This is a genomic window from Bradyrhizobium sp. SZCCHNR1015 (assembly GCF_032489875.1).
Classification (GTDB): Bacteria; Pseudomonadota; Alphaproteobacteria; order Rhizobiales; family Xanthobacteraceae; genus Bradyrhizobium.
This window is the reverse complement of sequence record NZ_JAUEYW010000022.1, coordinates 57672-110446: the sequence shown is the minus strand read 5'-3', so window position 1 is coordinate 110446 and position 52775 is coordinate 57672. Positions and strand designations below refer to the sequence as shown.

Sequence of the window (52775 nt, the reverse complement as noted above, 5' to 3'; positions counted from 1 at the left end):
AAAGCGATTCGTCAGTCACTCGACCGAGGAATCATCCATTTCCGGCAGCAAAATGGTAAGTTAGCGCCAATGGGGGTCTCTCTCCGCAGAGATGGTCTTTCTATGGAGAGAGACCCCTCACCCGAGCGAGTATGATGCTGATAGTATCGATGCCCTCTCCCACAAGGGGAGAGGGCGCAGTCATGAGCACCGTGCGAGCGCTGCTGCCCCGTTAGCTCACCGCCACCGCTCGCGCATGCGCGCGCCGAGATCGATCCGCGGCCCCTGGCTCGCCACCGCCGCGCCCCTCTGCACCCGCGGCCAGCTGGTCCGCTCGAACAGCGGCACCAGCGCTTCGGGAATGAACCGCGTGCGCGAGGCATAGACATGACGATCGCCGCGCACCGGCTGGCCGTGGACGAAGAAGCGCTGCGGCACCAGCAGATGCAGGTCGTCCTTGGCGCGGGTCATCGCGACATAGAGCAGCCGGCGCTCCTCCTCCAATTCGGCGCTGGAGCCGGCGCCGAGATCGGACGGCATGCAGCCGTCGACGACGTTGAGGACGTGCACCGAATTCCACTCCATGCCCTTGGCGGAATGGATGGTGGAGAGGATCAGATAGTCCTCGTCGAGCAGGGGCACGCCGGCCTGATCGGAGGTGGCGTCGGGCGGGTCGAGCGTCAGCTCGGTGAGGAAGCGCTCGCGCGAGGGATAGCCGCGCGCGATCTGCTCGAGTTGCAGCAAATCGGCGGTGCGGACCTCGGCGTCGTCGTGGACGCGCTCGAGATGCGGCTGATACCAGTGCCTGACGCGCTCGATATCTCCGGGCCATTCCGAGACGCGCAACTGCTCCAGCGTGCGCACGAACGCGGTCCAGTCCTCGCCGGCGCGCGCCGGCGTTGGCTGCTCGCACAGCCGCGCGATCGGATCGGCGCTTTCACTCACGGCATCAAGCAGGCGCTGCGCCGACGCCGGGCCGATGCCCGGGATCAGATGCAGCACGCGGAAGCCGGCGATGCGGTCGCGCGGATTGGCGACGAAACGCAGGCAGGCCAGCACGTCTTTCACGTGAGCGGCATCGAGGAACTTCAGCCCGCCGAACTTCACGAACGGGATGTTGCGGCGCGTGAGCTCGAACTCCAGGGGACCGCTGTGCGACGACGTGCGGAACAGCACGGCCTGCTGCTTCAGCACGATGCCTTCCTCGCGCTTCGCCAGCACCTGCTCGACGATGTAGCGCGCCTGGTCGGTCTCGTCGCTGACGGTCACGAGCTGCGGCTTGCGCGAGCTCGTGCGGTCGGTCCACAAATTCTTGGTGAAGCGCTCGCGCGCCAGCCCGATCACGCCATTGGCCGCGGTGAGGATCGGCTGGGTCGAGCGGTAGTTGCGATCGAGCGTGACGATGTCGGCGCGCGGGCTGAACTGATCGGGAAAGTCGAGGATGTTGCGCACGGTGGCGGCGCGGAACGCGTAGATCGACTGCGCATCGTCGCCGACCACGGTCAGTCCCGCGCCATCAGGCTTCAGGCCGAGCAGGATCTGCGACTGCAGCCGGTTCGTGTCCTGATATTCGTCGACCAGCACGTGATCGAATCGATCGCCGATCTCCCGCGCGATGGTGTTGTCCGCCATCATCTGCGCCCAGTACAGCAGCAGATCGTCGTAGTCGAGCACGGCATTGGCCTGCTTGGCTTCGACGTAAGCGGCGAACAGGCCCTTCAGCTCGCCGGCCCATTCCGCGCACCACGGAAAGTGCCGCACCAGCGCTTCCTCCAGCGGCATGTCGGCGTTGACGCAACGCGAGTAGATCGCAAGGCAAGTGCCTTTGGTCGGGAAGCGCCGCTGCGTGTTGGACAGGCCGCGCTCATGCCGCACCAAATTCATCAGGTCGGCGGAATCCTCGCGATCATGGATCGTGAACACAGGGTCGAGGCCGACGCGCTCGGCGTAGTCGCGCAGCATCCGCGCGCCGAGGCCATGAAACGTGCCGGCCCAGGTCAGGCCCGCGGTAACGGCCTCGGCCTGGCCGCCCAGCACCTTGCGGGCGATGCGCTCGACCCTGCGGCTCATTTCGCTCGCCGCGCGGCGCGAGAACGTCATCAGCAGGATGCGGCGCGGATCGGCGCCATTGACGAGCAGATGCGCGACGCGATGCGCGAGCGTGTTGGTCTTGCCCGAGCCCGCGCCGGCAATGATCAGCAGCGGCGGGCCCGGCGCAGCCAACGCACCGCCGTGCTCGACGGCGCGGCGCTGCTCCGGATTGAGATCGTCGAGATATGTCGCCGCCGTGGCCTGCACGAATCGTCCCTCAGCCTGCAAGAATCAGTGATTTGCGCCGCATGTGCAACGCGATGGCCCGGTCGCGGCAGCGTTTTACATGATTCGCAACCGGTCTTTTTTGTCACGGTTGCCCACAGAGCGTCCGCCAGCCGCTTGCGCTGGCGCGCGTGCACTCCTATCCAATCAGCCCCGTCACGAATCTCGGAAGAACACCGTGTCGAATTTTGCCTCCATCATTGCCGCTGAGCTCGCCGTCAGGGATGCCCAGGTCCAGGCCGCGATCGACCTGCTCGACGGCGGCGCGACCGTGCCGTTCATCGCGCGCTACCGCAAGGAGGCGACCGGCATGCTGGACGACACGCAGTTGCGTACGCTGGAGGAACGGCTGCGATATCTGCGCGAGATGGATGCACGGCGCACCGCGATCATCGAGAGCATCAAGTCGCAGGGCAAGATGACGCCGGAGATCGAGCTGGCGCTCGCGACCGCCGACACCAAGGCCCGGCTCGAGGACATCTATCTGCCGTTCAAGGAGAAGCGCCGCACCAAGGCGCAGATCGCGAAGGAGGCCGGGCTCGAGCCGCTTGCCGACATGCTGATCGGCGATCCCATGAAGAATCCGGAAGACGAAGCGAAGGCATTCATCAAGAAGGACGGCGACAATCCGGTCAAGGACGTCAAGGCCGCGCTCGACGGCGCCCGCGCGATCCTGGTCGAACGCTTCGCCGAGCACGCCGACCTCGTCGGCTCGCTGCGCGAGGAGATGTGGACTCGCGGCGCGGTGAAATCGTCCGTGCGGCACGGCAAGAAGACCGAGGGCGCCAAGTTCGCCGACTACTTCGATTTCGCCGAGCCCTTCACCAAGCTGCCGTCGCACCGCATCCTGGCGATGCTGCGCGGCGAGAAGGAAGAGGTGCTGCAGCTCGATTTCGGCGATGGCGAGCCGGAGGACTCCAAGGATCCGTCGCTGTACGAGAACCGCATCGCGGTGACCTTCGGCATCTCGCGCCAGGGCCGCCCCGCCGATCAGTTCCTGTCGGACTCCGTGCGCTGGGCCTGGCGCACGCGCATCAAGACCTCGCTGGCGCTCGATATCCGCATGCGTCTTTGGCAGGAGGCGGAGAAGGAGGCGGTGCGCGTGTTCGCGGCGAACCTGCGCGATCTGCTGCTCGCCGCGCCGGCCGGCGGCCGCGCCACGCTCGGGCTCGATCCCGGCTTCCGCACCGGTGTCAAGGTCGCGGTCATCGACCGCACCGGCAAGTTCGTCGATCACGCCACGATCTATCCGCACGAGCCGCAGCGGCAGTGGAACGAGAGCATGCTGACCTTGGCGCAGCTCTGCGTGAAGCATGGCATCGATCTGGTCGCGATCGGCAACGGCACGGCGTCGCGCGAGACCGAGAAGCTCGTCAACGATTTGATGAAGCTGAAGCCGGATCTCAAGCTGACCAAGGCGATCGTCTCGGAGGCCGGCGCGTCGGTGTATTCGGCCTCGGAGTTCGCCGCGAAGGAATTCCCCAATCTCGACGTCTCGATCCGCGGCGCCGTCTCGATCGCGCGCCGCCTGCAGGATCCGCTCGGCGAGCTCGTCAAGGTGCCGCCGGCCTCGATCGGCGTCGGCCAGTATCAGCACGACCTCAACCAGTATGAGCTGGCCCGCGCGCTCGATGCCACCGTCGAGGACTGCGTGAACGCCGTCGGCGTCGATCTCAACACCGCCTCGGCGCCGCTGCTGGCACGGGTGTCGGGCATCGGCGAGAGCCTGGCGCAGAACATCGTCGCGCACCGTGATGCCAACGGTCCGTTCCCGACCCGCGACAAGCTCAAGGAGGTGCCGCGTCTCGGACCGAAGGCGTTCGAGCAGTGCGCCGGCTTTTTGCGCATCCGCGACGGTGACAACCCGCTTGATGCCTCCGGCGTCCACCCGGAATCCTATCCGGTCGTGAAGAAGATTCTCGAGACGACCAAGAGCGACATCAAGGTGCTGATCGGCGACACCAAGACCTTGAAGACGCTCAATCCGGCGAAGTTCGCCGACGAGCGCTTCGGCGTGCCGACGGTCACCGACATCATCAAGGAGCTGGAGAAGCCGGGCCGCGATCCGCGTCCGGAGTTCAAGACCGCGACCTTCCAGGAGGGCGTCGAGAAGATCACCCATCTCAAGCCGGGTATGATCCTGGAGGCGACCATCACCAACGTCGCGGCGTTCGGCGCCTTTGCCGATATCGGCGTGCACCAGGACGGCCTGATCCACATCTCCGCGATGTCCGAGAAGCGCATCAACGATCCGCGCGAGGTGGTGAAGCCGGGGCAGGTCGTGAAGGTCAAGGTGCTCGACGTCGACGTGCCCCGCAACCGCATCTCGCTGACGCTTCGGCTGTCCGATCCGCTGCCGGCCAAGGGCGAGAAGCGGACCAGCGCACGGCCGCCTGCGGGGCGCATGACCACGCGTGAGGAGAAGCCGTCCGGCGGCGGCGCGTTCGCCGCGGCGATGGCCAAGGCCGCGGAGCGGCGCAAGGGCGCCTGAGGCGGATGGTGATGAGGCGCCGCGGAGGGCATGTCCCGTCTGCGGCGTCATGTCTGCGGCGTCGTGGCATTCGGCGTCGTGTCGTTGTCGTCTTCCCTATCTCCGCGGCCACGCTTACATTGGTCGGCGGGTTGTGAGTGGGGACCGCGCATGACGAACCGGACCGTGATCATTGCCGGCGCAACCGGGCTGGTGGGACGGGAGCTGCTTCGCGGTCTGCTCGCCGATCCGACCGTGGATCATGTGCACGTCGTCGGCCGCCGTGCGCCCCCTGACGTTTCACCCAAGCTGACGGCCCATGTCGTGGATTTCACCGCGCTGCCGTCCCTGCCGCCGGCCGACGAGCTCTATCTGGCTCTGGGGACCACGATCAAGGTGGCCGGGAGCCAGGCCGCCTTCCGCGCCATCGATCACGACGCAAACCTCGCCGTCGCCAAGGCCGCGCTCGCGAGCGGCACCAGGCGGGTCGGTCTGGTCAGCGCGATGGGGGCAGATAGCACGTCGCGCGTCTTCTATAGCCGGGTGAAGGGTGAGCTCGAGGATGAGCTCACCGCGCTGCCCTTCGAGGGACTGGTGATCGCACGGCCCTCGCTGCTGGTCGGCGCGCGGGCGGAGCTGGGACAGCCGAGCCGGCCGGGCGAGGAATTCGGCAACAGGCTGAACAATATCATCGGCTTCCTGATCCCGGCGAACTACAAGCCCATCGCGGCGGCGGACGTCGCCAGCGCGCTGCTGATGGCTGTTCCTACGGTTGCTGGCAAGCGCGTGATGCTGTCAGGGGCCATGCGCCGATGATCGAGCCTGCCGCCCTTGCGTAGCGGCCTGGTCTCGCCATTTATGAAAAATCGAATTCGGTTGGTGGGGGTCGGCGACCTCCGTAGTTATACGGCTCATCGCCTGCAACTGTCGGGGTCTTAACATCTTAACCATATCTGGCTGTTAGTTGTGCATCGAGGAAAAACGAGCCCGGTGTTTCATGCGCAGACAGCTGCTTGAATTTTGTTTCTTGGCATTGGTGGGAACCCTGCTCGGATCCCAAGCCGCGACGGCGTCTCCGCGAATGGTGTCGCTGGTCTTCAACTCGCAGGTTCAGAATCCGCAGCAGGTCGGGTCGGACGAATTTCGCGTGAAGCTGCAGGCGCTGGCCGGCAAGCGGCTCATCATCGATGAGCGTGCGGGCAACGCATTCGGCAGCGAGGCGGCGGTGCTGGCCGCAACCCGGAGCGGCGCGGTGGACGTGGCCGTGGTGTCCGGCGGCATCGCCAGCGCGGTGGTGCCCGAGCTCGGCGTCTTCGACATCCCGTTCCTGTTTCGTGACACCGCGCATGCCAAGGCGGTTGCGCAAGGGCCTGTCGCCGCCGCGATCGGCGCCAAGTTCGCCGACAAGGGACTGGTGCTGCTGGCGCTCGGCAAGCAGGGCTTTCGCAATCTCACCAACTCAAAGCGTCCGGTCCGTACCGTCGATGACGTCAAGGGCCTCAAGATCCGCGTCATCCCCAATCCGGTCTACCAGATGACCTTCAAGGCGCTGGGCGCCGACGTGATGCCGATGGATTTCCCACTGGTCTATGCCGCGCTCAAGGACGGCCGGCTCGACGGTCAGGAAAATCCGGTCGCCACCATCGCGGCCAATCGCTTCGACGAGGTGCAGAAATATCTGACGCTCACCGGGCATTTCTTCGCGCCGATCGCTTTCGTCGCCAACCGCGCGATGTTCGACCATCTCGATGCGGCGGACCGTGATGCGCTGGTTGCCGCCGCCAAGGCGGCTGCGGAGGTCACCTGGCAGGCCCAGCTCGATGCGCAGAAGCTCGATGAGTTGCGCAAGGCCGGCATGGAGGTGATCGAGACGTTCGACCGCAAGACCTTCGTCGATGCGGTCAGGCCGCTCGATGCCGACTTCGAGAAGCGCTTCGGCAAGGAGCTGCTCGCCACCATCAGGTCCACTCCGTGAAACAGCCGGGCAAATCGATGAAACTGTCTTCTCTGATGTCTTGGATCGGTGTCCGCCCGCGAATCTTCGGCGGCTTCGCCCTGATCCTGAGCTTCCTGGTGTTGCTCGGCGTTTTCGCCATGATCCAGGTCGGGCGCATCGGCGGCACCGTGGATGAGCTCGTCACCAGCGCGGCCGGGGACGCCGGCATGTCGCAGGTGCGCGCCGCGCTGCTCGGTGCCAACGGCGCGGTCGAGAGATTCATCCGCACCTGGAACGTCGGTGACAAGGATGCGGCCAGCAAGGCGATCGACGCCGTCGGCGGTCTCGCCGATCAGGTCGAGAAGCAGTCCGGCCGTCTGAAGGTGCTGGCTGACGGCGTGGGTCCGGTGCGAAGCGCGCTGGCCGCCTATCGCGCATCGTTCGTTGCCGCGGCCGAGGCCGTGGACCGGCTGCGCGCGGCGACCACCAAGACCGACGCATTGGGCGCCGTTGCCGGCATCAACATCGGCGGCATCCAGGTGGCCCTCGCCAATCGCGCTGGCAGCGAGCCGCTGATGAATCCGTTGCGTCTGGCCAGCGTCGTCGACGCGGTTCGCATCGCGGTGATGCGCTATACCAACACGTTGTCGAATGGCGATGCCGACGATGCCAGGCTCACCTTCGTCTATGCGAAGCTCGCGATTGCCGATACGGAAGTCGAGATCGCGGGTGTCGATGATGCCAAGCTGAAGGCGCTGGTTGCTGCGCTGAAAGAGGCTCTGACGGCGGATGCCGCTGCGCTCGAGGAAGTGATCAAGGTGGCCGCGGACCTGCGCGCCAAGCAGGCGGAACTCGCCAAGGCGAGCGCCTCGATCGATACCCAGGTCAGCCAGATCAACCGGCAGCTTGGGACCGCGCGTGCAGAGCAGGCCGCGAGGACCGGCGTCGCGGTCGAAGATACCAAGCAGACCGTCGTCGTGACGGCAGCCGCAGCGGTGATATTCGGGGCGGTGCTGGCCTGGCTGATCGGCGCCAGCGTGTCGGCGCCGATCCGCGGCATGACCGACCGCATGCAGTCGCTGGCGGCCGGCGAATTGGATCAGCCGATTCCCGGTGGTGAACAGCGCGACGAGATCGGCCGGATGGCGCGCGCCGTGGAGATTTTCCGTGACAATGCGCTTGCTGTCCGCCGCATGGAGCAGGAAGCGGCGACACAGCGTGAAGCTGCGGAGGCCGAGCGCGCCCGCATGATGTCCGATCTGGCTGGCCGGTTCGAGCAGGGCATGCAGGGTGTCATCACCGGCGTCGGCGGGCGTGCGACCGAGATGGGCGAGAGCGCCAGCGAGCTGGCACGCGTCGCCGAACGCGGCCGCGGCCTTGCGGAAGCGGTCGCCAGCCGGGCCGAGCAGGCGTCCGTCAATGTGCAGACCGTGGCCTCGGCGACCCAGGAGCTCGCGGCCTCGATCAGGGAGATATCCTCCCAGGTGCAGCGCTCGGTCACGGTGTCGACCCGGGCGACGCACGAGACCCAGCGGACGTCCGAACTGATCGACGGGCTGTCCAGCGCGGCGGAGAGGATCGGCACCATCGTGCAACTGATTCAGGCGATCGCGAGCCAGACCAACCTGCTGGCGCTCAACGCCACCATCGAGGCGGCGCGTGCCGGCGAGGCCGGCCGCGGCTTTGCGATCGTCGCGAGCGAGGTGAAGAATCTGGCGTCGCAGACCGCGCAGGCGACGGAGCAGATCTCGAGCCAGATTGCGACCATCCAGAGCGCGACGCAGGAGACGGTCGGCGCGATCGCCCAGTTCGGAACCACGGTGCGGGAGATCGCCGAGATCTCCAATGCGATCGCCGCCGCGGTGGAGCAGCAGGGGGCCGCAACCAGCGAGATCGCCCGCAACGTCGAACAGGCGGCCAGCGGCACGGCGGCGGTGACGCAGGAGATCGGCGACGTGCGCAACGTGGCCGGGCAGACCGATGCCGGCGCTGAAGCTGCGCTGGCGGCGGCCGCCGCGCTGCAGCAGCAGGCCGCTTCGCTGAGGAGCAATGTCGCCGACTTCCTGCAGACGATCCGGACCGCGGCCTGAGCCGCAAAGCCGGTGGTCACTGGAGTTGACGCAGGGGACGCCGGCTCGCACTCTGGGGCATGACCGAGCACCAGCCGCGCTCCCTTGCGCTTCCCGTCGACGGCGCGGGCGTCGTGTCCGCGCTGTTCATGGCCCCGCCTCGGCCGCGCGCCTGTTTTGTGTTCGCCCACGGCGCGGGCGCCGGCATGAGCCACGTCTTCATGAGCCAGACCGCCGCAAGCCTTGCCGCACGCGGCATCGCGACGCTGCGCTTTCAGTTTCCCTACATGGAGAAGGGAAGCAAGCGCCCTGATCCGCCCGCGCTCGCCCTCGCCGCGGTGCGGGCGGCCGTGGCGGAGGCCGCGCGGCTCTGTCCGGGGCTGCCGCTCGTCGCGGGCGGCAAGTCGTTCGGGGCGCGCATGACGTCGCAGGCGCAGAGTGCAGCGCCGCTGCCGGGCGTGGCCGGGCTCGCCTTTCTCGGCTTTCCACTTCACCCCGCCGGCAAGCCCTCCATTGCGCGCGCCGATCATCTCGACGCGATCGAGGTCCCGATGCTGTTCCTGCAGGGGACGCGCGACAAGCTTGCGGAGATGGAGCTGCTCGCGCCCGTCGTGAGGCGGCTGCGACCGCGCGCGACGTTGCATTGGCTCGATCAGGCCGACCACGCCTTCCACGTGCCTGCGCGCTCCGGCCGGAATGATCAGGCCGTCATGGACGAATTGACGGGGGCATTTGCGGTGTGGCTTCAGGCGCTCGAAGCCCGTGCCGGCTGACGCCCCGCAGCGGCCGTTTCTGAAAAAGTGATATGAGAACAAAAATAGAACTTCCATGTCGTCAGAGGTTGAGGTATAGTCGTACTCAAGGGCATGGGAGGGGAGTCCGATGAAGTCAGCGGTGTTGGCAGTGTCGGTGTGTGCGCTCGGCGTGCTGATGCAATCTGCAACTCCATCGTTCGCCGATGCCCGGTTGACCGCCATGGTGACCGTGAAGGGAACTTGCCAGAAGCTCATCGTCGCTGGAAAGGATCGCAGCTCGGAATGCAAGGGCGCGCTGCTCAATACCGACTATGACGATCAGCGCACCGGCTTCTACTTCACCTTGCTCGACGGCAGCATCGTCACGTTCTCGAATCGTGGCGATCTGCAGGAGCAACCTGGCCCCGACAAGTTCGTCACACCGGTCGACATGATGATCTTTGGCCAAAGTCGGACGGCGATCAACAGGGTGATGGCCAAGGGGCAGTGCCGCCACGGCAATCCATTCAAGGGACCCGACCTGATCGAATGCGCGGCCGACAGCGAGATCGGCCGCTTTGAAGGGCTGTTTCTGTCCAATGGCGAGAAGCCGGTGATGCAGACGTTCTGAGGCCGTCACCCTGTGCACAAGCAGGATGAACCAGCGGGAGGCTTCGTCGCGACGTCGCCCATCGTCATTCGGCCACCGTGTGGTACTCGCGGCAAAGGACCGGACCGCCGACTGCAAGGGTGCCTTGCTCAATACGCGCTACAGTGATGGACGAGCCGGCTTCTATTTCGTGATGCTCGACGGAGGGATGATGACCGTCTCGAGCCCCGGCGATGTCGAACAACGGCAGCCCGCGAACGCGCGCGCCTATCCCGTCGATATGATCATCTTCAAGGTGGATGGTGACATCCGCAAGCTCACGGCCAAGGGGATGTGCCGCGCGAAAAATATGGCCGGCGCTCTGTCGGGCTTGACCTGTCGGGCGGGCAGTGAAGCTGGGCGGTTCGAAGATGGGTTTTCCGCTGAGACCAAGGCAGTCGAGACCACGCCAACCGAGTCCAAGGCAGCCGGCACCAAGGCGGCTGGGAGCAAGATGCCCGGCCTCTGAGGCTGCGATCCCCTGAAAATTTGGCGCGACATCAGGCTCGAAATATTGCAACAAGTCGGCGTCATCGTTGGGCCGGGTGTGCGGGTCGCCAGATCTTGGAGAGTGTGATGTTCCGATGCGTTGGCTTCGTCCTGGGGCTGCTCTGGAGCCTCGTAGCAATCGGCACTGCGCTGGCCGACGACGCCAAGCTCCGGATCGGCGTTCTCCGGCTATCCTCGTCCGCGCCGGTGTTCATCGCGCTGGACAAGGGCTACTTCCGCGACGCCGGCCTCGACGTCGAGCTGAAGTTTTTCGACGCAGCGCAACCGATCGCAGTGGCGACGGCCACGGGCGACGTCGATGTCGGGGTGACCGCCTTCACCGCGGGATTGTACAACCTTGCAGGCAAGGGCGCGTTGAAGATCATCGCCGGCATGAGCCGCGACCGCCCGGGCTTTCCGCTGATCGGCTACTTTGCCAGCAACAAGGCCTATGAGGCAGGTCTCAAGACGCCGAAGGACATTGCCGGCAAGCGCGTGGCGATGACCCAGGTCGGGTCGAGCTTTCACTACTCGGTGGGGCTGCTGGCCGACAAATACGGCTTCAAGCTCGGCGACGTGAAGATCGTGCCGCTTCAGTCGATGTCCAACATGTCGGCCGCGATCAAGGGCGAGACCGTTGACGCGGCGCTGATGCCGGTTTCCGTCGCGCGCAAGCTGATGGAGGAGGGTGCCGTCAAACATCTCGGCTGGGTCGGCGACGAGACGCCGTGGCAGGTCTCCGGCGTGTTCGCCGGGCCGAAGACGCTGGCCAACACGGCCCTGGTCGGCAAGTTGCTGGCATCGCTTCAGCGCGCCGAGCGCGAGTATCATGATGTCGTGCTCGCCTCGGTCAAGGACGGCACTGCCGCCATCGACGACAAGACCAGGCCATTGCTGGAGATCATCGGCAAGTACACCAACCTGCCGGTCGAGCAGGTGGTGGGCAATTGCGCCTATATCGATCCCGACGGCAAGCTCGACGTGAAGAACATCGACAGCCAGATCAAATGGCTTCAGGCGCAGGGTTTCGCGGACCAGGGCTATGATGCGGCTGCGATCATCGCCAAAGACCTCGTGAAGCCGGATTGATGAGGGCAGGCGCGGTGCGGACCTGCAGCGGGATCATCTGACATGGACCTGATCGCCGAGGCCATCAGCCACCGTTTCGACGCGCTCGAAGTGCTCGATGGCGTGTCGTTCACGGTGGGAGCCGGCGAGGTGGTGGCCATCGTTGGACCGTCCGGCTGCGGCAAGAGCACGCTGCTGTCGATCCTCGGCGGGTTGTTGCAGCCGAGCAAGGGGCAGGCGCTGCTGCGCGGAGCCCCGCCGACCGGCAGCCTCAATCCCTTGACGTTCGTGTTCCAGGACTTCGCGCTGCTGCCGTGGGCGAGCGTCGCCGATAACGTCGCGTTTCCGCTCCTCCATACATCGCTGTCGACGCAGCAGCGCGCCGCCGCCGTCAACGATGCGTTGCAGCGGACCGGGCTGGCCGACTTCCGGACCGTCTATCCCAAGCAGTTGTCGGGCGGCATGCGCCAGCGGGTCGGCATTGCCCGGGCGCTGGCGGTCCGCCCGGCAATCCTGCTGATGGATGAGCCGTTGTCGGCGCTGGACTCGCAGACCCGCGAGCTCTTGATGGAGGATTTCGTCGATCTGCTGGCCGACGGCACCATGGGGGCGATCTATGTCACGCATAATCTCGAGGAGGCGGTGCGGCTCGCCGATCGCATCGTCGTGCTGTCGCGCCGTCCTGGCCGCATCCGGAGGGTCGTCAGCGTCCCGGCGACGCGGCGCAGCCGCGGTGACGCCGGAGTGCGCGCGCAACTTATGGACCTGCAGAACGAGCTCTGGGGGCTGATCCGGAGCGAGGCGATCGATGCCGAGCGCGAGGTCCAGAATGCTTGAACGATCCCCGGCCGAACCGCCCGAGGTCGCCGGTGCGCAGAGCCGGAAGGTGCCGTTCCGGGGTGGCGGCTTCACTCCGGCCGCGAGCCGCTGGGCCGGCTGGCTGGCGCTCGCGGCGGCGCTCGGCCTGTGGCAAGTGGTCGGCAGCCTCGCGCTGGTCAATCCCTTGTTCCTGCCGACGCCGTTGACGATCCTGCGCGCCTTGTATCGATTGGCCGAAAGCGGCGCGCTCTGGCAGCATGTCTCGGCCTCGTTCGTGCGCATCGTATCCGGCTGGGCGCTCGGCACGGCCACAGGCATCGTCGTCGGCTTCGCGATCGGCCTCTGGCGCATTGCGCGCAGCATCGGCATCACGTTCGTCTCTGCGCTGTTTCCGATTCCGAAGATTGCCGTGCTGCCGTTGCTGATTCTTTGGCTCGGCATCGGCGAGCAGCCGAAGATCGCGACGATCGCGCTGGGCGTGTTCTTCTCGACCACGATCTCGGTCTATAGCGGCGTCGATGCGGTGCCGCGCAATTTGATCCGCATGGCGCAGAGCTTCGACGTGCCGTTCCCGACCATCGTCCGCCGCGTGATCTGGCCCGGGGCGCTGCCATCGATCCTCGCCGGTTTCCGCATCACCGCGTCGGTGGCGCTGATGCTGGTGGTTTCGGCGGAGATGATCGGCGCCGAGACCGGCATCGGCACTTTCGTGCTGCAGGCCGGCAACCTGATGCAGACCGATCAGCTGATGGCGGGGATCCTGATCCTGTCGCTGTTCGGCCTCGTCGTCGGCCGGCTGATCAGCATGCTCGAGGCGCGGCTGCTGCGCTGGCGGTGACGGACCGGCGTCACGCGTTGCCGCGATCCTCGCGGAACAGGTCGAGCTTCTGCTGCACCGGGCGATCCGAGAACGAGAACAGCACCGCATCCTCGTCCGGCTCGTGGCTGACCCATTGCCAGCTCGGAACGACGAACAGATCGCGCGGGCCCCATTCGAAGGTCTGGTCGCCGATGCGGCTGCGGCCCTTGCCCTCGATCGCGGTGAACACGGTCGCGTCGGTCGAGCGATAGCGCGCGGTCTTGAAGCCCTTCGGCAGCAGCTGGATGAAGGTGCCGATCGTCGGCATCGCGAAATCGCCGGTCTCGGGATTTGAGAATTTCAGCTTCAGCCCGTGGCAGGCATCCCATTCCTCGCTGCGCTTCGCGTTCTCCAGCGCCTCGCGCGTATAGACGTAGGGATAGTTGAAGATCGGCGATGTCCTGGATCTGCGCTTGGCGTCGACAGGCAGGAGGTTATGTCCGTAGCGCGCGAAGCTGTCGCCCGCGGGGCGCGCGACCTTCTGCTGGTCCTCCTGCGCGCCCTGCGCGAACGATGCGTCGAGAAACTGCACCAGCGGAATGTCGAGGCCGTCCAGCCAGAACATCGGCTCGGTGGTCTCATTGCCGTGATCGTGCCAGGTCATCGACGGGGTGATGATGAAGTCGCCCGGCTCCATCAGGGTGCGCTCGCCCTCGACGGTCGTGAAGGCGCCCTTGCCTTCCAGCACGAAGCGCAATGCGGACTGGCTGTGCCGATGGGCGGGGGCGACGTCGCCCGGGATCACCATCTGAACGCCGGCATAGAGCGAGGTGGTGATCTTGGATTGCCCGCGCAACCCGGGATTCTCCAGGATGAGCACGCGCCGCTCGGCCTCCTTCGCCGTGATCAGCCGCCCGGCCTCGATCATATAGTCGCGGATCGCCGCGAACTGCCACAGATGCGGGCGACAGGCGCTCTTCGGCTCGGGCGTGATGAGATCGCTCATCACCGTCCACAGCGCCGTCATGTTTTCGCCGTCGATCTTCTTGTAGAACGCCTCGCGCTCTGGTGTCGAAACCGCGGCCATGCGTCCCTCCCATGATCAGATGTCGTTCTTAATTGACAGTATACTGCCAATTTGATTACCGTCAAATACAACCAGAGCCATCGCATCGGGAGGACTGCCATGATGAAGCTGCACGGCTATTTCCGCAGCAGCGCATCCTATCGCGTCAGGATCGCGCTCAACCTCAAGGGTCTCACGGCCGAGCATCTGCCGCATCACCTCCGCAAGGGCGAGCAGCGCGCGCCCGCCTATCTCGCGCTCAACCCGCAGGGGTTGGTCCCCGCGCTCGAGGACGACAGCGGCGTCGCGTTGATCCAGTCGCTTGCGATCATCGAATGGCTCGACGAGACCCATCCTGAGCCGCCGCTGCTGCCGAAGGATCCGTTGCGGCGCGCCCAGGTCCGCGCCTTCGCGCAAGTGCTCGCCTGCGACACCCATCCGGTGCAGAACCTGAAGGTGCTGGCGCGGCTCCGGGAGCTCGGCCTGCCCGAGGACAAGGTCACGGCCTGGGCCGGCTGGGCCAATCGCGAGGGGCTCGCTGCCTGCGAAGCGCTGATCAAGCATGAGCCCGGACCATTCTGCTTCGGTGCCGCGCCGACCCTGGCGGATCTGTGTCTCGTGCCGCAGCTCGGCAATGCACGTCGCTTCGGCGTCGATGTCGCAGCGTTCCCGCGCCTGCTGCAGGCCGAAGCCGCGGCGAAGGCGCTGCCGGCCTTCGCCGATGCTGCTCCGGAGCGTCAGCCCGATGCCGAGTAGGCCGCCCGACATCACGATGGACGCAGTCTACACCAAGCCGGGCTATCTGTTCCGGCGGATGCAGCAGATTGCGGTGTCGATCTTCGTCGAGGAGTGTCGGGAGTTCGACCTGACGCCGGTGCAATACGCAGCGCTGGTCGCGATCCAGACGCACCCGGGCATCGATGCCACCCGGTTGTCGGCGGTGATCGCCTTCGACCGTTCGACGCTCGGCAGCGTGATCGAGCGGTTGGAGAGCAAGGGCCATATCGAGCGCAAACCGTCGGCCGAGGACAAGCGCGTCAAGCTCCTTTACCTGACCAGAACGGGTGGCGCACTGCTCCGTGCGATCATGCCGGCGGTTGATCGCGCCCAGGCCCGCATGCTGGCGCCGCTGAAGGCCGCGGATCGCAAGATGCTGATGGCCCTGCTGGCGCAACTCGTCGATCTCAACAACGAGGTCTCGCGGGTGCCGCTGCGCGCCGAGGATGCACTGGAGCATCTTGGCAAGGCCGGCTGATCGCGGAGCTCCGCGGCTCTCGGGCGGACGGCGTCGATTCACAGCCGCATCACCGCCTGGCGATCGATCTTGCCCGTGCCTGTCTTCGGCAACTCGTCGAGGAACACGATCTCGCGCGGATATTTGTAAGGCAGCAGCTTCGTTTTCACGTAGTCCTGCAGCGCCTTGACCGTTGCGGGCTCGTCCCTGGATCTGCCGTTGGTCACCACCACGGCCTTCAGGCTCATGCGACGATCCGGCAACTCGTGCGCAAACACGGCGCACTCCCGGATATCGGGATGCTCGGCGAGGCAGAGCTCGACTTCGAGCGGATAGACCCATTGTCCGGAGATCTTGACCAGATCGTCGGCGCGGCCGCGGAAGAAATGGAAGCCGTCGGAATCACGCACGAAACGGTCGCCGGTGTAGATCCAGCCGCCATCGCGGATCGTCTCCGCGGTCTTGTCCGGACGGTTCCAGTAGAGCGGCGTGTTCGAGTCGCCGCGTACCCAGAGAATGCCCTCTTCGCCGGTGGCGACCTCGCGTCCTTCGCCGTCGCGCAGCGCGATCTCGTAGCCGGGGACGCGCAGTCCGGCGGCGCCGAGCTTCTTGCGGTCCTCGCGGTTCGAGAGATAGACGTGCAGCACCTCGGTCGAGCCGAGGCCTTCGACGATCTCCAGGCCGGTCAGGCTCTTCCAGCCGTTGAAGACCTCGGCCGAGAGCACCTCGGCCGCGGAGACCGCGAGCCGCAGTGACGAGAAGTCCGCCTCCTTCGCACCCTCGGCCTTGGTGAGCGCGGTGTAGAGCGTCGGCAGGCCGAAGAACACGGTGGGACGGAAGCGGCTGATCGCATCGAAGATGGCGGCGGGTTTCGGCTGGCCGGGCAGCAGCAGCGTCGTCGCTCCGGCCGAGAATGGAAAGGTGATCGTGTTGCCGAAACCGTAGGCGAAAAAGATCTTGGGCACCGAGAAGCAGATGTCGTCCGGCGTCAGCCGCAGCACGTTGCGCGCGAACGCCTGCTCGCTATAGGCCATGTCGTGCTGCAGATGGACGATGCCCTTGGGGCGACCGGTGGAGCCGGAAGAGTACATCCAGAACGCCATCTCGTCGCGGTGGGTGTCGGCCTCCGCCAGCTCATCGGTGAAGTCGGGCAGCCAGGCATCGGCCGCGACCGTCGTCGCGACGGCGGTGGCCGGCGCCTCGCCATTGACGACGACCAGCGTGCGCAGCGCGGTCTCGGCGCAGGCCTGCGCGTCGAACCGTGCGGCAAACTCGGCGTCGGCGACCGCGACCTTGGCGCCGGAATCAGCCAGATAGAATTGCAGCAGATCCGGCGGCGTCAGCGTGTTGATCAGCAGCGGCACGAAGCCGGCGCGGACTGCGCCGAAGAACGCGGCCGGATAGGCTGGTGTATCGTCGAGGAACAGCAGGACACGGTCACCGCGGCTGAGTCCGAGCGCGGTGAAGCCGTTGCCCCAACGGCAGGCGTCGGCACACAGCTCGGCATAGCTGCGCTGGCCTGCGGGACCGATCAGCGCAGCCTTGTCGGCGTTGCCTCTGGCGAGATTGTCGAACAGCACACGGCTGGCATTGTAGCGGGCGGGAATCGCGAAGCCGATCTCGCGCGCGCCGGCGCTGTCGCGCGGAACCTTGTCGGCGATCTCGTTCGTCATCCGTGCGCTCCCGTGCGCCGAGCTGCCTCGTAGCGGGCCATGAATTGCGGGGCCATCGCCCGCAGCCTGGAATCATCGATGCGCCCGGATCGGGTGATATAGCTGTAGGCGAAATCCAACAGGCCGAGCGTCATGTGGGCCGGGAAGGATTCATACCAGTCGCTGCTGGTCCGGGCCGCCGTCACCAGCTTCTTCACGATTGGCTGCCGCTCGGCCTGATAGCGGGCGAGGCCGTCGGAGAGACTCCTCTCGGCATCGAGCGCCTTGGCGAGCGCGATCGCGTCCTCGATCGCCAGCCGCGTCCCGGAGCCGATCGAGAAGTGCGCGGTATGCAGCGCGTCGCCGATCAGCACCATGTTCCGGTGCCACCAGTGCTCGTTCCAGACCCAGGGGAAATTGCGCCATACCGATCGGTTGGAGACCAGCGCGTGACCATCGAGCGTGGCGGCAAACACCTGCTCGCAGACGCGCCGGGATTCGTCGACCGACATCTCGGCGAAGCCATAGGCGTGCCAGGTGGCGCGATCGCATTCCACCAGGAACGTGCTCATGTCCGGCGCATAGCGATAATGGTGCGCGTTGAAGCTGCCGCGGTCGGTCGCGACGAAGGTCTGCGACAGCGTGGCAAAGGTCTTCGACGTGCCGTACCAGGCGAACTTGTTGCTGGAGTAGGACACGGAGAAGCCGAAATCGCCTTCGAAGCTGCGGCGGACCAGCGAGTTCAGCCCATCGGCAGCGACGATCAGATCGTAGCCTGCGAGCTGGTCCAGCGACTGGACGGTCGTGCCATAGCGGGCGACGACGCCGACGCTCTCGGCGCGGGCCTGCAGCAGCTTCAACAGTTCGAGCCGGCCGATCGCGGAAAAGCCGACGCCATCGATCTCGACGGTCTCGCCGCGCAGATTGAGCGTGATGTTGCGCCAGCTCTCCATGCGCGGCGCGATCGCATCCACCGTGTCGGGATCGTCGGCGCGCAGAAATTCCAGCGCCTGATCGGAGAACACGACGCCAAAGCCCCAGGTCGCTCCGGCCGGGTTCTGCTCGAACAGATCGACCACGGCGGCGGGGTGCCGCTTCTTCCAGAGATAGGCGAAATACAGCCCGCCAGGGCCGCCGCCGAGCACGGCGATGCGCAAGGGCGTCCTCCGAATTGACAGTATACTGTTTATTTTGGACCGGAGACTAATCCCTCATCTCGATCGAGGCCAGCGAAATCTTATTGTTGGAGATCGGGCCGCCGGCCGCAGGTCATTTCGGTGGGCCTCTGCCGAAGATCGCGTCGAGCGCGGCGAAATAGGTGCTCTCGACCAGCTCCGGCGCATGCCGGCCGAGCGCCTCCATCTTCACGCCCGAATTGATTTCGAGCACCTGCCAGCGTCCATCGGCGAGCACGAGGTCGACCGATGCGTAGCGGATGCCGATGACGCGGGCCGCCGCGGTGGCGAGCGCGGCACAGAGGTCCCGCTGTGCGCCGGGTTCGAGCAGCACGGGCTGAGCCCCGAATTCGAGATTGTGCCGCCAGCTCAGCAGGCGCTGCTCGCCGTGCGGCACGACGGCGCGCAGGGCAGACGCGTCGAATTCGGCGTCGAGGCGCCGCAGGAGTTGTGCGTGCCCCGCGGCCGGAGTGGCCGACAGCGCGAGGTCGAGCAGCGACTTCAGGCCGTCGCCGGTCACGATGGGGCGCAGCTTGCGATAGACAATCATGGATGCGTCATCGAGCTGCACGACACGGACCTCGTCGACGATATCCATGAGCGGCGCGATCGCGACGTTCGCGCCGGTCTCGAAAATGCCGTTCACCGCGTGCAGCAGCTCATCCTTCCCGGTGACGCGGACCACCGATCGTCCCGAGGTGCCCTCGTTGGGCTTGACCACCAGCCCGCGCGGATGGGTTTCGAGCAGCGCCAGCACGGCCTCGGCCGTCTGGCCGGACCGGCCGCCGAGGGCTGGAGCCAGAAAGAATACGTGTGGAACCGCGGCAATCCCATCGGCTCTCAGCAGCGCCGAGGTCGCCGCCTTGTCACACGCCAGTCTGTGCGCCACCGCACTGTTCAGGCCGAGATCGTAGCCGAAGATCAGGTGACGCCGGGTGGCATCCTCGAGCACCTGCAACCAGCCGTCTTCCCGCACGTCGAGCGCGATGCCTCGTTCGGCGCAGTAGCGGGTGACGGCGGAGAGCTGGGTCTGCGGATGGTTAATCATTGCTCAAGGATTGGGCCGGAGATGCGGAATTAAAGTGCTGGAAAATCGGAATCTCGGCAAGTAAATTACCCATATCGTTTGTGTACGAATGAACGGCCGATCGAGGCGATTCCGGGCATCAGCCGGCATGCATTTGATCGTGATCAATGGTGCGTCCACGCGGGTTGATTATTCGCTGTTTTCACGTACATCAGGCGCCGAAATCGCTGGATCTATAGGGTTTTTGCGGTCCTGCCTCCGTCACGACTTGTTTCTTCCAACTTCAGCCCACGTGAAAAAACAAACGACATGAGCGCGTTCTATAAAGAGAAAGTTCTTTCCGTTCACCACTGGACGGACACCCTGTTCTCCTTCCGAGCCACCCGCGATGCGGGCTTCCGCTTCCAGAATGGTCAGTTCGCGATGATCGGCCTTGAGGTCGAGGGCCGCCCGCTGCTGCGCGCCTACAGCATGGCGAGCGCCAATCACGAGGAGGAACTCGAGTTCTTCAGCATCAAGGTGCAGGACGGTCCGCTGACCTCCCGGCTGCAGAAGATCAAGGAAGGCGACACCATCCTGGTCGGCCGCAAGGCGACCGGGACGCTGATCCCCGACAACCTGCTGCCCGGCAGCCGGCTGCTGCTGCTGTCGACCGGCACCGGCCTTGCCCCGTTCGCCAGCCTGATCAAGGATCCCGACGTCTACGAGCGTTTCGAGAGCATCGTGCTGGTCCACGGCTGCCGCCAGGTCGCCGAGCTCGCCTATGGCGAGAGCGTCGTCGCCAAGCTGCGCGAGGACGAGCTGTTCGGAGAGCTGCTCGACGGCAAGCTGCAGTATTATCCGACCGTCACCCGCGAGCCGTTCCGCAACCGCGGCCGCATCACCGACCTGATCTCGTCGCAGCAGCTGTTCAACGATATCGGCCAGCATGAGCTCGATATCGCCAAGGACCGCATCATGATGTGCGGCAGCCCGGCGATGCTGGAGGAGCTCAAGACCATGTTCGAATCCCGCGGCTTCCTCGAAGGCAGCGGCAACGAACCCGGCCATTTCGTGATCGAGAAAGCGTTCGTCGAGCGCTGAGCCGCCAAGCTTCCGACTTTGACACTTTCGAAAGAGCGCCTCGACGCAATCGGGGCGCTCTTTTCGTTGGCAATATCCTCCTTGCGCGTTTCGAAGCGGCCGTGCGATTTTCGGCAGCAAGACCGGACCTGCAGACGTCCGGCGCGACACAGGGAGGGGACTTGGATTGCCCGAGCGGCGGCCATCCCCGATACAATGAGGGGTACGGCCATGGATTCCATCGTTCGCAGACAGACGCTCGGTGACCTCCTGCGGCGGAGCGCGGCGCGCACGCCAGGCAAGACGGCGGTGATCTGCGGCGATACGCGTTGGACCTACGCCGAGTTCAACGCCATCGTCGACCGCCTCGCGGCCGGCCTCGCCGCGCGCGGCGTCGGCAAGGGCGAGCGGGTCGCCATCCTCGCGCGCAACTCTCATGCCTTTGCCGCCCTGCGCTTCGCGCTGGCGCGGCTCGGCGCTGTCCTGGTGCCGATCAATTTCATGCTCAAGCCGGAGGAGGTCGCCTACATCCTCAAGCATGCGGGCGCGCGGCTGCTCGCGACCGACAGCGGCTTTGCCGGCGTGGCACGTGCTGCCAAGGCGCTGGTGCCGGCGGTCGAGCAATTGATCTGGCTGCCGTCGGAAGGTTCGAGCGAGCGGCAGGCCGACATGATCGATTTTGCCGAGCTCGCGGCCTCGACGGCGACGGTGCCTGCCGTCGAGATCGCCGGAGGCGACGTCGCGCAGATCGTCTACACTTCCGGCACGGAGTCGCTGCCGAAGGGCGCGATGCTGACCCATGACGCCGTCATTTGGCAGTATGTCAGCTGTATCGTCGATGCCGGCATTTCCGCCGACGATGTCACCCTCCACGCGCTGCCGCTGTATCACTGCGCGCAGCTCGACGTGTTCTTCGGGCCGTCGATCTATGTCGGCGCCACCAACATCATCACCGCGTTTCCGACGCCGGACAATCTGCTGCCGCTGATCGCGAAATATCGCATCACCTCGTTCTTCGCGCCGCCGACGGTGTGGATCTCGATTCTGCGCTCGCCGCTGTTCGAGACCACCGACTTGTCCACTTTGCGCAAGGGCTATTACGGCGCCTCGATCATGCCGGTCGAGGTGCTGCGCGAGCTGGCGCAGCGGCTGCCGAAGGTGCGTCTGTGGAACCTGTATGGCCAGACCGAGATCGCGCCGCTGGCGACGATGCTCGGACCCGACGATCAATTGCGCAAGCCGGGCAGTTGCGGCCGCGCCGTGCTCAACGTCGAGACCCGGATCGTCGATGACGACATGAATGATGTCGCCCCGGGCGAGGTCGGCGAGGTCGTACACCGCTCGCCGCATCTGATGCTCGGCTACTTCCATGACGACGAGCGCACTGCCGCCGCCTTCCACGGCGACTGGTTTCATTCCGGCGATCTCGCGACCATCGACGACGAAGGCTACATCACCATCGTCGACCGCAAGAAGGACATGATCAAGACCGGCGGTGAGAACGTCGCCAGCCGCGAGGTCGAGGAGGCGCTGTATCTGATTCCGGAAGTGTCGGAGGTCGCCGTCGTCGGCCTGCCGCATCCACGCTGGGTCGAGGCGGTCGTGGCGATGGTCGTGGTCAAGTCCGGCTGCGAGCTGACCGAGGAGGTGGTGCTCAAGCAGGCCTCGGCACGGCTCGCCACCTTCAAGACGCCGAAACGGATCGTGTTTGTCGATGCGCTGCCCAAGAATCCCAGCGGCAAGCTCTTGAAGCGTCAGTTGCGCGAGGCGCATTCGGGGCTGTTTGCGGAGGGGTAAGCAGCTGCCTTTGGCGATCGCGTGTCTCGGCGGGGAGGCGCCGAGGCCGCTACGGCGCTGCGGACCGATCTCGCAGTGCCGCAGCCGATAGCCTAGGGCTATCGACGTTGTGATATCATCGATGGCCGATTGCGCGCGCTTGTGTAACGATTGCTTCGCGATATCAGTACTATCGTGACACCGGATCTTCCACGAGCTGCCCCGAGGCCTCCCATGGATACGCTGCTGCTCCCGTTTTCGCCGCGCTTCATCGTGCTGACGATCTGCGCCACGGCGACCGCCCTGCTGCTGATCCTCGGTATCTACGACCGCAAGATCTTCGATCTCGTCCTGATCCCGCTGCTGATCTTCGGTGCGCTCACCCTGCTCGGCATCCGCGATCTCGTGCAGAAGAGCCACGCAGTGCTGCGCAATTATCCGATCTCGGCGCATATGCGGTTCTTGCTCGAAGAGATCCGGCCCGAGATGCGGCAGTATTTCTTCGAGAGCGAAAAGGACGGCATGCCGTTCTCGCGCGACACCCGCGCGGTGGTCTATCAGCGCGCCAAGATGGAGCTCGACAAGCGCCCGTTCGGCACCCAGGAGGACGTCTACCGCGAGGGCTACGAATGGATGCACCATTCGATCGCGCCCAAGCCGCATGCGGAGGAGAAGTTCCGCATCACCATTGGTGGTCCGGATTGCACCAAGCCGTATTCGGCCTCGGTGTTCAACATCTCCGCCATGAGCTTCGGCGCGCTGAGCCCGAATGCGGTGCGTGCCCTCAATGGCGGGGCGAAGAAGGGCGGCTTCGCCCACGACACCGGCGAAGGTGGCTTCAGTCCCTATCACGCCGAAATGGGCGGCGACATCATCTGGGAGATCGGCTCCGGCTATTTCGGCTGCCGGCGTCATGATGGCACGTTCGATCCCGAGGCGTTCACGCGGGTCGCGAGCCACGACCAGATCAAGATGGTGGAGCTCAAGATCAGCCAGGGCGCCAAGCCCGGCCATGGCGGGGTGCTGCCGGCCGCCAAGGTGTCCGAGGAGATCTCGAAGATCCGCGGCGTCTCGATGGGCGAGGATTGCATCTCGCCGCCGGCGCATCGCGCGTTCTCGACGCCCATCGGCATGATGCAGTTCATCGGCGAGATGCGGCGACTGTCGGGCGGCAAGCCGGCCGGCTTCAAGCTGTGCATCGGCCACCCCTGGGAATTCCTCGCGATCTGCAAGGCCATGCTGGAGACCGGCATCTATCCCGACTTCATCGTGGTCGACGGCAATGAAGGCGGCACCGGTGCCGCGCCGCTCGAGTTCATGGACCATCTGGGCATGCCGATGCGCGAGGGCGTCAGCTTCGTGCACAATGCGCTGGTCGGCCTTGGCATCCGCGACCGCATCAAGATCGGCGCCTCCGGCAAGATCGCCACCGCGTTCGACATGGCGCGCGCGATGTCGATCGGCGCCGACTGGTGCAACGCGGCGCGCGGCTTCATGTTCTCGCTCGGCTGCATCCAGTCCTTGAGCTGCCATACCGACAGATGCCCGACCGGTGTCGCCACCCAGGATCCGACGCGCGCTCGCGCGCTGGTCGTCCCGCACAAGCTCGACCGCGTCTACAACTATCATCACGCGACCCTGCATGCGCTGGCCGAGCTGCTCGCCGCCGCCGGTCTCGAACATCCGCAGGACCTGCGGCCGATCCACTTCTCACAGCGGACGTCGACCACTGAGGTGTCCTCGTTTGCCAAGCTGTATCCGGCGCTGCGTCCTGGCGAGCTGCTCGACGGCACCCAGGACGTCCGCTTCCGCGACGCCTGGGCGATGGCGCGAGCCGATACGTTCGCGGCGGTGCAGTAAAACGCCTTGCGTGATTGTTCTTGGGAACCTTCCGGCTCCAATTCCATCTAAGCCACGCGTGCTCAGCTTGGATGATCGACAATGCCTTGGACCACAGCGACCACAGTCTCCGCGGCGACGAGCGGCGAGGATGACCTGATCCGACGGGCAAAAGCCCGGGACGAGACCGCCATCCGGGCCATCCTCCAGGCCAACAACCGTCGCCTGTTCCGGATCGCCCGCGGCATCCTGTGCAATGACAGTGAGGCGGAGGACGTCGTGCAGGAGACCTATGTCCGGGCGCTCACCCATCTCGACGAGTTTCGCGGCCAGTCCAGCCTGTCGACCTGGTTGGTCCGCATCGCAATGAACGAGGCGATGGGACGCCTGCGCGGACAACGGCCCGCACTGCAACTGGATGTGCAGCACCAAGACAGGCCAGGGGCCGAGGTGATCCAATTTCCCGCCACGTCGAGCGATCCGGAGAAGTCTGTGGCGCAGCGCCAGATCCAGGCCGTCGTCGAACGGGCGATCGATGACCTGTCCGAGCCGTTTCGCCTGGTGTTCATCGCCCGCGTGATCGAGGAGATGAGCATCGACGAGACGGCGGACTTGCTCGGATTGAAGCCCGAGACCGTGAAGACGCGCTTGCATCGCGCCCGCGGCATGTTGCGCGAGAACGTCGAAAAGGAGATCGGTCCCGTCCTTCTGGACGCGTTTCCCTTCGCCGGCCCGCGTTGCGAGCGGCTGACCGACGCCGTGCTCGATCGTCTTCGACGTCCGGCGTGAAGATTCCCGGGAACGTCGGCTCCCGCTTTTCATCCAATCCCTGTGCAGCCATTCACCCGCCGGCCACGAGGTCCGGCGCCACAGGAGATGAGAACCATGTTCAAGCATATCGGCACGATCGCCGTCGCGCTCTGCGTCACGAGCAGCGCCGCCCTGTCGCAGGGCGCCAAGCTCAGCGATCCGCAGATCGCGCATATCGCCTACACAGCCGGCGAAATCGACATCAAGGCGGCGAAGCAGGCCTTGGACAAATCCGGGAGCAAGGAAGTCAAGGAGTTCGCCCAAGGCATGGTGCGTGACCACGAGGCGGTCAACAAGCAGGCCCTCGCCCTCGTCAAGAAGTTGAAAGTCACGCCTGAGGATAACGACACCAGCCGCGCACTGTCGAAGCAGGCGAGCGAGAAGCTCGACGAGCTCGGCAAGCTCAAGGGCGCGGCCTTCGACAAGGCCTATATCGCCAACGAGGTCGCCTACCACAAGACGGTGAACGGCGCGCTGGAGACGCAGCTCATTCCGTCCGCAACCAACGCCGAGCTGAAGGAGTTGCTGCAGACCGGCCTGAAGCTGTTCCAGGGCCACGAGCAGCACGCCGAGCATGTCGCGGCGGATCTGAAGTAGGACGATCCGATGCTGTCGGGACGCATCACTCTCGTGAGCATGGTTGTGCTCGCCGCCGTGAGCGTTCCGGCGCGCGCGGCCACGATCCGGATCGTGGTGGACAAGCTCGAATTCTCGCCGGCCGCGGCTTCGGCCAAGGTCGGCGACACCGTCGAATGGGTCAACAAGGATGCGCTGGCTCATACGGCGACGGCGCGGGATGGCGCATTCGATGTCATTTTGCCGCCGAGCAAGACGGTGAGTTCGGTCCTCAAGAAGGCGGGCACGGTCGACTACTACTGCCGCTTTCACCCCAACATGAAGGCGACCCTGACGATCGCGCCGTGACGCCGCTGGCCTCAATGCGGGTTTTCCAGGCTGAAGGTCTCGGATTGCTCGTCATAGGCAAACAGCTCGGCGTAGCGGCCCCATGATACGATGGTGTGCAGCGTCTCGTCGGCATAGTGCTCGGACATGTAGTCCTCGAGCTCGATGCGGAAGCGCGCGGCCGGCGCGGCGTGCGAGGGGCGGTCGTCGAGCACGCGGCGGATCAGCCCCATCAGCGGCACGTTCTCCATCAGATGCTGCGCGAACAGCTTCTTGCGCTCGTCGGTCTCCTGATGCGCGAACCGCCGTCCGGCCTCGGTCAGGGTCAGATCGCCTTCGCTGAGCTGGGCGAAGCGCAGGAGCTGCAGCGCCTCGGCCAAGGGAAAGATCTCGTCGACCTCGAGCTGCAGATGGCCCGCCAGCACCGGCAGGTCGGCATGCCCATTATAAGGTTCGCCGGCGAGCGTCTCGATCAGGCCCGAGATCGAGTTCGACGACACGTGGCTGAGCACCATGCCGACGCCGGCGCTGGCGGTGCTCGGCAGCTTCGGCTCGGGCCGCTGCGTCATGCGGGCATAGAGACTGTCGACGAGCTGGCGGAACGCCGGATCGAGCCGGTTGCGCGGATGCGGCAGGTCGACCTTGAACTCGGCGGCGACGCGGCCGGGATTGGACGAGAACACCAGGATGCGGTCGCACATCAGCACCGCTTCCTCGATGTTGTGCGTCACCATCAGCACCGACTTGATCGGCAGCCGCCCGTCGGTCCAGAGATCGACGAGGTCGGTACGAAGTGTCTCGGCGGTCAGCACGTCCAGGGCCGAGAACGGCTCGTCCATCAGCAGCAGGTCGGGATGCACCACCAGCGCGCGGGCGAAGCCGACGCGCTGGCGCATGCCGCCGGAGAGCTCCTTTGGAAAAGCGGATTCGAAACCGTCGAGACCGATCAGGTCGATCGCGGCCAGCGCGCGCTTGCGCCGCTCGGCGCTGTCGACACCGAGCGCCTCGAGGCCGAGCTCGACGTTCTGCAGCACGGTCAGCCAGGGAAACAGTGCGAACGACTGGAACACCATGGCGACACCAACGGGCGGGCCGGCGATGATCTCGCCGCGGCAGCGCGCTTCGCCCGAGGATGGCGACACCAGGCCGGCGATGATCCGCAGAAGCGTCGACTTGCCGGAGCCGGAGCGTCCGAGCAGGCCGACGATCTCGCCGGCGCGGATCGTGAGGTCAACCTTCTCCAGCACGACGAGATCCTCGCCGCTGCCCTTGGGAAACAGCCGGCTGACGCTCTTGATCTCGATCAGCGATGAGTCCTTGACCTGGTCGCGCATGACAATTCTCCCGGTCAGCCGAGCCGCAGCCGGCGTTCGCCGAAGGCATAGAGCGGCCGCCACAGCAGCCGGTTGAACAGAGTGACGAGAATGCACATCACGGCAATGCCGAGCACGACGCGCGGAAAGTCGCCGTGCTCGGTGGCCGCAGCGATGTAGGCGCCGAGCCCGCTTGCGGTGAGATGGGTATCACCCCAGCTCGCGACCTCGGCGACGATCGCCGCGTTCCACGAGCCGCCGGAGGCGGTAATGGCGCCGGTGATGTAATAGGGGAAGATTCCGGGCAGCACGACCTTGAACCACCAGCGCCAGCCGGTGAGATGCAGGCTCGCGGCGGCCTCGCGCAGGTCGGTCGGGAAGGCGCTGGCCCCGGCGATGACGTTGAACAGGATGTACCACTGTGTGCCCAGGATCATCAGCGGGCTCAACCAGACATTGGCGTCGAGGCGAAAGCGCACGATGAGCACGACGAACACCGGGAAGGCGAGGTTGGCCGGGAAGGCGGCGAGGAATTGCGCCAGCGGCTGGATGCGCTCGGCGAGCTTCGGCCGCAGCCCGATCCAGACGCCGACGGGCACCCACATCAGCGACGCCAGCGCGATCAGCACCGCGACGCGGATCAGCGTGATCAGGCCGTAGCCGATCGCGGTGAGGACGTCGGTGAGCGCCAGCGTCGCCGAGAGATAGAGATAGGTCTTCCAGCCGGCATAGACGCAGCCGAGGATGACCACGGCAAGCCAGAGACCGTCGACCATCTGCGACGGCGGCGCGTGGCGCACGGGGCCGCTCCAGGCTTTCGGCCAGTTGATCCGCAGGTTCGAGAAGGTGCGGTTGAGCGCAGCGAACGGCATCGACAGCGAGCGCAGGGCGCGGGTGCGCCGGAACAGATCGAGCATCCAGGAGGTGGGCGGATTGCCGGAGGCGGTCTGCTCGAAGCGGAATTTGTCGGCCCAGGCCACGATCGGGCGGAACAGCAGCTGGTCATAGGCGGTGATGACGAGCAGCATGGTCAGCAGCGCGGCGCCGATCGCCGCCAGATCCTTCTGCTGAATGGCGAGCGCGACATAGGAGCCGATGCCGGGCAGGGTGACGGTGGTGTTGCCGACCGTGATCGCCTCCGACGCCACGACGAAGAACCAGCCGCCGGACATCGACATCATCGCATTCCATATCAGGCCGGGCATCGCATAGGGCACGTCGAGCCGCCAGAAGCGCTGCCAGCCGGAGAGGTGGAAGCTGCGCGTCGCCTCCTCCAGGTCCTTCGGCACGTTGCGCATCGATTGGTACATGCTGAAGGTCATGTTCCAGGCCTGGCTGGTGAAGATCGCGAACACGCAGGCGAGCTCGGCGCCCAGCACCTGGCCCGGAAACAGGTTCATGAAGAACACGACGGTGAAGGTCAGGAAGCCGAGGATCGGTACCGACTGCAGGATGTCGAGCAGCGGGATCAGCACGATCTCGGCGCGCCGGCTCTTGGCCGCGAGCGCCGCATAGACGAAGGTGAAGACGAGCGAGCACGCGATGGCGAGCAGCATGCGCAAGGTGGTGCGCAGCGCGTAGAGCGGCAGGTTGGACGGATCGAGCGAGACAGGGGCGGTGTCGAGCGCGGACAAGGGCTGGGTGGTCTGCTCGCCGCCATAGACGATCAGCACCATCGCGCCGACCACGATGATCAGCGCGACGACGTCCCAGATATTGGGGCGCACGGTTTCGCGCAGCACGGTCGTCCTGATGTCCCGGAGCAGCATCGGCATGTCTCGTCTGGTCGGCCGCAACCATCGGCGGAGGCTGCGGACGTGGCCGTGTCATGGCTTGAGGGCTGGTCGGCCGGACAGTGCCGGCCGAATCCGCACCCTAAGTGCCCTGTGTGATGGTTTGATATCAAGCGGAGCGGTCGGGATCCGGCCTCTCGGTCCGGCCTATCAAAGGATACGCAGGCAGCCTCTTCACGTTCCCGCGACGAGGCTAGTCGAACGCAGATGCGGCTTGGCTTGGGGCTCCATCGGTACGGAGACGCCGGGTCACATCTGTCGCGCCGACGACGGTCAGCGCCTCCCCCGCTTGCGGGGGAGGTCGCATCGCATCGTCAGGTGCGATGCGGGTAGGGAATGCTCCGGGAGCGACTGCCGCTGTGGCGCCCCCACCCCAACCCTCCCCCGCAAGCGGGAGAGGGAGCGCACTGGTCGGGCCGCAGCAGTGGGGCTCAATCACCCCACGTTCGGCTCGCCGCCGTCCGGCGCGAGCCTCGTCGCCAGGATCTTGTCGATGCGGCGGCCGTCGAGGTCGATGATCTCGAAGCGCCAGCCTTGCAGCTCGAAGCTCTGGCCGACCTCGGGCACGCTGCCGAAGTGCTGCAGCACGAGGCCTGCGACGGTGTGATAGCCGCGATGCGGCGGCACCTCGATCGCCAGCACGTCGGCGAACTCGTCGAGTTGCATCCAGCCGGAGACCAGCAGCGAGCCGTCGTCACGGCGGACGCAGGCCGGCTCGGGCGGGCCCTCCTCGGAGGAGAACGCGCCAACGATCGACTCCAGGATATCCGCCGCGGTCACCACGCCTTCGAACGCGCCGTATTCGTCGTGCACCAGCCCCATATGCACGGGCGCCACCTTCAGGATGGCGATCACGTCGCGCGCATCGACGGTGGACGGAATGATCGGCACCTCGCGCACCAGGCTGCGCAGGTCCGGCGTCTCATCGCGCAGATACGCCGCCAGCAGGTCCTTGGCTTGCAGCACGCCGATCGGACGGTCGCGCTCGCCGTCCGACACCGGCAGGCGCGAATGCGGGCTCTTGGCGAGCAGTTCGCGAATGGCCTTGGGGTCGTCGTTGAGGTCGACGACGTCGACCTCGGGCCGCGGCGTCATGATGGCGCCGACCGGACGGTCGCCGAGCCGCATCACGCCGGCGATCATCTCCTTCTCGCCTGGCTCGAGCACGCCGGCGGTCTCGGCCTCGCGCACCAGATGGTGGATCTCCTCTTCGGAAACTTTCTCCTCGGCCTCGCCGGAGCGGCCGAGCAGCGTCAGGATCAGCTTGCCGGAAAGGTCGAGCAGCACCACCAGCGGCAGCGACACCTTGGCGAGCAACTGCATGGCCGGCGCGACGCGGACGGCAATCGCCTCGGGATCACGCAGCGCGAGCTGTTTCGGCACCAACTCGCCGACGATCAGCGTGGCATAGGTGATAATGGTGACGACGAGGCCGACGCCGACGATGTCGGCGACCGAAGCCGACAGGCCGAGCTCCAGCAGCGATTGTGTCAGGCGCTGGCCGAGCGTGGCGCCGGAGAATGCGCCGGAGAGCACCCCGACCAGGGTGATGCCGATTTGCACCGTCGAGAGGAACCGGCCGGGATCGGACGCCAGCGCGAGCGCCCGACGGGCGCCGGAAACGCCCTTTTCCGCCAGCAGCGCCAGCCGCGCGGGACGCGACGACACGATCGCGAGTTCGGACATGGATAACAGTCCGTTGACGACGATGAGGACGACGATGATGGCGAGTTCGACGGAGAGCATTTCGACCTTGTCTGGCGCCCGGAGGGGCAGGATGGGGACAGGTCCTAGCATATGGGGACGGCAAGCGCCCAATGCCGGTGTGCGGAGGTGGCGTGCATGGGAGGGCTGAAAGTGGGAGGCTGGTTCGCTTGAGGCACGGGCAGCTCCTGAACCTCCGGTATGGGTCCCGGCGAACGCCGGGACCCATACCGCGTGATCTATCGAAGGCACTCGGAACGGCGACGAATTGCCGCCACCACGGGCGCTGACGATCAGGCAGGACAACTGCCAGCGAGGTCCCTCGATGGCGTCCGCGGTATGGGTCCCGGCGTTCGCCGGGACGACACCTTTTGTGGAGCGCCAGTTTCGGCTCTCACTGGCGTCAGGCCGCAGGGCGCAACGCCTGCGCGACCGCTCCTCAGAAATCCCCGTGCAGCCGCCCGGAGAAGATCGACACCGGGCCGCGGTCGGCGTTGTAGGCGGGGTTGCTGACGAATTGGTAGTCGGCGGTGAAGGTCAGGTACTTGTTGATGGAATAGGCGTAGTAGGCCTCGATGATGTTCTCGCGCCGGTAGTTCAGGGCGCCGTCGCCGATCAGCGGGCCGAGGCCACCGGCGGCGAGGAAGGCGCGGTGGTCGCGCGACAGGCCGTTGGTCACGCCGGCGAGGCCGATCGTGTCGTCGGGACGGCCCCAGCGGGTGCCCTTGATCGAGCTGCCCAGCGACAGGCTGTTGTCGATGTCGGTGAACGCCATGATCTCGGTCTTGCCGTCGTTCCAGCTCCAGCGCCCGAACAGGCCGACATCGTCCGTCAGCGCCTGGTCGAAGCTGACGACATAGCCGTATTTGCTGCGGCCGCGCCGCGTCTGGCTGATGTCGAGATTGAGCGCGGCATCGTCGAGCGTCTCTCGATAGCTGCCGGAAAACACGCTGTTGAACCAGCCGATTGTGCGTAGGTGACCGGGCTGCGAGAACAACTGATAGCGCGTTTCCAATTCGACGACGTAGCTGCCGCGGCGGAAGACGTTCATGTCGAAATTGTTCGAGTTCGATACTGCGTCCATGAGGAAATAGCCGGCGCGCAGCGCCCAGCTCTTTTGATTGAGCTCGGCTGTCGCGCCGTAGGTCAGGCCGAGCTTGTCGGCGGCGTAGTCGAAGGCGCCGGGCGCCCACACCGACCAGTTCATGAAGTCCTTGCGCGCGTCCTTGGCGTAGGCGTTGCCGTCGAACACGTCGAGCACGGGAAATTTGCCGATCTGCACGGTGAGTCGCGAGACGTCCTGCTTGCCCGATAGCTGCAACTGGCCGCTGCCGAGCTGCTCCTGCTCGCCGCCGAAGCCGAAGGTCTGGCGCAGGAACAGGCGCGAGGTGTTGTAGTGGGGATAGGGGAAGTCCGACTTCTGCGCCTCGCCATTGGAGAAGCCGCCAAGGCCGACGGTGTTGCTGAGGCCGAAGCCCTGCAGCAGCTCGGGATTGTAGTAGACCTCGCCGCCATCCCACAGCCGCGCGTTGATGTACAGGCTATTGCTCCAGGTCTCCTGGAACTGGCGCGCGGGCGTCAGGCTGTTGGCGCCGGTGTAGGCGGCGCGGAACGCCGGATAGCCCTGGCCGATCACGGTCGCCTGGCCGTGGATCTCCCAGCGGTCGGATTCGGGATCGGACGGATCGCTCTTGAGCTTCAGATCGGGACCGCCGGCGAAGTCCAGCTTGCGGTTGAGCCCAACCCGCAGGGTCTGGAATTCGAGCGCGGAATTGTAGCTGGCACCGTTGGAGAAGCGGACGCCGGCGTTCTCGAAATGGCTGTAGAGATATTCGAGGCGCCAGCTCCAATGCGGCGCAAAGCTGCGCTCGATGCCGGCGCCGGCGGCCCAGCCGAGCCGCGTCGTCAGCAGCTTCTCGGTGTCGCCGGCCGCAGTGGTGTTGATGAAGCGGCCGCCGGTCCAGGCCAGGCCGCCGGTGGCATAGACCAGCCAGTCGCCCCTGACGTAGCCGACCCGGCCGCGGGCGGTGGCGACATAGTCCCACAGCTCGGAGACGTTCGAGCCGGGTGTGCCCAGCATCGCGACGGTGTGGTTGGAGGTGAGATAGTTCGGAAAGCTGAAATCGCCCTCGAGCCCGAGCAGCAGGCCGGAGCGGGTGACCCAGTTGTAGCCGGCCTGCGCGCCACCGGTGAGGCCGCTGAACGGGCTGCCGGCGCTGGCCGTCCCGCTCGGGTCGGTCAGGGTCGCCCGGGCATGGTCACGGGTATAGCCGGCATGGACGCCGACATAGAGGCCGGTCCAGTCGAACACCGTCTGTGCCATCCGGGCCTTGACCGGCAGGTCGGCGGCAGCAGCGGGGGCGGCGAGCGCGGCGATCATGGCGGCGGTCGCGATCGTCTCCCGGGTGCAGTTCGAACGGATCATGGCAGCAGATTCCCAAGGCGAGGCACACGACGACACCGGCAACGTCACACCTGATTGCCCGCGCACAGTCACGAGAAGATTACGGAGTAGATGATGTTCGATCGGAAGTGTGGATGAGCTGCGGCGATTTAGGGATGATTTATATTGCGATTAATTCGCAACAGCAAGCGCAGGGCTGGTTCATTCGGTTTCTGATTGCGGGTGTGGCGCCTGCGCAACAAAAAACCCGCCCGGGGCGGCCGGGCGGGTTGTCGAGATCGCGGATCGGGGCAGGTGGAAGCCCGGCCGTGGCGGATGGGGCGAGGCGGGCCTTGGCCGTGATTGGGCGGGGCGAGGCGAGCGCCCAGCATCAATAGCCGCAGGCCCTGACGCGGCCGACATACTGGCCGTAGACGTTGTACTGCGGCACCCAGCGGCAGTACCGATAGCCACCGCCGTAATAGTAGCCGTCGTTGCTGGCGGCGATGGCGCTGCCGACGACGGCGGCTCCGACGAGGCCGGCACCGACGCCCCAGCCCCAGTGATGATGGTGGAAGCCGTTGGCCGCAGCGGGCGTCGACGTCGCCGCGATGCTGCCGGTGACGGCGAGCGCGGTCAGTGCGAGGGCGGCAATCTTGGTCTTGATCGACATGGTCGAAGGCTCCTGTTTGCTATTGGGGCGGCCGGCGTCGGCCGCTTGCCAAATTGGACGGAGCCTTTTCGAAACCGGTTCGAATCGCCGGATGAGGTGCCCGGCGCCCTGAAAATTCGTTCGTTGATACAGGGGCTTGGCCTCGGTTCAGCAGCCCGGCAACGGGCCGCGGCGAAGCGTGTTCACGTCGAAGTTATCGACGTCCTCCAGCAGCGCGCAGAACGCCCGCGCGCCGTGGTCCAGCACGCGCTCGCCCTTCTCCGCCGACGCCTGCGTGGCATCGCCGACCGCACCGCTCGCATTCAGGTCCTGCGTCTGCCAGGCCATCGGCGCCGGCCGCTGCGTCGAGAGCACCTTGCAGGTGGTTTCCATTTCAGCGCCGCGCGAGGGGAAAGCGGCGATGGCATCGGTGCGCACCAGCGTGGGATGGCAGGCCAGCATGATCGAGGTCTCGACGGCGCCGCCGTGGATGCCGTGCCGCAGCTCATCGGCCGAGAACAACCCATCGGGCGCACCGAAGCGCGACCATGACGTCGTCACCACCAGCATGCGGTGATCAGCGCGCAGATCCTGCGCGACCAGGGTCATCGCAGCGCTGTTGCCGCCATGGCTGGTGACGATCACGAGCTTCCTGAGTCCAGCGCGCGCGACGCTGTCGCCGAGAGCACGCCAGCTCCGCAGCGCGACCTCCGTCGGCACGGTCAGCGTGCCCGGATAGTCGATATGCTCGGTCGAGATCCCCACGGGCTGCACCGGCAGCACCGTCACCGGCAGCGCCGGCGGCAGCAGCGCGCGGACGCGCGCGAGATAAGCCTCGGCAATGTAGACGTCAGTGCCGAGAGGCAGGTGCGGCCCATGCTGCTCGGTGGCGGCGAGCGGCAGCACCGCGATCCAGCGCGCGGTCTCGGGCGTTCCCGAGTCGGGCGCTCCAAAATCCGGCCAGTGCAGCTCGGTCCAGTCGCGGGGCGGCACGGTCATCGCGCGGGCCATTTCCTTCGTCCGTCGGGCAGGGTAGTTATCACCGATTGATCTTAGCATGTTCAGCCAGAAAGAACCGGGGAGACCAGACATGGCGCAGGCGCTTCTGTCGCGAACGTTAATGGCGGCATCGCTGGTCGTAGCCGGACTGATCTCGGCGGCTCAGGCCCAGATGCTGGACAAGGTCTCGTTCGGCACCAACTGGGTTGCCGAGGCCGAGCATGGCGGCTTCTTCCAGGCGGTCGCCGACGGCACCTACAAGCGCTACGGACTGGACGTGACGATCGTGCCGGGCGGTCCGAACGAGAACAACCGCATGCTGCTGATCTCCGGCAAGATCGAGTTCTTCATGGCCGCAAATACGCTGATGTCGTTCGACGCCGTCGCCAACAACGTGCCGGTGGTGTCGATCGCGGCGATGTTCCAGAAGGATCCGCAGGTGTTCCTGACCCATCCGGAGTCCAGGATCACCAAGCTCGAGGAGCTGAAGCCGCTGACCCTGTTCGTCTCCAAGGAAGGCATCTCCAGCTACTATCAATGGCTGAAATCGGAATACGGCTTCTCCGAGAAGAATGTCCGCCCCTACACGTTCAATCCGCAGCCCTTCATCGCTACGCCGCAGAGCGCAATGCAGGGGTATGTCACGTCGGAGCCGTTCGCGGTCGAGCGCGCCGCCGGCTTCAAGCCCGGCGTGATCCTGCTCGCGGACAACGGCTTCAACACCTATTCGACCCTGATCGAGACGCGGCGCGACCTCATCGAGAGCAAGCCGGACCTGGTGCAGCGTTTCGTCGATGCTTCGATCATCGGCTGGTACAATTACATCTACGGCGACAATTCCGCGGGCAACGCGCTGATCAAGAAGATGAACCCGGAGATGACCGATGATCTCCTTGCCTATTCGGTCGCCAAGATGAAGGAGTACGGCATCGTCGATTCCGGCGACAGCGTGGAGAAGGGCATCGGCGCCATGACGGACGAGCGCGTCGCCAGCTTCTTCGACAAGATGGTGCGGGCCGGCGTCGTCAAGTCGACGATCGACTATCGCAAGTCGTATACGCTGCGTTTCGTCAACAAGGGCGTCGGCATCGATCTCCGGCCGAAGAAGTAGGACGCTCGAGCGGCGCTTTCAGCAAATGAGCTCACCCCCTTCGTCCGAGCGCGCCGTTGCGACCGCGGTATGCCTGCGCGGCGTCACCAAGGTGTACGAGTCCGGCGTCGCCGCGCTGGGGCCGATCGATCTGACCATCGCCAAAGGCGAATTCGTCTCGCTGCTCGGCCCCTCCGGCTGTGGCAAGTCGACGGCGCTGCGCCTGATTGCGGGTCTGGTGGCGCCAAGCGCCGGGACGGTGGATGTCGCCGCCTCGTCAGAGGCGCATCCCGGCGATCGCGTCGGCTTCGTGTTCCAGGAGCCGACCCTGATGCCCTGGACCAGCGTGCGCGACAATGTCGGCCTGCCGTTGAAGCTTGCGCGGGTGCCGGCGAGCCAGGCGCGTCCAAGGATCGATGCGGCGCTCGAGCAGGTCGGTCTCGCTGATTTTGCCGACGCCTTTCCGCGCGAACTATCCGGCGGCATGAAGATGCGCGCCTCGCTGGCGCGCGCGCTCGTCACGCACCCCGGCATCCTGCTGATGGACGAGCCGTTCGCGGCCCTCGACGAGATCACGCGCTTCCGCCTCAACAATGATCTGCTGGAGCTGTGGCGCAGGCTGAACATGACGGTCGTGTTCGTCACCCATTCGGTGTTCGAGTCGGTCTATCTGTCGCAGCGCGTGCTGGTGATGACGGCGCGACCCGGCCGGCTCAGTGCCGAGATCAGGATCGACGCTGACCAGCGCGATGATGCGTTCCGTGCCTCGCCGGCTTATGCCGATGATTGCCGCCGGGTCTCTGACGCGCTCGCACCGGCCTATACCGGAGTGCATGCGCTGTGAGCATGCAGGGTCGAGAATCGTCCCTCTCGGGCGCGCGGCTTGCGAGCCTCGCCTTTCCCGCGATCGTGTTCGTCGCTGCGATGACGGCGTGGGAGCTGGTTGTGCGCCTCAACGGCATCCAGCCCTATGTGTTGCCCGGGCCGCTGCTGGTGCTGAAGACGCTTGTCGCCGATTGGGACATTCTCGCGCAATCGCTGCTGACGACCCTGATCACGACATTCGAAGGCTTCATCGCCGCAGCGCTCGGCGGCATCGCGCTGGCGCTGTTGTTCAACCAGTCGAAATGGCTGGAATGGGCGTTGTTTCCCTATGCCGTCGTGCTGCAGGTGACACCGGTCATCGCGATTGCGCCGATGCTCCTGATCTATCTGCCGCAGCAGACGGCGGTGGTCGTATGCGCCTGGATCGTCGGCTTCTTCCCGGTGCTGTCCAACACCGCGCTCGGCCTCAACTCGGTCGATCGCAATCTCGCCGGGCTGTTCCAGCTCTATGGCGCCTCGCGCTGGCAGACCTTGCGCTATCTGAAGCTGCCGGCGGCGCTGCCTTACATTCTCGGCGGCCTGCGCATCGCCGGCGGCCTGTCGCTGATCGGCGCGGTCGTCGCCGAGATCGCGGCGGGCAGCGCTGGTGCCGGATCCGGTCTCGCCTATCGCATCGCGGAATCCGGCTATCGTCTCAACATACCCCGCATGTTCGCAGCGCTGGTGCTGCTGTCGGTCGCCGGGATTGTCATTTATGGCTTGCTGGCGCTAGTTTCGCACCTCGTTTTACGGCGCTGGCATGAGAGCGCGCTTGGAAAGGACAACTGATGGCGGCGACTTCGTCTGACAAGATCGATGTTCTGGTCTATGGGCCGCTGCGGCCGATCCTGGAAAAAGGATTCCCGGACAGCTTCAACGTGCACCATGCGACGACGCAGGCCGATCTCGAAGCGCTGCCGGCGGATGTGAAGGGCCGGATCCGCGGCATCGCCGTGACCTTCCACACCGTCAAGACCGACGCCGCCGTGATGGCGATGCTCCCCAAGCTCGAGATGATCGCAAGCTTCGGCGTCGGCTACGACCACATCGCAGCCGCGCATGCCGGCCAGCACGGCATCATCGTCACCAACACGCCCGACGTGCTGACCGAGGAGGTCGCCGACGTGGCGCTCGGGCTCCTGATCGCGACGTGCCGCGAATTCATCAAGGCCGATCGCTTCGTTCGTTCGGGGGAGTGGAGCGAGAAGCCCTATCCGCTCAGCGTCGGCTCGCTGCGCGACCGCACCGTTGGCATGGTCGGCATGGGCCGCATCGGCCAGGCGATCGCGCGCCGGCTCGAAGCGTCGCTCGTCCCCGTCGTCTATCACTCGCGCAACCCGGCGGCGGGCGTCGCCAACAAACACTATCCCGACCTGCTCGCGATGGCCAAGGACGTCGACACGCTGGTCGTCATCGTGCCTGGCGGTGCCGGCACCAACAAAATCGTCAACGCCGAGGTGCTGAAGGCGCTCGGACCGCGCGGCGTCGTCGTCAACGTCGCCCGCGGCTCGGTCATCGACGAGCAGGCTCTGGTCGAAGCGCTGAAGTCCGGCACGATTCTCGCCGCCGGCCTCGACGTGTTCGAGAAGGAGCCGGCGGTGCCGGACGCGCTCAAGGCGATGGACAATGTCGTGCTGCTGCCACACATCGGCTCGGCTGCCATCGTAACCCGCAACGCAATGGATCAGCTGGTGGTCGACAACCTCAAGGTCTGGTTTGCCGGCAAGCCGCCGCTGACGCCCGTTCCGGAAACGCCGGTGAAAGGTCGCCGATGAAACGTCCGCTCCCATTGCTGATCGCGCTGCTGTCGGTGGCGGGCGTCCCTGTCGTCGCACAAGACGCCGCCAGCCTGAAGAAGGCGATGATCGGGCAGTGGGAGCTCGCGACCACCGAGCGCAGCAAGACCTGCGTCGTGACCCTGAAGCCGGACGTCGCGCCGCGCGGGCAGAAGCTCGAGCTGGAGCCGAGCTGCGCCACGGCGCTGCCCTTCACCAAGGACATCGCCGGCTGGAACGTGAAGGGCCTCGACATCGTCAGCCTCCAGGCCGCCAATGGCGAGGCGGTGATCGATTTCACCGAGGTCGAGGCCGGCATCTTCGAAGGCCTGCGTCAGGGCGAGGGCGTCTACATCCTGCAGAACCTGGCGGCGGCGCGGTCGCTGGCGAAATCCATGGACCAGATGATCGGCGACTGGGCCATGGTCCGCGGCAACGGCGCCACGATCTGCAGCCTGGTGCTGACCAACAACGACGCCGGCAATGATAATTTCCAGGTGTTCGTGAAGCCGAAATGCGATCCCGCCGTCGCGGCGTTCGCACCGAGCCAATGGCGGCTCGAGCATGGCCAGATGATGCTGATGTCGGACCGTGGCGAGACCTGGCGGTTCGAAGCGGACGACAATGCGCAGTGGCGGCTCGTGCCCGACAGCGCCAATCCGCTGATCATGCTCAGGCAGTAAGGCGAGCCGCGCGCCGCTGAGGCCCTGCTGCGCGGCGGGCACGTCTGTTCCGGCACCGTTTGGTTAACGACTGGTTGCGCGCTGGTTCCACGCATCGGAACTTGTTGTTTACGCATTGTGCGTCTGATGGTTGTACTCCACCCAGGGAGCCCGCCATGCGTGAGCTATTGCGCCGGTTCAACAGGTCGCTGCCGTCGTTCAGCCTGAACGACAAGATCTCCGCGGCTGCGGCCGCATTCGCCGTCCTGGTGATGCTGTCCACTTTGGGCGCGCTGTCGGCGCTGCGCGAGCAGCGCCTGTTCTACGATCGGCTCGAAGCGCTTGCCGCGGCGTCCCGCAACACCGAGCGGACCAACGCGCTGATCTACGCGGTCGTGATGGAATCGCGCGGCATCTACATGTCGGCGGACCGCACCGTCGCGCGGCGCTATGCCGATGCGCAGCTCGTGAAGCTGGCGCAGCTGAGCAAGGTGGTGGAGGAGTGGGAAGCCCAGGTCACCGACGGTGACGCCGCGCTGTTCACCCCATTCAAGAAGCGGATCGAACAATTCGTCGCATTCCGCACCGAGATGGCGCGGCAGACGATTTCGGTCGGATCGTCCGCGGCGCGCGAGCTCGGCGACAATGACGAGAATCGCGCGGTGCGCACCGCGCTCAACGAGGACCTCGAGAAATTGTCGCGGCTCTATGCCGACCGCACCCGCGAGCTCGGCGAGACGGCCGATGCGCGCGGCATGGCCGCGTTCTATCTGGGGGCGCTCGGAGCGGTGATCATCACGCTGATCGCGGCCGCGGCGCTGGCGCTGCGCCGGGGCGTGCTGATGCCGCTGCTCGACATCGCCCGCGTCACCGACCGCATCGCCGCCGGCCGCATCAAGCTCAAGATTCCGCACGCGCGGCGCCATGACGAGATCGGACGGGTCGCGCAGGCCGTCGCGACCTATCAGGACGGTGCATTCCGCCTGCATGAGCTCGAGCAGCACGAGGTCGAGATCGAGCGCCAGTACACCGACATCCTGCGCCAGCACGAGCAGCTCGAGCAGGGCGCGATCAGCAGCCAGCAGCGGCTCGATGCGGCGGTCGCCAACATGGCCCAGGGCCTGATCATGCTCGACAGCTTCGGCTACGTGCTGATGGTCAACGACCAGTTCCGCAGGCTGTACAACGTTCCAGCTTCGATCGCAAAACCCGGTGCACATGTGCGCGAGATCCTCGCGCATCGCGCCAAGGTCGGTCTGCTGCGGGAGAAGCCGTCGGAATATCTCGCCGCGCTCCGCGAGCGCATGAAGGAGCGCCGGGCCGAGATCTTCGAGGTCGAGCTCGCCGACGGCCGCATCATCCGCATCTCGGAACGCCCTGTGGATGGCGGCGGCTGGATCGCCACGCACGAGGACTTCACCGCGCAGCGCCGGGCCGAGCGCAAGCTCGCGCGCGCCGAATACTTCCTCGCCGCACTGCTCGAGAACATCCCGCAGGCGGTGCTGGCCAAGGAGGCGCAGTCGCTGCGTTACATGTTCGTCAATCGCGCCGCCGAGCGTCTGTTCGGCGTGCCACGCACGGACATCATCGGCCGCACGCCGGCCGAGCTGTTCTCCCCGCCGACCGGCGCGATCCTCGAGGAAGCCGCCCGCGAACAGCTCGCAGGGCGCGGCGACGATGAGCCGCGAGCCCATAGCATTCTCACGCCCGGAAACGGTCCGCGCGACATCGTCGTGCGCCGGCTGCCAGTCTCGATCGGTGAGGGCGAGCCGAAATATCTGCTCAGCATCATCGAGGACCGCACGCAGGATCAGCGCGCGGCAGCATGATGCGTCACTGGCAACGTCCGGGATTCCCCCGCCTTGACGTCGCCTTGATCTGCATCAAGAACGGCCCCGCCGGGTGGAATAGCGTGCCCGAAACGGAGACCTGTTCATGATCCGACGTCTGGGGATTCCTTTCGCCACCCGCCTTGGCGCTGCCGCGCTGCTCATGCTTTCGGTCGCAGCGCCGCTGCATCAGGCTGCCGCGCAGGACGCGCTGGGTGGCGCCATCCTCGGCGGCGCCGGCGGCGCGATTCTGGGCGGCGCGATCGGCGGCGGCCGTGGTGCTGCGATCGGCGCGGTGATCGGGGCCGGCACCGGAGCTGCCATCGCGGCCGACGGCGAGCGCCGTCGTGGCGGTTATTATTCCTATCGCAACGGCTGCTATCTGCAACGCGGCGACGGCTCCTGGGTTCGCGCGCATCCGCGCTACTGCTACTAAGCCTTATCCGTCGGCCGAATTGGCCGCTTGGCCGCGCGATGAACGCGCGGCCGGCGACTTGGTTGCGCGCTCCAGCACCTGGATGACGCGCGGATCCTCGCAATGCGCGACGTTGAAGCGCATCATCGTCGCGGCGGATTGCGCCGCGCTGAAGACGTCGCCGGGCGCGAGCACCACGTGCTCCTCGAGCGCGGCCTGGGCCACCTCGATCGCCGTACAGCCGTCCGGCAACCTGCACCACAGATGAAAGCCGCCGCGTGGCATCAGCCATGGGGCGATACCGATGCGCTGCAGCCGTGCCGCCACCCGCGGCCGCGCTCGCGCAAGCCGTGCCCGCAGGTCCTCGACGTGCTTGCGGTAGCTGCCGCTGGTCAGCACCTGGGTCAACGTCTCCGCGGCGAATTGTCCGGGACCGCCGAAGCCGGTCGCGATCTGCAGGTCGATCAGCGGCTCGATCCAGTCCGCGCGCGCCGCGATGTAGCCGCAGCGCACCGAGGCCGACAGTGTCTTGGAGAAGCTGCCGACCAGGATCACCCGCGCAAGCCCGTCGAGCGCGGCGAGCCGCGGCGACGGCGCGGGTTCGAAATCGCCGTAGATGTCGTCCTCGACGATGATCGTGTCATGCGCTGACGCGGCGTTGAGCAGCCGGTGCGCCGTCTGCAGCGACAGCGTCGCCCCGGTCGGATTGTGCAGACCGGAATTGGTGATGTAGAGCCGCGGGCGCTCGGCCGCGAGCACTGCCTCGAACCGGGCGATGTCGGGTCCGCCCGGCGTCATCGGCACGCTGACGATCCGCGCCTGATGCGCGCGCAGCAGGGCGAGGAAGTTGAAGTAGCAGGGATCGTCGACCAGCACGGCGTCGCCGGGACGCAGCAGCATGCGGCAGATCAGGTCGATCGCCTGCGTACCGGACGAGGTCAGCACCAGTTGCTCGCTGAACGCGTCGATGCCGATAGCGGCAAGGCGGCCCTGCAGCAACCGCCGTAGCGCCGCCGATCCGCGTGCAGCGCCGTAGTCGCTCAGCACCCGCCCGCCGCCGCGCGCCAGCGCGCGGACCGCGCGCCGCAGCGCGTCCTGCGGCATCCACTCGGCCGGCAGCCAGCCGCAGCCGGGCGTCAGCGTTCCCGGCCCGGCGTCGAGCGACTGCCGCGACACCCAAAACGGGTCGACCGCGCGCGGACGGCGCGGCTCGCGATCGCCGAGGGCCAGCGGCGGCAGCGCCGTATCGGCGACATAGAAGCCGGAGCCGCGCCGGGCGCGGATCACGCCTTCCGCGGCAAGTCGGTCATAGGCCTCGACGACGGTGGCTGGCGAGACCCCCATCGCCGCGGCGAAGGCGCGGATCGAGGGCAGACGCTGGCCGGCGCTGAGCGCGCGCGTCGCCAGGCGCTGCCGGATCGCATCGACCACGGCGATGGTCCGCGTGCCGCCCCGGCGGAAATCGCGCGTCACTTCTCCCAAGTGTGTCGCCCTTTGCACCAATACAGATTGTGGAAATTGTATCGGTCTGTCGCTGCCGCAACAAGCCTGGTCGGGCTATGGGATCTGCGAGGAGGAGCCGTGCATGAAGGGATCGATCGAAGGCTGGGGGAGCGGCATCGTCGGCATGACGATCTTCAGCGGCTCGCTGCCGGCGACGCGGGCGGCACTGGAGGGTTTTTCGCCGCTGTTCCTGACGGGCGCACGCGCGACGCTCGCGGCCGTGCTGGCCGCGCTTTGTCTCATGCTGCTGCGTCAGCCGCTCCCCGGCCGGCGCGATCTGGTGTCGCTGGCAGTCGTGTCGCTCGGTGTCGTCATCGGTTTTCCGCTGCTCACCGCTCTGGCGCTCCAGCACATCACCTCGGCCCACGCGATCGTGTTCGTCGGTCTGCTGCCGCTGTCGACCGCCTTGTTCGGCGTGCTGCGCGGCGGCGAGCGGCCGCGGCCGTTGTTCTGGCTGTTCGCTGCGCTCGGGGCTGCGGCGGTCTCGGGCTTCGCCCTGTCGCAGGATGGCGTCGCGTCGCCGATCGGCGATCTCGCGATGATCGCCGCGATCATCGTCTGCGGCCTGGGCTATGCCGAGGGCGCCATGCTCACGCGCAGGCTCGGCGGCTGGCAGGTGATCTCGTGGGCGCTGCTGTTGTCCGCGCCGCTGATGCTGCTGATGGCGGTGCTGACGCTGCCCGCCGCATCCCGTGACATCACGGCCGCGGCGTGGCTGGGCCTCGCCTATGTCTCCGTCTTCAGCATGTTCGTCGGCTTCGCCTTCTGGTACCGCGGGCTCGCCCGTGGCGGCACTGCGACGGTGGGCCAACTGCAACTGCTGCAGCCCTTCCTTGGCCTCGGTTTCGCGAGCCTGCTGCTGCATGAGCCGGTGTCGGCAACGATGATTGCCGCAGCCGGAATCGTCGTCGTCTGCGTGGCGATGGCGCGCCGCTGGGCGTAAGCCGTCGGCGGCTATTTGCGATGATAGAGTCCGGTGAAGCTGACGCCGGCGCCGCCGCAATCATTGTTGTCCTCGACCAGCAGAAGCGCGCCGATTCGCTGCAGGCGCACGCGGCACTCGTCGCCGGCATTCGGCCGCTCGAACGGCGTGCTGCCGTCGTCGACAAAGGCAATGAGGCCGCCCTTCGGCTCTGCCGTGGCGCCGAGCGATCCGTTGCGCAACTCGCGCCCGGCCGGCAGCACCTGATCGCCTTCGATCCGGAGCCGGTTGCCGGCCTCTTTCCTGATCGTCAGCCCCCCTCCAGGGTGCTCCCAGCTTCCGGTCCAGTCGGCTGTCGTCGGCGCGGCCATCGGCTCGACGGCGGTGAGGGCAGCGCGCGGCAACCAGCCGGTGGTCCAGATCTGTGCCTTCGCATGCGGCTGCTGGTAGCTGACGCAGACGAAAGCGCCGCGGGTCCTGTCGACCAGCACGAGGTCGTCGCGGACGAGGTAAGCCTTCTTCCGGCAGGCGTCGGTCGCAGCGGGACAGCTGGCGGCCTTGAAGCCGTCGTCATAGGGGCTCTTGACGAAGTTCACCCGCGGCTGGCCGCTCACTTTGGCCACGACGAGCGGCCGCGCATCATCCCAGCCGACGCCATTGCAATTGGCGGGATCGTTGGCGTCGTAGGCGGCGGCCGCCGTGAGGGGCAGGACGCCCAGGATCAGTCCGATGAAGGCCGCGCGCATCCGTCGTTCCTCTCCACGCTTCGCCAGCATTAGCCGGCGCGGGAAGACGGCCGGTTCAAACCGGCCCGACGTTTCGTCTATCCCGCTCGTCTATCCCGCGGCGATCTTGGCGGCTTCGCTCGCCGCGCGCTGCATGCTGTTCGACATCTCGGTCGTCACCGTGCTCTGCTCCTCGACGGCTGCCGCCGTCGAGGTCACATACTCGCTCACATTGTGAATGGCCTGCTTGATCTCGCCGAGCGCCAGCACCACCTCGCCCGAGATGTTGTTGAGACCTTCGATCTCCTGCCCGATCTTGTCGGTGGCGTGCTTGGCCTGATTGGCGAGGCTCTTCACCTCGGAGGCCACGACGGCGAAGCCGCGTCCGGCCTCGCCGGCGCGGGCGGATTCGATCGTCGCGTTCAGTGCCAGCAGATTGATCTGCCCGGTGATGTTGTCGATCATCTCGACGATGCCGCTCATCGCTTGCGTCGCGGCGGAGAGATGCTGCGCCTGGGTGTCCGCCGCCCCGACGCGATCGACTGCGCCCATCGCGGTTTCCCGCGACTTGGTCATGGCCTCGGAGATCTCGCGCACGGAGGCGTTGAGCTCCTCGGCGCCGGCCGCAACCGATTCCATCATGCCGCGCACGCGCTCGTTGCCCATTCGCACCAGAACCTGCTTCGTGACGTCGGTCGCGTATTTGACGACCTTGAACGGCCTGCCGTTCAGATCGAGGATCGGATTGTACGACGCCTGGATGTAGACCTCCCTGCCGCCCTTTCCGATCCGCTTGTATTCGCCGGCCTGATATTCACCCCGGTTGAGCTTGGCCCAGAAGTCGCGATAGCCGGCGCCGTCGCGCTCGATTGGCTCGACGAACATGCTGTGGTGCTTGCCGCTGATTTCGCCGAGTGCATAGCCGAGCGCGGCCAGGAAATTGTCGTTCGCCGTGATCACCGTGCCGTCCATGTTGAACTCGATCACCGCCTGCGACTTTCCGATCGCCGCAATCTGGCCGGCCAGATCGGCGGTCTTCAGCTTCGCGGCCGTGACGTCGGTCGCGAACTTGACCACCGCGAACGGCTTGCCCCGCTCGTCGAGGATCGGATTGTAGGACGCGAGAATCCAGACCTCCTTGCCGTTCTTGCCGAGCCGCTTGTACTCGGCCGCCTGGTATTCGCCGCGATTGAGCTTGGCCCAGAAGTCGCGATAGGCCGCGCTGTCGCGCTCGGCGGGCTCGACGAACATGCTGTGGTGCTTGCCCTGGATTTCCCGTAACTCATAACCCATGACTTTCAGGAAGTTTTCGTTGGCCGTGGTGACCGTGCCGTCCATGTTGAACTCGATCACGGCCTGAGAGCGGTCGAGCGCGGCGATCTTGCCACTGTCTTTGAGGTGGGCGATCTTCTTGGCCGTGATGTCGATGGCGATCTTGACGATCTTGCAGGGCTTGCCCTTGGCGTCGAGAACCGGATTGTACGAGGCTTCGATCCAAACCTCGCGGCCGCCCTTGCCGATCCGCTTGAATTCCGCAGCCTGGAAGTCTCCCTTATTCAACGCGGCCCAGAACGCGCGATAGTCCGCGCTCTCGCGCTGATCCGCGGGCACGAACATCGAATGATGCTTGCCCTGAATCTCCTCGAGACGGTAGCCAAGTGCGTCGAGAAAGTTCTTGTTCGCCGTTCGGATAGTGCCGTCCATGTCGAATTCGATCATGGCTTGGGAGCGGCTGATGGCAGCGAGTTGAGCCTCTGCGCCTCCAGCGGTCTTGCGAGCGAACATCGAGCGGAGTCCTTCCAGATGGGAGCGAATTCGATGATGGTATTTGCGGGTTGTTAGCTGTACGCATCTACCGGCGGCAGAGAAGGGGACGGCTCGAACGAACGACCTGCCGTCGAACCTTCCGGCACACTGAACTAATTCAGCCGACAGCATCTCGGCCCTTAGCAGGGGAGATTCGCGTCGTTCGCGAGCCAGCTAACATCGACGAAAGTGGCGGAATCTTCTTAAGATTTGCGCTTCGGCGTTTAACGAATGTTATGCACTTGTGCTCGGGATCGTTCCTGATTTAATGCTGCCGTGATGCGCACAGAGAAGCGCCCCTGATGGGGAGACAGGACATCGGACCGCCGACGAGATGTGCCTCTTGTCCTGCCAGCGACAAGGGATTTTGCGGAGCTATCTTTGCGTCGTGCGGCGATCGAGCGGCTTTCAAGGAGCTGGATCAACGCTTCTTCACAGTCGCGGCCGGCCATCCCGTAGGAACCGACTCGGACATCATCGTCCTCTGCAGTGGATGGGCGTTCCGCTATCTGCCGTTCAGCGACGGCAGGCGGCAGATCGTGAAGTTCCTGTTCACGGGAGATTTTGCGTCCGTCCGGATGATCTTCTCGAACGTGCCGTCGCGTGCGGATTTTTCCGTCAAGTCGCTCTCGGATGTCCAAGTTTGCGCTTTCCACGCCGGCGCCTTGCGCAGGAAGTGCCTGACTGATCCCTCCCTGGTGGCGCTCGGGTTCGAGCTGCTCTTGCAGGAGAGGTCGGACGCGTATGAGCTCGCGAGCGTTCTGGGACAGCGCCCCGCCGAAGGCCGGATCGCCTTTCTCATTCTCAGCCTGATGAGACGGGCTAACGCGGGCCGGCTCGATCAATCTCGAAGATATTCGCTGCCGCTGCGCCAGCAGCACATCGCCGACACGGTCGGCCTTACCACCGTTCACGTCAGCCGCATCCTGGCGCAGTTTCGCGATCGTGGCATGCTGACGATCAGCGAGGGCAGCATCATCGTGCACGACCTGCCGGCGCTCGAGGACGCGGGTGCGCTGACATAGCCTGAGCCGCCTTCGCCGTACGAGGCATCGCAAATGCCGCTCGGAGCTGCGCCGCCGTCGGGCAGGAGGTCATCGCATCCGCGTAGCCTTCACATCACCCCGATGCTCTTCAGGCTGGTGTGGCCGTTCTTGCCGACGATGATGTGGTCGTGAACCGTGATTCCCAGCGGCTTGGCGATCTCCACGATCGTCTTGGTCATCCGGATGTCGGCCTGTGACGGCGTCGGATCGCCCGAGGGATGGTTGTGCACCAAGATGATCGCGGTGGCCGACAATTCGAGCGCCCGCTTGATCACCTCGCGCGGATAGACCGGCGTATGATCGACGGTGCCGGTCTGCTGCACCTCGTCGGCGATCAGCTGATTGCGCTTGTCGAGAAACAACAGCCTGAACTGCTCCTTGTCGGCGAACGCCATGCTGGTGCGGCAATAGGTGATGACGTCCTGCCAGGACGCCAGCGCGTGCTTCTGCCGCACCTCGCCCCTGGCGATGCGGTGCGCGGCGGCGGCGATCAGCTTGAGCTGGGTGATCGAGGCGTCGCCGACGCCGTCGATCTCGCGCAGCCGCGGCTCCGGCGCGTGGATCACCTCGGCGAACGATCCGAACGTTTTCAGCAGCGCCTTCGCCAGCGGCTTGACGTCGCGCCGCGGCAGCGCGGCGAACAGCACCATCTCCAGCAGCTCGTAGTCGTTGAGCGCGTCGGGGCCGGCGCTGTGAAAGCGCTCGCGCAGCCGCTGCCGGTGGCCGTGATAGTGCGGCGTGTCCGGCGGCGTATCGTTGGAAGGAGGGGCTTTCTCGGGCATCGGCGTCAGCATGCCGTGATGCCGCATTTTTGCAACCTCGAAGTGCTCGCGCGCCATGGGGCGCGCCTTGCTAGGCCGCGCGTCCCGTCAGCACGACGGCGAGGCCGACGATGAGCGAAAACGCTGTGGGATAGAAGGTGAGCGCAAAGCCGAAGGCGCGGCCCGCCGCGCCCCAGGCATAGCCGAGCCAGAACAGCAGCCGCCCGAGGCCGAACAGGATCACGAGCGTGAGCAGCAGCGGCGCGGGATGAGGCAGCGTCGCCGCCAGGCCGAGATGCACCGTGACCGCGAGCGCGGCCTGCTCCAGCGTGTTCTGCAGGATCGCATTTCCCCTGCGGACCGCATCGCTCGCGACCGTGGTCGCGCTGCCGGCGATGTCCTGGGCCGAGAAGAAACGCAGCCGGGCGACATTGCCGATCGCGGCGAGCAGCCAGACGATCACGAACAGATCGAGCCGCAGCGCGATGGCGAGGCGCTCTGCGGCGGGCTCCGCAGGGCCGTCGCCTCGCCACAGCGCGACGCCGATGGCCGCGATCGCGATCAGCGCGGCTGCGGCCATGCCGGCGGCGACCTGGGTCTGCTCGCGATGGAATGCTGCATCCTCGGCCATGGCGATCGAGTCCTCCTGGGGCACCGGACGACGTCCATTTTGCCAGTCCGGCGATCCTGCTTACAATGGCAGACCGCGGAGGAAGGCTTCGATGCTGGCGAGGACGGGCCTCTGGTCGCCGGCGAACATCCAATGGTCGGCGCCGTCGAGCTCGACGAAACGTGCGTGGCGGATCTGGCCGGCGAGATGCCGCCCGGCCCCGACGACCACCGCGCGATCGTGGCGACGGTGCAGCACCAGGGTCGGTGCGGATATCCGTGCGAGCAGGTGGCGCACGTCCATATCGCTGAAGGCTTCGAGCAGGCCCTTGATGGCGCCGGGGCTGGATGCTGCGCGAAGCAGTCCGGCCCACCAGGCGCGCGCCTGGGGATCGCCGGCCAGGCTCGGCGCGAACGTCTCGATGCCGGCCGGTCCGCCCCATCCGGCCACGAGCTGCCGCAGCCAGATGCCGTACTGGCCGGCCTGCAGCGCATGCGGATAGTCGGCCGCAGCGCTGCCCTTGGCGAGCGAGGCGAACAGGATCAGCCCGGCGACACGTTCGGGATGGTCGGCCGCGAAGGTGATGCAGGCCGGTCCGCCTTCGGAGGCGCCGAGCAGCACCGTGCGCCGGCTGCCGGCGGCGTCGAGCACGGTCGCGATGTCGCGCGCGGTCGCCTCGACGCTCGGGCTGAAACCGACCCGGTCGGAGAGCCCGATGCCGCGGCGGTCGAACAGGATCAGACGGCCGATTCTGGCGAGCGCGGACAGCAAGGCCCGGCAGCGCGGCTCCTCCCAGATCCGTTCGACATGCGAGACGAAGCCGGGCAGCAGCAGAATGTCCAGCGGACCGGCGCCGTAGGTCTGATAGGCGAGATGAACGCCGTCGCCGAGGACATAGCGCGTCGGCGGCGCGCTTTCGCCGTGGGCCGCGACGCCCTGCGCCAGCAGCGCCAGCGTCTCCGCCTCGGGGGGCACGCCGAGCTCGTCGCGCAGCCGCTGTGTCAGGGCGCCGAGATGGCGCTCGGCGGCGGCGCGGTCGCCGGCCAGCAGCAGGCTGCGGATCAGGGCGCGGCCATAGACCTCGCTGAGCGGATCGAACGCGACGAGGCGTGCGGCATGGACCGTGGCGGCGCCATGATCACCGGCCGCGCTTCGGTCCTGCACCACGCGCTCCAGCGCCTGGACTGCCCGGCCGCGCAGGGCTTCACGCCGGAAGAACGCCCATTCCTCGAACTGCGGACAGTCGCCGGGCGTGAAGCCGTCCAGGAAGTCGCCGGAATAGAGGCGGCAGGCCAGCTCGAATTCGCCGCGGTCGCAGGCCGTTTCGAACAGCCCCGAGTCGACCTCCAGCTCGACCGCGGCGGCCCATCGAACCGTCGCGCGATCGATGGTGAGGCAGCCGTCGCCGAGCGTGAGCTGGAGCCGGTGCAGCAGGCGGCGCAGCCTTGCGCGCGCCACCTCTTCCGAACTCTCGGGCCAGAGCATCGTCGCCAGCACGTCCCGCGCGACGGGGCCTTTGGCTTCCGCCAGATAGACCAGCAGGGCGAGGCCCTTGCGCAGCGCCAGCGGGCATGGCTGACCGTCGCGATGCAGCTCGGGGAAGCCAAATGTCCGGACGCGGAACTGAACCATCGGGATGCGACCTGCATGGCTGCGTCCGGGGGACGCTCGGGGGACGGTCGATTGGTAAGGGCTCAGGCTCGCACGAGACGTGACCGATCCCAGGATCGGGCGTCTCGATCACGGCCATGCCGTCCTCGATGCAACAAGGAAACATTCATGTCCGGACGCCTCCTCATCATGCTCTACGCCATCACGAGCTATGCCGTCTTTCTTGGGTCGTTCGTATGGGCGGTCGGTTTCGTCTGCAATTACAACTATCTCACGACCAAGTCGATCGACGTCGGCGTGTCCAGCGCCGTGACCGAGGCCGTCGTCGTCGACGTGCTGCTGCTCGCGCTGTTCGCGATCCAGCACAGCGTGATGGCGCGGCCGGCCTTCAAGCGCGCATTGACGCGCATCATTCCGGCCGCCGCCGAGCGCAGCACCTATGTGCTGCTGTCCAGCCTGATCCTGCTGCTGCTGTTCTGGCAATGGCGTCCGATCCCGAATCCGGTCTGGCACGTCGAGGGTGCCGCCGCGGGCGTGCTGACCGGCCTCCACTGGCTCGGCTGGATCATCGCGCTGTCCTCGACCTACATGATCGATCATTTCGACCTGTTCGGCCTGCGCCAGGCCGTGCTCGCCCTCCGCGGCAGCGCCGGGACAGCGCAGCCTTTCAGAACGCCGCTGCTGTATCGGCTGGTGCGCCACCCGCTGATGCTGGGCTTCCTGCTCGCCTTCTGGGCCACGCCGGAGATGTCGGTCGGCCACCTGCTATTCGCCGCCCTCAGCACGGCCTACATCCTGGTCGGGCTGCAGCTCGAGGAGCGCGATCTGGTCGCCCAGTTCGGTGACACCTACCAGCGCTACCGCCGGCAGGTGCCGATGCTGCTGCCACGGCTGATCGGCGGCCGGCGGACCGCGGAGACCGAGACGGAGGCGCACGGCGCGCAGTAGCCGGCGCGGGCTCGACGTCGCCAGGGCCTCGTCGAGCGCGCTCGCCTTTGATTGCGGACTTGCTCGATGCAGCGCCCACGCAGACGTGAATTGGAGCGGGGGACCTCAGCACCTATGTCGGGCTTGAATGCTGCGATGCAAAATCGCAGCTCGACAGCCTCCGTTCTCATCGGGCCCTATGGCCTGCCGTTCCTCCCCGAGAGAGATCCACGTTGACCACCATCACGTCCGATTCCGGCGACTCGCTGTCGGCCTGGATCACGCTGCTATTGGCCTTTTCCTGCGGGCTGATCGTCGCCAACATCTATTACGCGCAGCCGCTGATCGGGCCGATCAGCGCCGACCTCGGGCTGCGGCCGCAGCTCGCGGGACTGCTGGTGACGATGAGCCAGATCGGCTACGGCGCGGGTCTGTTGTTCGTGGTGCCGCTCGGCGATCTCATCGAGAACCGCAAGCTCGTCATCACGACCATCATCGTCGGCGCGGCCGCGCTCGGCTGCGCGGCGCTGGCGACGAGCCCGTCGACGTTCCTGCTCTCGGCGCTGCTGATCGGCTTCGGCTCGGTCGCGGTGCAGATCCTGATCCCCTATGCCGGGCACATGGCGCCGGAGGCGATCCGCGGCCGCACCGTCGGCAACGTCACCACCGGCCTGATGCTCGGCATCATGCTGGCGCGGCCGCTGGCGAGCTTCGTCGCGGCGCATGCGTCCTGGCACGTCATCTATGCGGCCTCGGCGCTCGCCATGCTGATCCTGGCCGTCGTGCTGCGCCTCGCGCTGCCGCCGCGCGAGCCGCAGGCGCGGCTGAGCTACGGCCAGCTGCTCGGCTCGATGGTCGAGCTCTATCGCGACACGCCGGCGCTGCGCCGCCGTGCGCTGTACCAGGCCGCGCTGTTCGGCGGCTTCAGCGTGTTCTGGACCACGTCCCCGCTGCTGCTGGCCGGGCCCGATTTCCGGATGTCGCAGACCGGCATCGCGCTGTTCGCGCTGGCCGGCGTCGCCGGCGCGATCATGGCGCCGGTCGCGGGCCGCATCGCCGACCGCGGCTGGACCCGGCCGGCGACGATCGCCTCGATGCTGATGTGCGCGCTCGGCTTCGCGCTGACATTGGCGGCACCGCTCGGAACCCATTGGTCGCTGGCGACTTTGGTGATCGCCGCCATCGCGATCGATTGCGGCGCGCAGCTCAGCCTGATCCTCGGCTATCGCGTGCTGTTCGTGCTCGGCGCCGGCCAGCGCAGCCGGCTGAACGGACTCTATATGACCACCTTCTTCGTCGCCGGCGCCGCCGGCTCCGGTCTCGGTGCCTGGGCATACGCCCATGGCGGCTGGACAGCCGCCGCCGCGCTCGGCACGGCGCTGCCGCTCGCCGCTTTGGCCTATCAGTTCACCGAGCCGAATTGATCAGAACGGGCTGCGCTTGAGCCCGGGCACCAGCGCCGCGAGCCGGTCCTTGATCCATGGCGCCGGCGGCAGCTTTCCGGTGGGCATCT

At 66.2% G+C, this 52775-nt stretch carries 47 protein-coding genes (1 of these 47 only partly in view); 29 read left to right on the top strand and 18 right to left on the bottom strand.

Annotation, left to right across the window (positions count from 1 at the left end; all coding sequences use genetic code 11):
• Window positions 1-216: 216 nt before the first annotated feature.
• On the bottom strand, window positions 217-2277 hold the full coding sequence (locus tag QX128_RS30330; RefSeq protein WP_316239355.1) for an ATP-dependent helicase: 2061 nt from the start codon (window positions 2275-2277) through the stop codon (window positions 217-219).
• A gap of 196 nt (window positions 2278-2473) precedes the next feature.
• On the opposite strand from QX128_RS30330, the gene QX128_RS30325 reads away from it, so the two are divergent.
• The 10 genes from QX128_RS30325 to QX128_RS30280 all read left to right on the top strand — a co-directional run bounded on the left by QX128_RS30325 (window position 2474) and on the right by QX128_RS30280 (window position 13367).
• Window positions 2474-4786, top strand: coding sequence for a Tex family protein (locus QX128_RS30325; protein ID WP_316216806.1), 2313 nt, complete (start codon window positions 2474-2476; stop codon window positions 4784-4786).
• Between the two features lie 150 nt (window positions 4787-4936).
• Window positions 4937-5581: an NAD(P)H-binding protein gene (locus tag QX128_RS30320; protein WP_316239354.1), complete on the top strand. Its 645-nt coding sequence runs from the start codon at window positions 4937-4939 to the stop codon at window positions 5579-5581.
• Window positions 5582-5762: 181 nt separating this feature from the next.
• Window positions 5763-6740, top strand: coding sequence for a TRAP transporter substrate-binding protein (locus tag QX128_RS30315; protein WP_410051989.1), 978 nt, complete (start codon window positions 5763-5765; stop codon window positions 6738-6740).
• Window positions 6741-6775: 35 nt separating this feature from the next.
• Entirely contained in the window at window positions 6776-8791 is a 2016-nt protein-coding gene (locus QX128_RS30310) for a HAMP domain-containing methyl-accepting chemotaxis protein (RefSeq protein ID WP_316239357.1), read from the top strand.
• A 59-nt stretch (window positions 8792-8850) separates the two neighbouring features.
• The gene (locus tag QX128_RS30305; protein WP_316239353.1) at window positions 8851-9543 is read left to right on the top strand and encodes an alpha/beta family hydrolase; all 693 of its coding nucleotides are present in this window, start codon (window positions 8851-8853) and stop codon (window positions 9541-9543) included.
• A 109-nt stretch (window positions 9544-9652) separates the two neighbouring features.
• Window positions 9653-10135: a hypothetical protein gene (locus QX128_RS30300; protein ID WP_316183156.1), complete on the top strand. Its 483-nt coding sequence runs from the start codon at window positions 9653-9655 to the stop codon at window positions 10133-10135.
• Window positions 10136-10160: 25 nt separating this feature from the next.
• Window positions 10161-10622, top strand: coding sequence for a hypothetical protein (locus QX128_RS30295; protein WP_316183155.1), 462 nt, complete (start codon window positions 10161-10163; stop codon window positions 10620-10622).
• Between the two features lie 107 nt (window positions 10623-10729).
• Window positions 10730-11731, top strand: a complete 1002-nt coding sequence (locus QX128_RS30290) for an ABC transporter substrate-binding protein (protein WP_316239352.1) — start codon at window positions 10730-10732, stop codon at window positions 11729-11731.
• 42 nt (window positions 11732-11773) lie between these two features.
• The gene (locus QX128_RS30285; RefSeq protein WP_316239351.1) at window positions 11774-12547 is read left to right on the top strand and encodes an ABC transporter ATP-binding protein; all 774 of its coding nucleotides are present in this window, start codon (window positions 11774-11776) and stop codon (window positions 12545-12547) included.
• Entirely contained in the window at window positions 12540-13367 is an 828-nt protein-coding gene (locus QX128_RS30280; protein WP_316239350.1) for an ABC transporter permease, read from the top strand. The genes QX128_RS30285 and QX128_RS30280 overlap by 8 nt, the downstream gene beginning before the upstream one ends.
• A gap of 10 nt (window positions 13368-13377) precedes the next feature.
• Here QX128_RS30280 and gtdA read toward each other — a convergent pair whose 3' ends face one another.
• Window positions 13378-14415 (bottom strand): gentisate 1,2-dioxygenase, encoded by a 1038-nt coding sequence (gene gtdA / locus QX128_RS30275; protein WP_316239349.1) that lies wholly within the window; start codon window positions 14413-14415, stop codon window positions 13378-13380.
• A gap of 102 nt (window positions 14416-14517) precedes the next feature.
• On the opposite strand from gtdA, the gene maiA reads away from it, so the two are divergent.
• Both maiA and QX128_RS30265 read left to right on the top strand, forming a co-directional pair.
• A complete protein-coding gene (maiA, locus tag QX128_RS30270) occupies window positions 14518-15150 on the top strand; it encodes a maleylacetoacetate isomerase (RefSeq protein WP_315800910.1) in 633 nt (210 codons plus the stop codon).
• Window positions 15140-15649 (top strand): MarR family transcriptional regulator, encoded by a 510-nt coding sequence (locus tag QX128_RS30265; RefSeq protein ID WP_315800540.1) that lies wholly within the window; start codon window positions 15140-15142, stop codon window positions 15647-15649. The genes maiA and QX128_RS30265 overlap by 11 nt, the downstream gene beginning before the upstream one ends.
• 38 nt (window positions 15650-15687) lie before the next feature.
• Here QX128_RS30265 and QX128_RS30260 read toward each other — a convergent pair whose 3' ends face one another.
• From QX128_RS30260 to QX128_RS30250, 3 genes are all read right to left on the bottom strand, one after another.
• Window positions 15688-17301: a benzoate-CoA ligase family protein gene (locus QX128_RS30260; RefSeq protein WP_316239348.1), complete on the bottom strand. Its 1614-nt coding sequence runs from the start codon at window positions 17299-17301 to the stop codon at window positions 15688-15690.
• Window positions 17298-18437 carry an FAD-dependent monooxygenase gene (locus QX128_RS30255; protein ID WP_316239347.1) on the bottom strand — a complete coding sequence of 380 codons (1140 nt, stop codon included), beginning with the start codon at window positions 18435-18437 and terminating at the stop codon, window positions 17298-17300. The genes QX128_RS30260 and QX128_RS30255 overlap by 4 nt, the downstream gene beginning before the upstream one ends.
• Before the next feature lie 112 nt (window positions 18438-18549).
• A complete protein-coding gene (locus tag QX128_RS30250) occupies window positions 18550-19503 on the bottom strand; it encodes a RimK-like protein (protein WP_316239346.1) in 954 nt (317 codons plus the stop codon).
• Between the two features lie 288 nt (window positions 19504-19791).
• On the opposite strand from QX128_RS30250, the gene QX128_RS30245 reads away from it, so the two are divergent.
• From QX128_RS30245 to QX128_RS30220, 6 genes are all read left to right on the top strand, one after another.
• Window positions 19792-20565: a ferredoxin--NADP reductase gene (locus QX128_RS30245; RefSeq protein ID WP_315715287.1), complete on the top strand. Its 774-nt coding sequence runs from the start codon at window positions 19792-19794 to the stop codon at window positions 20563-20565.
• A 210-nt stretch (window positions 20566-20775) separates the two neighbouring features.
• Window positions 20776-22341, top strand: coding sequence for an acyl-CoA synthetase (locus QX128_RS30240; RefSeq protein ID WP_316239345.1), 1566 nt, complete (start codon window positions 20776-20778; stop codon window positions 22339-22341).
• Between the two features lie 213 nt (window positions 22342-22554).
• The gene (locus QX128_RS30235) at window positions 22555-24180 is read left to right on the top strand and encodes an FMN-binding glutamate synthase family protein (RefSeq protein ID WP_315800535.1); all 1626 of its coding nucleotides are present in this window, start codon (window positions 22555-22557) and stop codon (window positions 24178-24180) included.
• Between the two features lie 81 nt (window positions 24181-24261).
• Window positions 24262-24948 carry an RNA polymerase sigma factor gene (locus tag QX128_RS30230; RefSeq protein ID WP_316239344.1) on the top strand — a complete coding sequence of 229 codons (687 nt, stop codon included), beginning with the start codon at window positions 24262-24264 and terminating at the stop codon, window positions 24946-24948.
• Window positions 24949-25044: 96 nt separating this feature from the next.
• Window positions 25045-25566 carry a DUF4142 domain-containing protein gene (locus tag QX128_RS30225; RefSeq protein WP_315800533.1) on the top strand — a complete coding sequence of 174 codons (522 nt, stop codon included), beginning with the start codon at window positions 25045-25047 and terminating at the stop codon, window positions 25564-25566.
• A 9-nt stretch (window positions 25567-25575) separates the two neighbouring features.
• Complete coding sequence (locus tag QX128_RS30220) at window positions 25576-25893, top strand: cupredoxin domain-containing protein (RefSeq protein WP_316239343.1); 318 nt, start codon at window positions 25576-25578, stop codon at window positions 25891-25893.
• Window positions 25894-25904: 11 nt separating this feature from the next.
• Here the strand turns inward: QX128_RS30220 and QX128_RS30215 are convergent, their stop codons facing one another.
• The 6 genes from QX128_RS30215 to QX128_RS30190 form a co-directional block, all read right to left on the bottom strand.
• Entirely contained in the window at window positions 25905-27206 is a 1302-nt protein-coding gene (locus tag QX128_RS30215) for a nitrate/sulfonate/bicarbonate ABC transporter ATP-binding protein (RefSeq protein ID WP_316183142.1), read from the bottom strand.
• 14 nt (window positions 27207-27220) lie between these two features.
• The gene (locus tag QX128_RS30210) at window positions 27221-28954 is read right to left on the bottom strand and encodes an ABC transporter permease subunit (protein ID WP_315800909.1); all 1734 of its coding nucleotides are present in this window, start codon (window positions 28952-28954) and stop codon (window positions 27221-27223) included.
• Between the two features lie 459 nt (window positions 28955-29413).
• Window positions 29414-30724 (bottom strand): hemolysin family protein, encoded by a 1311-nt coding sequence (locus QX128_RS30205; protein WP_315800530.1) that lies wholly within the window; start codon window positions 30722-30724, stop codon window positions 29414-29416.
• A 397-nt stretch (window positions 30725-31121) separates the two neighbouring features.
• Window positions 31122-33107 (bottom strand): carbohydrate porin, encoded by a 1986-nt coding sequence (locus QX128_RS30200; RefSeq protein ID WP_316239342.1) that lies wholly within the window; start codon window positions 33105-33107, stop codon window positions 31122-31124.
• A gap of 349 nt (window positions 33108-33456) precedes the next feature.
• Window positions 33457-33738, bottom strand: a complete 282-nt coding sequence (locus tag QX128_RS30195; protein ID WP_315752260.1) for a hypothetical protein — start codon at window positions 33736-33738, stop codon at window positions 33457-33459.
• Between the two features lie 147 nt (window positions 33739-33885).
• Window positions 33886-34728, bottom strand: coding sequence for a creatininase family protein (locus tag QX128_RS30190; RefSeq protein ID WP_410053196.1), 843 nt, complete (start codon window positions 34726-34728; stop codon window positions 33886-33888).
• 109 nt (window positions 34729-34837) lie between these two features.
• On the opposite strand from QX128_RS30190, the gene QX128_RS30185 reads away from it, so the two are divergent.
• The 7 genes from QX128_RS30185 (at window position 34838) to QX128_RS30155 (ending at window position 41372) form a co-directional block, all read left to right on the top strand.
• Window positions 34838-35827, top strand: a complete 990-nt coding sequence (locus QX128_RS30185; protein WP_315800907.1) for an ABC transporter substrate-binding protein — start codon at window positions 34838-34840, stop codon at window positions 35825-35827.
• A gap of 25 nt (window positions 35828-35852) precedes the next feature.
• Window positions 35853-36650: an ABC transporter ATP-binding protein gene (locus QX128_RS30180; RefSeq protein WP_315800528.1), complete on the top strand. Its 798-nt coding sequence runs from the start codon at window positions 35853-35855 to the stop codon at window positions 36648-36650.
• A 2-nt stretch (window positions 36651-36652) separates the two neighbouring features.
• The gene (locus tag QX128_RS30175; protein ID WP_315800527.1) at window positions 36653-37459 is read left to right on the top strand and encodes an ABC transporter permease; all 807 of its coding nucleotides are present in this window, start codon (window positions 36653-36655) and stop codon (window positions 37457-37459) included.
• Window positions 37459-38445, top strand: a complete 987-nt coding sequence (locus QX128_RS30170; protein WP_315800526.1) for a 2-hydroxyacid dehydrogenase — start codon at window positions 37459-37461, stop codon at window positions 38443-38445. Before QX128_RS30175 ends, QX128_RS30170 begins: the two co-directional genes overlap by 1 nt.
• Before the next feature lie 86 nt (window positions 38446-38531).
• Window positions 38532-39128: an AprI/Inh family metalloprotease inhibitor gene (locus QX128_RS30165; protein ID WP_315800906.1), complete on the top strand. Its 597-nt coding sequence runs from the start codon at window positions 38532-38534 to the stop codon at window positions 39126-39128.
• A gap of 155 nt (window positions 39129-39283) precedes the next feature.
• Window positions 39284-40936 (top strand): PAS-domain containing protein, encoded by a 1653-nt coding sequence (locus QX128_RS30160; RefSeq protein ID WP_316239340.1) that lies wholly within the window; start codon window positions 39284-39286, stop codon window positions 40934-40936.
• Window positions 40937-41042: 106 nt separating this feature from the next.
• Entirely contained in the window at window positions 41043-41372 is a 330-nt protein-coding gene (locus QX128_RS30155) for a hypothetical protein (protein ID WP_316183137.1), read from the top strand.
• Between the two features lie 3 nt (window positions 41373-41375).
• Here QX128_RS30155 and QX128_RS30150 read toward each other — a convergent pair whose 3' ends face one another.
• A complete protein-coding gene (locus QX128_RS30150) occupies window positions 41376-42833 on the bottom strand; it encodes a PLP-dependent aminotransferase family protein (protein ID WP_316183136.1) in 1458 nt (485 codons plus the stop codon).
• Between the two features lie 103 nt (window positions 42834-42936).
• On the opposite strand from QX128_RS30150, the gene QX128_RS30145 reads away from it, so the two are divergent.
• On the top strand, window positions 42937-43797 hold the full coding sequence (locus QX128_RS30145) for a DMT family transporter (protein ID WP_316183135.1): 861 nt from the start codon (window positions 42937-42939) through the stop codon (window positions 43795-43797).
• Between the two features lie 11 nt (window positions 43798-43808).
• On the opposite strand, the gene QX128_RS30140 is transcribed toward QX128_RS30145, so the two are convergent.
• Window positions 43809-44522 carry a hypothetical protein gene (locus QX128_RS30140; protein WP_315800521.1) on the bottom strand — a complete coding sequence of 238 codons (714 nt, stop codon included), beginning with the start codon at window positions 44520-44522 and terminating at the stop codon, window positions 43809-43811.
• Between the two features lie 90 nt (window positions 44523-44612).
• Window positions 44613-46286, bottom strand: a complete 1674-nt coding sequence (locus tag QX128_RS30135; RefSeq protein ID WP_316239339.1) for a PAS domain-containing methyl-accepting chemotaxis protein — start codon at window positions 46284-46286, stop codon at window positions 44613-44615.
• Window positions 46287-46846: 560 nt separating this feature from the next.
• Between QX128_RS30135 and QX128_RS30130 the strand changes: the two genes are divergently transcribed.
• Window positions 46847-47332, top strand: coding sequence for a Crp/Fnr family transcriptional regulator (locus QX128_RS30130; RefSeq protein ID WP_316183133.1), 486 nt, complete (start codon window positions 46847-46849; stop codon window positions 47330-47332).
• 89 nt (window positions 47333-47421) lie between these two features.
• Here the strand turns inward: QX128_RS30130 and radC are convergent, their stop codons facing one another.
• From radC to QX128_RS30115, 3 genes are all read right to left on the bottom strand, one after another.
• Window positions 47422-48135, bottom strand: a complete 714-nt coding sequence (gene radC, locus QX128_RS30125; protein WP_315800904.1) for a RadC family protein — start codon at window positions 48133-48135, stop codon at window positions 47422-47424.
• A gap of 70 nt (window positions 48136-48205) precedes the next feature.
• A complete protein-coding gene (locus tag QX128_RS30120; RefSeq protein WP_315800519.1) occupies window positions 48206-48745 on the bottom strand; it encodes an MAPEG family protein in 540 nt (179 codons plus the stop codon).
• 60 nt (window positions 48746-48805) lie between these two features.
• On the bottom strand, window positions 48806-50356 hold the full coding sequence (locus tag QX128_RS30115; RefSeq protein ID WP_315800518.1) for an alpha/beta fold hydrolase: 1551 nt from the start codon (window positions 50354-50356) through the stop codon (window positions 48806-48808).
• Between the two features lie 147 nt (window positions 50357-50503).
• On the opposite strand from QX128_RS30115, the gene mddA reads away from it, so the two are divergent.
• Together mddA and QX128_RS30105 are read left to right on the top strand one after the other, a co-directional pair.
• Window positions 50504-51283 carry a methanethiol S-methyltransferase gene (mddA, locus tag QX128_RS30110; protein WP_316239338.1) on the top strand — a complete coding sequence of 260 codons (780 nt, stop codon included), beginning with the start codon at window positions 50504-50506 and terminating at the stop codon, window positions 51281-51283.
• 212 nt (window positions 51284-51495) lie between these two features.
• Complete coding sequence (locus QX128_RS30105; RefSeq protein ID WP_316239337.1) at window positions 51496-52686, top strand: MFS transporter; 1191 nt, start codon at window positions 51496-51498, stop codon at window positions 52684-52686.
• Here the strand turns inward: QX128_RS30105 and QX128_RS30100 are convergent, their stop codons facing one another.
• Window positions 52687-52775, bottom strand: the 3' portion of a protein-coding gene (locus QX128_RS30100; protein WP_316239356.1) for an intradiol ring-cleavage dioxygenase. The gene runs 715 nt beyond the window's last position; the window shows 89 of its 804 coding nt (coding positions 716-804); its start codon lies beyond the right edge, outside the window; it ends in the stop codon at window positions 52687-52689.

What these genes read in the sequence shown, in the direction of transcription:
- QX128_RS30310 (WP_316239357.1), top strand. Translation starts at nt 6,776, where the DNA reads ATGTCTTGGATCGGTGTCCGCCCGCGAATCTTCGGCGGCTTCGCCCTG.
- QX128_RS30225 (WP_315800533.1), top strand. Translation starts at nt 25,045, where the DNA reads ATGTTCAAGCATATCGGCACGATCGCCGTCGCGCTCTGCGTCACGAGC.
- QX128_RS30215 (WP_316183142.1), bottom strand. Translation starts at nt 27,206, where the DNA reads ATGCGCGACCAGGTCAAGGACTCATCGCTGATCGAGATCAAGAGCGTC.
- mddA (WP_316239338.1), top strand. Translation starts at nt 50,504, where the DNA reads ATGTCCGGACGCCTCCTCATCATGCTCTACGCCATCACGAGCTATGCC.
- gtdA (WP_316239349.1), bottom strand. Translation starts at nt 14,415, where the DNA reads ATGGCCGCGGTTTCGACACCAGAGCGCGAGGCGTTCTACAAGAAGATC.
- QX128_RS30135 (WP_316239339.1), bottom strand. Translation starts at nt 46,286, where the DNA reads ATGTTCGCTCGCAAGACCGCTGGAGGCGCAGAGGCTCAACTCGCTGCC.
- QX128_RS30295 (WP_316183155.1), top strand. Translation starts at nt 10,161, where the DNA reads ATGAACCAGCGGGAGGCTTCGTCGCGACGTCGCCCATCGTCATTCGGC.
- QX128_RS30300 (WP_316183156.1), top strand. Translation starts at nt 9,653, where the DNA reads ATGAAGTCAGCGGTGTTGGCAGTGTCGGTGTGTGCGCTCGGCGTGCTG.
- QX128_RS30285 (WP_316239351.1), top strand. Translation starts at nt 11,774, where the DNA reads ATGGACCTGATCGCCGAGGCCATCAGCCACCGTTTCGACGCGCTCGAA.
- QX128_RS30280 (WP_316239350.1), top strand. Translation starts at nt 12,540, where the DNA reads ATGCTTGAACGATCCCCGGCCGAACCGCCCGAGGTCGCCGGTGCGCAG.
- QX128_RS30145 (WP_316183135.1), top strand. Translation starts at nt 42,937, where the DNA reads ATGAAGGGATCGATCGAAGGCTGGGGGAGCGGCATCGTCGGCATGACG.
- QX128_RS30290 (WP_316239352.1), top strand. Translation starts at nt 10,730, where the DNA reads ATGTTCCGATGCGTTGGCTTCGTCCTGGGGCTGCTCTGGAGCCTCGTA.
- radC (WP_315800904.1), bottom strand. Translation starts at nt 48,135, where the DNA reads ATGCCCGAGAAAGCCCCTCCTTCCAACGATACGCCGCCGGACACGCCG.
- QX128_RS30185 (WP_315800907.1), top strand. Translation starts at nt 34,838, where the DNA reads ATGGCGGCATCGCTGGTCGTAGCCGGACTGATCTCGGCGGCTCAGGCC.
- QX128_RS30170 (WP_315800526.1), top strand. Translation starts at nt 37,459, where the DNA reads ATGGCGGCGACTTCGTCTGACAAGATCGATGTTCTGGTCTATGGGCCG.
- QX128_RS30245 (WP_315715287.1), top strand. Translation starts at nt 19,792, where the DNA reads ATGAGCGCGTTCTATAAAGAGAAAGTTCTTTCCGTTCACCACTGGACG.
- QX128_RS30220 (WP_316239343.1), top strand. Translation starts at nt 25,576, where the DNA reads ATGCTGTCGGGACGCATCACTCTCGTGAGCATGGTTGTGCTCGCCGCC.
- QX128_RS30160 (WP_316239340.1), top strand. Translation starts at nt 39,284, where the DNA reads ATGCGTGAGCTATTGCGCCGGTTCAACAGGTCGCTGCCGTCGTTCAGC.
- QX128_RS30155 (WP_316183137.1), top strand. Translation starts at nt 41,043, where the DNA reads ATGATCCGACGTCTGGGGATTCCTTTCGCCACCCGCCTTGGCGCTGCC.
- QX128_RS30190 (WP_410053196.1), bottom strand. Translation starts at nt 34,728, where the DNA reads ATGGCCCGCGCGATGACCGTGCCGCCCCGCGACTGGACCGAGCTGCAC.
- QX128_RS30305 (WP_316239353.1), top strand. Translation starts at nt 8,851, where the DNA reads ATGACCGAGCACCAGCCGCGCTCCCTTGCGCTTCCCGTCGACGGCGCG.
- QX128_RS30180 (WP_315800528.1), top strand. Translation starts at nt 35,853, where the DNA reads ATGAGCTCACCCCCTTCGTCCGAGCGCGCCGTTGCGACCGCGGTATGC.
- QX128_RS30200 (WP_316239342.1), bottom strand. Translation starts at nt 33,107, where the DNA reads ATGATCCGTTCGAACTGCACCCGGGAGACGATCGCGACCGCCGCCATG.
- QX128_RS30315 (WP_410051989.1), top strand. Translation starts at nt 5,763, where the DNA reads ATGCGCAGACAGCTGCTTGAATTTTGTTTCTTGGCATTGGTGGGAACC.
- QX128_RS30210 (WP_315800909.1), bottom strand. Translation starts at nt 28,954, where the DNA reads ATGCTGCTCCGGGACATCAGGACGACCGTGCTGCGCGAAACCGTGCGC.
- QX128_RS30120 (WP_315800519.1), bottom strand. Translation starts at nt 48,745, where the DNA reads ATGGCCGAGGATGCAGCATTCCATCGCGAGCAGACCCAGGTCGCCGCC.
- QX128_RS30165 (WP_315800906.1), top strand. Translation starts at nt 38,532, where the DNA reads ATGATCGGGCAGTGGGAGCTCGCGACCACCGAGCGCAGCAAGACCTGC.
- QX128_RS30320 (WP_316239354.1), top strand. Translation starts at nt 4,937, where the DNA reads ATGACGAACCGGACCGTGATCATTGCCGGCGCAACCGGGCTGGTGGGA.
- QX128_RS30240 (WP_316239345.1), top strand. Translation starts at nt 20,776, where the DNA reads ATGGATTCCATCGTTCGCAGACAGACGCTCGGTGACCTCCTGCGGCGG.
- QX128_RS30230 (WP_316239344.1), top strand. Translation starts at nt 24,262, where the DNA reads ATGCCTTGGACCACAGCGACCACAGTCTCCGCGGCGACGAGCGGCGAG.
- QX128_RS30235 (WP_315800535.1), top strand. Translation starts at nt 22,555, where the DNA reads ATGGATACGCTGCTGCTCCCGTTTTCGCCGCGCTTCATCGTGCTGACG.
- QX128_RS30175 (WP_315800527.1), top strand. Translation starts at nt 36,653, where the DNA reads ATGCAGGGTCGAGAATCGTCCCTCTCGGGCGCGCGGCTTGCGAGCCTC.
- QX128_RS30195 (WP_315752260.1), bottom strand. Translation starts at nt 33,738, where the DNA reads ATGTCGATCAAGACCAAGATTGCCGCCCTCGCACTGACCGCGCTCGCC.
- QX128_RS30205 (WP_315800530.1), bottom strand. Translation starts at nt 30,724, where the DNA reads ATGCTCTCCGTCGAACTCGCCATCATCGTCGTCCTCATCGTCGTCAAC.
- QX128_RS30260 (WP_316239348.1), bottom strand. Translation starts at nt 17,301, where the DNA reads ATGACGAACGAGATCGCCGACAAGGTTCCGCGCGACAGCGCCGGCGCG.
- QX128_RS30265 (WP_315800540.1), top strand. Translation starts at nt 15,140, where the DNA reads ATGCCGAGTAGGCCGCCCGACATCACGATGGACGCAGTCTACACCAAG.
- maiA (WP_315800910.1), top strand. Translation starts at nt 14,518, where the DNA reads ATGAAGCTGCACGGCTATTTCCGCAGCAGCGCATCCTATCGCGTCAGG.
- QX128_RS30250 (WP_316239346.1), bottom strand. Translation starts at nt 19,503, where the DNA reads ATGATTAACCATCCGCAGACCCAGCTCTCCGCCGTCACCCGCTACTGC.
- QX128_RS30140 (WP_315800521.1), bottom strand. Translation starts at nt 44,522, where the DNA reads ATGCGCGCGGCCTTCATCGGACTGATCCTGGGCGTCCTGCCCCTCACG.
- QX128_RS30115 (WP_315800518.1), bottom strand. Translation starts at nt 50,356, where the DNA reads ATGGTTCAGTTCCGCGTCCGGACATTTGGCTTCCCCGAGCTGCATCGC.